Source organism: Acinetobacter pittii ANC 4050 (genome assembly GCF_000399685.1).
In the GTDB taxonomy this organism is placed as follows: Bacteria; Pseudomonadota; Gammaproteobacteria; order Pseudomonadales; family Moraxellaceae; genus Acinetobacter; species Acinetobacter pittii_E.
In genome coordinates, this window is sequence record NZ_KB976987.1 from 459874 (window position 1) to 517544 (window position 57671).

55 protein-coding genes (2 of these 55 only partly in view) are annotated in these 57671 nt (G+C 38.2%); 26 read left to right on the top strand and 29 right to left on the bottom strand.

Annotated elements, in window-relative coordinates; genetic code table 11:
* From F931_RS06100 to F931_RS06120, 5 genes are all read left to right on the top strand, one after another.
* Position 1 carries a 1-nt sliver of a TetR/AcrR family transcriptional regulator gene (locus tag F931_RS06100; protein ID WP_016140527.1) on the top strand. 560 nt of this gene lie to the left of the window's left edge, so only 1 of the gene's 561 nt is visible here; the start codon falls outside the window, past its left edge; its stop codon straddles the left edge of the window (only 1 of its three bases is visible, at position 1).
* A 209-nt stretch (positions 2 to 210) separates the two neighbouring features.
* Positions 211 to 819, top strand: a complete 609-nt coding sequence (pqiA, locus tag F931_RS06105) for a paraquat-inducible protein A (protein ID WP_016140528.1) — start codon at positions 211 to 213, stop codon at positions 817 to 819.
* Positions 816 to 1625, top strand: a complete 810-nt coding sequence (locus tag F931_RS06110; RefSeq protein ID WP_016140529.1) for a paraquat-inducible protein A — start codon at positions 816 to 818, stop codon at positions 1623 to 1625. Before pqiA ends, F931_RS06110 begins: the two co-directional genes overlap by 4 nt.
* A 7-nt stretch (positions 1626 to 1632) precedes the next feature.
* Complete coding sequence (gene pqiB / locus F931_RS06115; RefSeq protein WP_031945485.1) at positions 1633 to 3300, top strand: PqiB family protein; 1668 nt, start codon at positions 1633 to 1635, stop codon at positions 3298 to 3300.
* A complete protein-coding gene (locus tag F931_RS06120; protein ID WP_016140531.1) occupies positions 3290 to 3997 on the top strand; it encodes a PqiC family protein in 708 nt (235 codons plus the stop codon). Before pqiB ends, F931_RS06120 begins: the two co-directional genes overlap by 11 nt.
* A gap of 60 nt (positions 3998 to 4057) precedes the next feature.
* On the opposite strand, the gene uraH is transcribed toward F931_RS06120, so the two are convergent.
* Positions 4058 to 4459 (bottom strand): hydroxyisourate hydrolase, encoded by a 402-nt coding sequence (gene uraH / locus F931_RS06125; RefSeq protein WP_005046214.1) that lies wholly within the window; start codon positions 4457 to 4459, stop codon positions 4058 to 4060.
* Between the two features lie 11 nt (positions 4460 to 4470).
* A complete protein-coding gene (locus tag F931_RS06130; RefSeq protein WP_080649582.1) occupies positions 4471 to 4938 on the bottom strand; it encodes a GlcG/HbpS family heme-binding protein in 468 nt (155 codons plus the stop codon).
* 125 nt (positions 4939 to 5063) lie between these two features.
* Here F931_RS06130 and irlR point away from each other — a divergent pair, with 125 nt between their 5' ends.
* From irlR to F931_RS06175, 9 genes are all read left to right on the top strand, one after another.
* Entirely contained in the window at positions 5064 to 5735 is a 672-nt protein-coding gene (gene irlR / locus F931_RS06135; RefSeq protein WP_016140533.1) for a heavy metal response regulator transcription factor, read from the top strand.
* Positions 5732 to 7126: a heavy metal sensor histidine kinase gene (czcS, locus tag F931_RS06140; RefSeq protein ID WP_016140534.1), complete on the top strand. Its 1395-nt coding sequence runs from the start codon at positions 5732 to 5734 to the stop codon at positions 7124 to 7126. The genes irlR and czcS overlap by 4 nt, the downstream gene beginning before the upstream one ends.
* A 216-nt stretch (positions 7127 to 7342) precedes the next feature.
* Complete coding sequence (racD, locus tag F931_RS06145) at positions 7343 to 8032, top strand: aspartate/glutamate racemase family protein (protein WP_016140535.1); 690 nt, start codon at positions 7343 to 7345, stop codon at positions 8030 to 8032.
* Positions 8033 to 8099: 67 nt separating this feature from the next.
* Positions 8100 to 8510, top strand: a complete 411-nt coding sequence (locus tag F931_RS06150) for a PH domain-containing protein (RefSeq protein ID WP_016140536.1) — start codon at positions 8100 to 8102, stop codon at positions 8508 to 8510.
* A gap of 70 nt (positions 8511 to 8580) precedes the next feature.
* On the top strand, positions 8581 to 9954 hold the full coding sequence (locus F931_RS06155) for a PQQ-dependent sugar dehydrogenase (protein ID WP_016140537.1): 1374 nt from the start codon (positions 8581 to 8583) through the stop codon (positions 9952 to 9954).
* A 176-nt stretch (positions 9955 to 10130) separates the two neighbouring features.
* On the top strand, positions 10131 to 11408 hold the full coding sequence (gene salA, locus F931_RS06160) for a salicylate 1-monooxygenase (RefSeq protein ID WP_016140538.1): 1278 nt from the start codon (positions 10131 to 10133) through the stop codon (positions 11406 to 11408).
* 42 nt (positions 11409 to 11450) lie between these two features.
* Complete coding sequence (locus F931_RS06165) at positions 11451 to 12806, top strand: MFS transporter (protein WP_016140539.1); 1356 nt, start codon at positions 11451 to 11453, stop codon at positions 12804 to 12806.
* Positions 12807 to 12893: 87 nt separating this feature from the next.
* On the top strand, positions 12894 to 13784 hold the full coding sequence (locus F931_RS06170) for a LysR family transcriptional regulator (protein ID WP_016140540.1): 891 nt from the start codon (positions 12894 to 12896) through the stop codon (positions 13782 to 13784).
* Between the two features lie 131 nt (positions 13785 to 13915).
* Positions 13916 to 15067 carry a sterol desaturase family protein gene (locus F931_RS06175; protein ID WP_016140541.1) on the top strand — a complete coding sequence of 384 codons (1152 nt, stop codon included), beginning with the start codon at positions 13916 to 13918 and terminating at the stop codon, positions 15065 to 15067.
* Between the two features lie 35 nt (positions 15068 to 15102).
* On the opposite strand, the gene F931_RS06180 is transcribed toward F931_RS06175, so the two are convergent.
* A complete protein-coding gene (locus F931_RS06180; protein WP_016140542.1) occupies positions 15103 to 16305 on the bottom strand; it encodes an MFS transporter in 1203 nt (400 codons plus the stop codon).
* Between the two features lie 134 nt (positions 16306 to 16439).
* Here F931_RS06180 and F931_RS06185 point away from each other — a divergent pair, with 134 nt between their 5' ends.
* Together F931_RS06185 and F931_RS06190 are read left to right on the top strand one after the other, a co-directional pair.
* Positions 16440 to 17012, top strand: a complete 573-nt coding sequence (locus tag F931_RS06185) for a TetR/AcrR family transcriptional regulator (RefSeq protein WP_016140543.1) — start codon at positions 16440 to 16442, stop codon at positions 17010 to 17012.
* Between the two features lie 447 nt (positions 17013 to 17459).
* Complete coding sequence (locus tag F931_RS06190; RefSeq protein ID WP_016140544.1) at positions 17460 to 18758, top strand: dicarboxylate/amino acid:cation symporter; 1299 nt, start codon at positions 17460 to 17462, stop codon at positions 18756 to 18758.
* A gap of 163 nt (positions 18759 to 18921) precedes the next feature.
* Here the strand turns inward: F931_RS06190 and F931_RS06195 are convergent, their stop codons facing one another.
* From F931_RS06195 to F931_RS06245, 11 genes are all read right to left on the bottom strand, one after another.
* Positions 18922 to 19125 (bottom strand): hypothetical protein, encoded by a 204-nt coding sequence (locus F931_RS06195; protein ID WP_002119766.1) that lies wholly within the window; start codon positions 19123 to 19125, stop codon positions 18922 to 18924.
* A 357-nt stretch (positions 19126 to 19482) separates the two neighbouring features.
* Positions 19483 to 20214: a hydroxyacylglutathione hydrolase gene (gene gloB / locus F931_RS06200; RefSeq protein ID WP_016140545.1), complete on the bottom strand. Its 732-nt coding sequence runs from the start codon at positions 20212 to 20214 to the stop codon at positions 19483 to 19485.
* A 152-nt stretch (positions 20215 to 20366) separates the two neighbouring features.
* Entirely contained in the window at positions 20367 to 21062 is a 696-nt protein-coding gene (metN, locus tag F931_RS06205; protein ID WP_016140546.1) for a methionine ABC transporter permease, read from the bottom strand.
* On the bottom strand, positions 21059 to 22084 hold the full coding sequence (locus tag F931_RS06210; RefSeq protein ID WP_016140547.1) for a methionine ABC transporter ATP-binding protein: 1026 nt from the start codon (positions 22082 to 22084) through the stop codon (positions 21059 to 21061). Before F931_RS06210 ends, metN begins: the two co-directional genes overlap by 4 nt.
* A gap of 75 nt (positions 22085 to 22159) precedes the next feature.
* Complete coding sequence (gene yhcJ / locus F931_RS06215; protein WP_016140548.1) at positions 22160 to 23032, bottom strand: MetQ/NlpA family ABC transporter substrate-binding protein; 873 nt, start codon at positions 23030 to 23032, stop codon at positions 22160 to 22162.
* 483 nt (positions 23033 to 23515) lie between these two features.
* On the bottom strand, positions 23516 to 24802 hold the full coding sequence (gene purD, locus F931_RS06220) for a phosphoribosylamine--glycine ligase (RefSeq protein ID WP_016140549.1): 1287 nt from the start codon (positions 24800 to 24802) through the stop codon (positions 23516 to 23518).
* Between the two features lie 123 nt (positions 24803 to 24925).
* Complete coding sequence (purH, locus tag F931_RS06225) at positions 24926 to 26500, bottom strand: bifunctional phosphoribosylaminoimidazolecarboxamide formyltransferase/IMP cyclohydrolase (RefSeq protein WP_025465553.1); 1575 nt, start codon at positions 26498 to 26500, stop codon at positions 24926 to 24928.
* 85 nt (positions 26501 to 26585) lie between these two features.
* Positions 26586 to 26855: a DNA-binding transcriptional regulator Fis gene (fis, locus tag F931_RS06230; RefSeq protein ID WP_001086304.1), complete on the bottom strand. Its 270-nt coding sequence runs from the start codon at positions 26853 to 26855 to the stop codon at positions 26586 to 26588.
* 376 nt (positions 26856 to 27231) lie between these two features.
* Entirely contained in the window at positions 27232 to 28077 is an 846-nt protein-coding gene (locus F931_RS06235) for a zinc-ribbon and DUF3426 domain-containing protein (RefSeq protein ID WP_016140550.1), read from the bottom strand.
* Positions 28078 to 28089: 12 nt separating this feature from the next.
* Positions 28090 to 28995 (bottom strand): 50S ribosomal protein L11 methyltransferase, encoded by a 906-nt coding sequence (gene prmA / locus F931_RS06240; protein ID WP_016140551.1) that lies wholly within the window; start codon positions 28993 to 28995, stop codon positions 28090 to 28092.
* A 158-nt stretch (positions 28996 to 29153) separates the two neighbouring features.
* The gene (locus F931_RS06245; protein WP_002119672.1) at positions 29154 to 29384 is read right to left on the bottom strand and encodes a hypothetical protein; all 231 of its coding nucleotides are present in this window, start codon (positions 29382 to 29384) and stop codon (positions 29154 to 29156) included.
* A 232-nt stretch (positions 29385 to 29616) separates the two neighbouring features.
* Between F931_RS06245 and mnmG the strand changes: the two genes are divergently transcribed.
* Positions 29617 to 31497 (top strand): tRNA uridine-5-carboxymethylaminomethyl(34) synthesis enzyme MnmG, encoded by a 1881-nt coding sequence (gene mnmG, locus F931_RS06250; protein WP_016140552.1) that lies wholly within the window; start codon positions 29617 to 29619, stop codon positions 31495 to 31497.
* A gap of 377 nt (positions 31498 to 31874) precedes the next feature.
* Here the strand turns inward: mnmG and F931_RS22490 are convergent, their stop codons facing one another.
* A complete protein-coding gene (locus F931_RS22490) occupies positions 31875 to 32882 on the bottom strand; it encodes a helix-turn-helix transcriptional regulator (RefSeq protein ID WP_016140553.1) in 1008 nt (335 codons plus the stop codon).
* A gap of 225 nt (positions 32883 to 33107) precedes the next feature.
* Between F931_RS22490 and F931_RS06260 the strand changes: the two genes are divergently transcribed.
* The 4 genes from F931_RS06260 to F931_RS06275 are packed head-to-tail and all read left to right on the top strand — an operon-like array spanning position 33108 to position 36810.
* Positions 33108 to 34658, top strand: coding sequence for a circularly permuted type 2 ATP-grasp protein (locus F931_RS06260; RefSeq protein WP_016140554.1), 1551 nt, complete (start codon positions 33108 to 33110; stop codon positions 34656 to 34658).
* Positions 34659 to 34680: 22 nt separating this feature from the next.
* Positions 34681 to 35277, top strand: a complete 597-nt coding sequence (locus F931_RS06265; protein WP_016140555.1) for an alpha-E domain-containing protein — start codon at positions 34681 to 34683, stop codon at positions 35275 to 35277.
* 2 nt (positions 35278 to 35279) lie between these two features.
* Positions 35280 to 36059, top strand: a complete 780-nt coding sequence (locus F931_RS06270) for a transglutaminase family protein (RefSeq protein WP_016140556.1) — start codon at positions 35280 to 35282, stop codon at positions 36057 to 36059.
* A gap of 16 nt (positions 36060 to 36075) precedes the next feature.
* Positions 36076 to 36810, top strand: coding sequence for a proteasome-type protease (locus F931_RS06275; protein ID WP_016140557.1), 735 nt, complete (start codon positions 36076 to 36078; stop codon positions 36808 to 36810).
* Between the two features lie 60 nt (positions 36811 to 36870).
* On the opposite strand, the gene alr is transcribed toward F931_RS06275, so the two are convergent.
* From alr to ppsA, 12 genes are all read right to left on the bottom strand, one after another.
* Positions 36871 to 37941 carry an alanine racemase gene (gene alr, locus F931_RS06280; protein ID WP_025470273.1) on the bottom strand — a complete coding sequence of 357 codons (1071 nt, stop codon included), beginning with the start codon at positions 37939 to 37941 and terminating at the stop codon, positions 36871 to 36873.
* Positions 37942 to 37973: 32 nt separating this feature from the next.
* Positions 37974 to 39419: a replicative DNA helicase gene (dnaB, locus tag F931_RS06285; protein ID WP_016140559.1), complete on the bottom strand. Its 1446-nt coding sequence runs from the start codon at positions 39417 to 39419 to the stop codon at positions 37974 to 37976.
* A 198-nt stretch (positions 39420 to 39617) separates the two neighbouring features.
* Positions 39618 to 40064, bottom strand: a complete 447-nt coding sequence (rplI, locus tag F931_RS06290; RefSeq protein ID WP_000382591.1) for a 50S ribosomal protein L9 — start codon at positions 40062 to 40064, stop codon at positions 39618 to 39620.
* A gap of 8 nt (positions 40065 to 40072) precedes the next feature.
* On the bottom strand, positions 40073 to 40300 hold the full coding sequence (gene rpsR, locus F931_RS06295) for a 30S ribosomal protein S18 (protein WP_000090661.1): 228 nt from the start codon (positions 40298 to 40300) through the stop codon (positions 40073 to 40075).
* 11 nt (positions 40301 to 40311) lie between these two features.
* Positions 40312 to 40695, bottom strand: coding sequence for a 30S ribosomal protein S6 (gene rpsF / locus F931_RS06300; protein WP_002119610.1), 384 nt, complete (start codon positions 40693 to 40695; stop codon positions 40312 to 40314).
* Positions 40696 to 40876: 181 nt separating this feature from the next.
* Positions 40877 to 41755 (bottom strand): heme o synthase, encoded by an 879-nt coding sequence (gene cyoE, locus F931_RS06305; RefSeq protein WP_016140560.1) that lies wholly within the window; start codon positions 41753 to 41755, stop codon positions 40877 to 40879.
* A 10-nt stretch (positions 41756 to 41765) separates the two neighbouring features.
* Positions 41766 to 42095, bottom strand: coding sequence for a cytochrome o ubiquinol oxidase subunit IV (gene cyoD, locus F931_RS06310; protein ID WP_016140561.1), 330 nt, complete (start codon positions 42093 to 42095; stop codon positions 41766 to 41768).
* On the bottom strand, positions 42095 to 42715 hold the full coding sequence (cyoC, locus tag F931_RS06315) for a cytochrome o ubiquinol oxidase subunit III (RefSeq protein ID WP_016140562.1): 621 nt from the start codon (positions 42713 to 42715) through the stop codon (positions 42095 to 42097). The genes cyoD and cyoC overlap by 1 nt, the downstream gene beginning before the upstream one ends.
* A 4-nt stretch (positions 42716 to 42719) precedes the next feature.
* Entirely contained in the window at positions 42720 to 44711 is a 1992-nt protein-coding gene (gene cyoB, locus F931_RS06320; protein WP_016140563.1) for a cytochrome o ubiquinol oxidase subunit I, read from the bottom strand.
* Positions 44712 to 44714: 3 nt separating this feature from the next.
* Positions 44715 to 45767 carry a ubiquinol oxidase subunit II gene (gene cyoA, locus F931_RS06325; protein WP_016140564.1) on the bottom strand — a complete coding sequence of 351 codons (1053 nt, stop codon included), beginning with the start codon at positions 45765 to 45767 and terminating at the stop codon, positions 44715 to 44717.
* A gap of 316 nt (positions 45768 to 46083) precedes the next feature.
* Positions 46084 to 46839: an RDD family protein gene (locus F931_RS06330; protein ID WP_016140565.1), complete on the bottom strand. Its 756-nt coding sequence runs from the start codon at positions 46837 to 46839 to the stop codon at positions 46084 to 46086.
* A gap of 64 nt (positions 46840 to 46903) precedes the next feature.
* Positions 46904 to 49291, bottom strand: a complete 2388-nt coding sequence (ppsA, locus tag F931_RS06335) for a phosphoenolpyruvate synthase (protein ID WP_171067911.1) — start codon at positions 49289 to 49291, stop codon at positions 46904 to 46906.
* Between the two features lie 147 nt (positions 49292 to 49438).
* On the opposite strand from ppsA, the gene F931_RS06340 reads away from it, so the two are divergent.
* From F931_RS06340 to pgaD, 5 genes are all read left to right on the top strand, one after another.
* Positions 49439 to 50275: a posphoenolpyruvate synthetase regulatory kinase/phosphorylase PpsR gene (locus tag F931_RS06340; RefSeq protein WP_002119749.1), complete on the top strand. Its 837-nt coding sequence runs from the start codon at positions 49439 to 49441 to the stop codon at positions 50273 to 50275.
* A gap of 386 nt (positions 50276 to 50661) precedes the next feature.
* Positions 50662 to 53100: a poly-beta-1,6 N-acetyl-D-glucosamine export porin PgaA gene (pgaA, locus tag F931_RS06345; protein ID WP_016140567.1), complete on the top strand. Its 2439-nt coding sequence runs from the start codon at positions 50662 to 50664 to the stop codon at positions 53098 to 53100.
* Positions 53100 to 54926, top strand: coding sequence for a poly-beta-1,6-N-acetyl-D-glucosamine N-deacetylase PgaB (gene pgaB / locus F931_RS06350; protein ID WP_016140568.1), 1827 nt, complete (start codon positions 53100 to 53102; stop codon positions 54924 to 54926). Before pgaA ends, pgaB begins: the two co-directional genes overlap by 1 nt.
* Positions 54926 to 56173 carry a poly-beta-1,6-N-acetyl-D-glucosamine synthase gene (gene pgaC, locus F931_RS06355; RefSeq protein ID WP_016140569.1) on the top strand — a complete coding sequence of 416 codons (1248 nt, stop codon included), beginning with the start codon at positions 54926 to 54928 and terminating at the stop codon, positions 56171 to 56173. Before pgaB ends, pgaC begins: the two co-directional genes overlap by 1 nt.
* On the top strand, positions 56170 to 56628 hold the full coding sequence (gene pgaD, locus F931_RS06360) for a poly-beta-1,6-N-acetyl-D-glucosamine biosynthesis protein PgaD (RefSeq protein ID WP_016140570.1): 459 nt from the start codon (positions 56170 to 56172) through the stop codon (positions 56626 to 56628). Before pgaC ends, pgaD begins: the two co-directional genes overlap by 4 nt.
* A 42-nt stretch (positions 56629 to 56670) precedes the next feature.
* Here pgaD and F931_RS06365 read toward each other — a convergent pair whose 3' ends face one another.
* Positions 56671 to 57234, bottom strand: coding sequence for an NAD(P)/FAD-dependent oxidoreductase (locus F931_RS06365; RefSeq protein ID WP_016140571.1), 564 nt, complete (start codon positions 57232 to 57234; stop codon positions 56671 to 56673).
* Positions 57235 to 57382: 148 nt separating this feature from the next.
* Positions 57383 to 57671: the 3' portion of an LLM class flavin-dependent oxidoreductase gene (gene yhbW / locus F931_RS06370; protein WP_016140572.1), read on the bottom strand. It continues 716 nt past the right edge of the window; 289 of the gene's 1005 nt are visible here — the last part of the coding sequence; its start codon lies off the right edge, out of view — the gene reads right to left on this strand; it ends in the stop codon at positions 57383 to 57385.

Below are 57671 nucleotides of genomic sequence, written 5' to 3' on the forward strand. Positions count from 1 at the left end.
AATCAATTAAGGCCCCTTTTTAAGAAAGGGGTTTCTTATATACTTTTCTGTTATTTATATAATTTAATAAACTAGACCGTAGAGTCGTTATTCAATTTTCTCTTGAAGAAATGAGATTAGTTTGGCACATTGCTTAGACGTAGAATTTTATGCAAGCGTTGTAGCAAGCAGTTCTGACACAGTAAAAATTATAAATTTCAGAGTATAACTATGCGGCTTAAAGAATTAGCAGGTTGTGAGGAGTGCGATACAGTCTATCGTAGAACCCCGCTTGCTTATGGAAAAAGAGCTTATTGCGTATGTTGCGGCGCTGAACTCTATCGGCACACCAAGCCTTTTTCGACATTATTGGCTTTAATCTTAACGGCATTAATTGTATTTATTCTTGCCAATAGCTTTCCTATCGTAAAAATTGAATTACAGGGAAATATCTCTGAAACTACCTTACTTGGTGCGGTTTGGGTAATGTTTCATTATGATCGGGCTTTCGTTGGCATACTTATTTTAATTACTACTTTTATTGTGCCGCTTTCCTATCTTTTATTACTTTCCTATGTGTTAGGTACAGTGAGTATATTGAAGAGAAGACCCGTATTTTTGGTGATTGCCTTACGTACACTTTTTTTTATGAGAGTGTGGGGAATGGTTGAGGTATTTTTAATCGGGATTTTGGTCACGCTCGTAAAGTTAATAGGAATGGTGTTAGTCATTCCCGAGATTGCTTTATGGGCATTTGCGATCTTGAGTGTGTTGTTGGTTTATATTACTTCTATAAAGGTGAGTGATATATGGAATGAAATTGATAGGTCACTGCCATGAAAACGATAAAAAACGTGACCCCAACAAAAAGCTCGCAACAAGGTTCGATAATTAAGCAATATCCAAGAGCTAAAGACCTGTCATTAATTGTGTGTCACTGCTGTGGTGTCGTAAATTCTGCTCAAAATGAAAAAAGACGTCTAGGCCAAAGCCATCAGGAGTTACGTTGTATTCGCTGTAATAGCGTACTGCATTCACGTAAACCAGCGAGTTTAAATCGAACTTTTGCCTTAGTGGTGGCTGCAACTATTCTTTATATTCCAGCCAATGTACTCCCAATGACAGTAACTGACTCACTTTTAGGTAGTCAGCAAGATACCATCATGAGTGGTGTCATTTACTTCTGGAAAAGCGGAGACTATCTGGTATCTGTGGTCATTTTCATGGCCAGTATTTTTATTCCCATGTTGAAGCTACTAATTTTGTATTTTTTATTGGTAGCGGTATATCTTCAACAATCAGCAGCTTGGAAGTTTTTACCTGAGCAATGCGTTAAATTATATCGAATTGTCGAATTTATCGGTCGTTGGTCAATGATTGATGTGTTTGTGGTGGCACTATTAACAGCGCTTATTCAGATTCAATCGCTTGCTACTATTTTAGCAGGGCCAGGTTCGATTGCTTTTGGTGCGGTTGTGGTGTTAACGATGTTTGCATCTTTAAGTTTTGACCCACGACTTATTTGGGATAACTTCTACGCATCTCAAAATACAAACAAACCTTCTTCTTTTGCTTCAGAAAAACCAACGATTATTCAGGCAGAACACCCGCCGTTGAATAATGATTCCATTAATCCAAGTCAATAAAAGAACAATGAGTATGTCTGAAAATGAAATAACCCCTGGTAACTCAGATCGTCGTGATACCGATATTGAACTGGATAGCATGAATGATTTACCAGAACCTCAAGAAAAGAAAAGTCGGTGGAAGCCTCTTTTAATTTGGCTTATTCCATTGATTGCTCTTTTAATCGCGCTTTCATTAGCGATAAAAGCGCTCTTGTCTCACGGTCCTACAATTGACGTCTCTTTTAGGACGGCTGAGGGACTGGTTGCTGGTAAAACAACGGTCCGTTATAAACAGGTGGATATTGGTTTAGTACGACAGATTGATCTTTCAGAAGACCGCTCACACGTGATTGCCAGAATTGATTTGCGTAAAGACGCGAGTAACTTTGCAGCAAAAGATTCACGGTTTTGGGTCGTGCGACCACGCATTGGGACGAGTGGGGTTTCGGGCATCGATACTTTATTGTCAGGTTCATATATTGAAGTGGATGGAGGTAAGTCTGAGGAGAAAAAACTTGAATTTACTGGGTTAGAGATACCGCCAGTCATATCTTCAGATGTGCCCGGAAAAATATTTTTCTTAAATGCAGACGATTTGGGATCTTTAGATGTTGGTTCTCCAATTTATTATCGTCGAATTAATGTGGGACAAATTACGGCCTATAAATTATCTGATGATGGTAAAACTGTAGAGCTGCAAACGTTTATTCGCGCGCCGTATGACAAGTTTGTAACCACCGATGCACGTTTCTGGCAGGCAAGTGGGATTGATGTGACCTTAAATGCTTCTGGCTTTAATTTAGATACTCAGTCGCTTGCAAGTATTGTTGCGGGTGGTATTGCTTTTGGATACCCTGAAAACTCACATGCGACCACAGCAGCAAATCATAGCCGCTTTAATCTTTGGGATTCAAAATCTGATGCATTGAAAGATCCGGATGGGCAACCTCGTGGTGTGATTATGTATTTTGATCATTCATTGCGTGGATTGGCAGTCGGTGCGCCAATTGACTTCATGGGCATTGAAGTTGGTAATGTTAAAGCGATTAATGCCGAATTTACTAACGACTATAAACAGATGCGTATGCGTGTTGATGCCGTCTTTTATCCTTCACGTGTTGAAAAAGGTTTGGCACTTAATCCGAATAGTGAAATCTTCAAAGACTTTGTTGAACACGGATGGCGTGCTCAAATGAGAACAGGCAACTTACTCACGGGTCAAAACTATATTGCCCTAGATAAGTTCCCTAAAGCTAAACCAGCCAAATTACAAATTTTGAGTGATGATCGCGTAGTGATTCCAACTACACAGACCGAACTCAGTGGCTTACAAGCACAAGTTTCTCAGATTGCTGACAAGTTAACGAAGTTCCCGTTAGTTGAGATTGGGCAAGATGTACGTAAAACGCTCAACAATATGAACACAGCCATTGCCTCTACCGATAAACTGGTTAAACAGTTAGATGGAAAAGTTGCACCTGGTTTACAAGCAACGCTAGACGATGTCCGTAAAACGGTAAGATCATCTGAGTCTATTTTGTCGAGTGATGCGCCGTTACAACAAGATGTACGTAAAGCATTGCAGCAAATGACACGTGCAGCAGCTTCATTGCAGTTAATGGCAGATTATATTGAACAACACCCTGAATCAATTATTCGTGGTAAAACACCAGAGACCGATGATGAAAAATAAAAACACTCTATCTTTTCAGCATCCTAAAGCAGTCAAATGGCTGCTTGGGAGTGGCCTGTTTTTAACGGCAGTTACCATGACGGCCTGCTCGAGTTCGCCAACACCAAACTATTATACGATGTCTCCTAAAATCACTGCGGCTACAAAAACAACTGTGCAGGTGATTGAAGTATTACCCGTCGGGATTCCAGACCGATTGGACCGTGCGCCTTTAGTGCTACAAGACAGTAGTGGTAAGTCTACGGTGTTAAATAATGAACGCTGGACATCGACTATGGGTACGCAATTACGCGATACCTTGTCGGCGGGTTTACAGCAAAAATTAGGGGCAATTGATAGTTATAGCAGTGGTCTTGCTGGAAACAACCAACCTTTATATCGAGTTTCTACAGACTTTTCTCATTTTGATATTGTAGATAAAAGCTATATTAATATTGCGGTGTTTTGGGTGGTGAAGCGTCAAATACCGCCAACTCAATTAGAGTCAAATAATGCAAAAGTCATCACTAATGCAGGCTCGCAGTTGAATTGTCGAATTGCGTTTAAGCAGCCGATTGATCAAAAAGCTAAAAAAATGGATGCGATTGTGAGTGCTTCAAGTGAGGCCATGACTCAAATTATTAATACGGTTTCTTCTTCAATTGTGGCGCTGGATTCAAATAAAAAATCGGTCATTAGTGATGGTGTTTGTTCGTAAAATCAATCGCTTTTAATCAACCCCTTTATTTGTGCATAACAGATAAAGGGGTTTTCTATTTTAATTGCCTCGATAGGTTGAATAACCGTAAGGGCTAAGTAGTAACGGAATATGGTAGTGGTTTACGCTTCCATCCACTTTAAAAATTACAGGTACTTCAGCAAAAAAAGTTTGTTGTTTGTTCTTTTTAAACCAGTCTTCAGTTTTAAAGGTAACTTTATAAACTCCTTGCTCTAGTTTTTTGTTTTCTGGATAGAGCGCAGTAATACGACCATTTGAATCGGTCACTTGCTGGTTGAGTTTAACCCATTGGTTATTGGTATTTTTTTCTAAAACAACTTCAACTTGTGAAGAGGGCAAACCTGTTTCTAGATTTAACACATGCACACTTAGCGGATTAGTTTGAGCAAACGTAGCTGAAGCAATAAATAACGAAGATAAAGCAATAAATGATTTAGGCATGTTGAAGCTCCTTATGAATGAAAAATAGTTTCAATGGCTTTGCTTGCGCATTGATTGTCATTTTGTGCACCGCCAGCACCCGCAACGCCAATTGCGCCGATCACTTGATTCTCAAAACGGACAGGTACGCCGCCGCCTAACAAAAGTAAATTTGCTACGGTGGTTAAATTTTTTGCATCAGGGTTTTGGTTACTGTTTTGGCTTAAAACCAAGGTCGAGGTTTTGGTAGATAAAGCTGTATAGGCTTTTTTCTCGGCAGCCATTAAATTATGCGGGCCCACCAGTTCATGCCGTTCGGCAGTTAAAGGATTACCGCCACGATCTACAACAACGACCGCAATATTTTGATTTAGTTTTTTGCAGGCCTCTTTCGCACTGTCGGCTAGCAGATGCGCAGTTTTAAGATCTAACGAATAAACTTGATTCAAAGCAGGGGGCTGTGCAAAAGTACTATTACCGAATAGCAAGGCTGTTAACATCAGCCAGTTCAATTTTTTCATGATGATTGCCTCTATGTCGCTTTGAAAATCTTAAACAAATTGCTTAATTTCAAGCATGACAATCACATTACAAAGTTGTCATCTTTCTAATGAGTCTCTACAAAATGCGTATCCTTATTATTGAAGACGAGATCAAGATCGCCACATATTTGGTCAAAGGATTGAAAGAGTCTGGATATCAAGCGGAGTGTGTTCACTTAGGGCTGCAAGGTTTGGAAATGCTAAAGAGAGATCAATATGACTTACTTATTCTTGATGTCATGTTGCCGGACATAGATGGTTGGAGCGTATTACAGGTCTTACGCCAGTTTTCAAAAATTCCGGTGATTTTCTTAACAGCAAAAGATCAGGTAATAGATAGAGTTAAAGGTTTGGAGTTGGGTGCAGATGATTACTTGGCTAAACCATTTTCTTATATTGAACTGTTGGCACGTATTAAAAGCCTGTTAAGACGACAGCTATATCTACAAGAAAATGAGCTGTCTATTAGTGATTTAAAAATGGATGTGGTCAGCCATAAAGTATGGCGTAACGGAAATTTAATTGAGCTGAGTAAGACCGAATTTAATTTGTTGCGTTACCTGTTGCTCAACAAAGAGCAAATCGTGACGCGCAGACAAATTGGTTCCGAAGTTTGGAATATTAACTTTGACACAGATACCAACTTTATTGATGTCGCTGTACGCCGTTTACGAAGCAAAATTGATGAGGGATATGAATTAAAACTCATTCATACCATACGTGGTTTGGGCTATAAAATTTCGGTTAGCTTATGAAATTTAAATTTCTGCGTTCTCTGGAAGTCCGTATTACATTATTGGTCACGCTTTGTTCTGCCTTAATTTTATGTTCAGTCGGCTTTATGACCTATTTAGGTATTAATCAAATTTTGTTAAAGCAGCAAGATAAAGCTTTAGCAGACAGAATTAACCGTTTGGAAATTTTGCTGCAAGATAGCGAAAATGTAGAGCAAATCATTGCGCGTCCTAAGCTGTATCAAAACATGCTTGGCAATCAAGACAACTTGTTTTTACTCACTCATAAAGACAAAACTTTAATTAATATCAATCCACTGCATATTCAGTTACCTGAACTTGCACAGCGCAATAGCCTTCAATTTCAAGATTTAGTGAACAAACCATATCCAACGCGAATTGCGTGGAAAACCATAAAAATTAATGACGAACCTTATCTGCTCATTGCAGGTAAACAGTGGTCGGAACGCATCAATATTATTTTACCTTTTCAAGAAAGTCTCTTGCTGTATGTGGTCGGGGGCGTGTTTGCAATCTTTGTGCTTTGCATTTTAGCGTGTCATTTAGGTTTACGGTCGCTGCAACAGCTTCGCAAGCAAACTCATTCTATTAACGTAAATCAGCTCCAGAAAAGATTAAACCTATCAAATTCTCCTTTAGAAGTTGAGCTACTTTCAAAAGATATAAACCATATGCTTGAGCGTATCGAAAAGGGCTATACGCAGCTCAACCGTTTTTCTGAAGATATCGCTCATGAGTTCCGTACGCCTTTAAATAATCTGATTGGGCAAACCGAGATTGCTTTAACTGGCGAACGCTCGGTTGAGCAATATCAAGATTTACTGGTGTCTCATTTAGATGATTACCACAGATTAAAACGCATGATTGATAGCATGCTTTTCTTGGCAAGAGCCGATCAGAAAATGGTTCTTGTAAACAAACAAGAAATAAATATCCAAGATGTTATGGATAGGCTATGCCAGATTTTTGAATATCAAGCTGAAGAACAAGAGTGTCATTTTAGTTTTAACTTAGAGGCTAAAAATTTATTTGCAGATCCTGAGCTATTTCAAAGAGCAGTTTATAACCTGATTTTAAATGCGCTGGTTCACGGTGGTGACAAGCGGACTATTTATATCGCAACTAAACATAAGATGATTGAACATAAGGAATGGGTCAGCCTGACTGTGGTAACGGGTGGTGTTTCAATTGCTGATCATCAACTTGAGCATCTTTTTGAAAGATTCTACCAATGCCATTCAAGTCGAAGTGATGAGAATCAAACAGGTGGATTAGGTTTGTCGATTGTTGCTTCTATTATGGATCTACATCATGGTCTCTATCGAGTTTATAACACGGTCGAGGGTGTGTGTTTTGAGCTTGATTTTCCTATTTTAAACTCTACACCATAGTCCCCATTCATGAGCTAATTTTTTATCAGCAAATCCCATGTGTTCATAATTATCATTAAATATATCTATGTTCATGTGTTTTTTATCAAGTATAAATTAAATCCAAATATTTTAACTTCATTTAAAGTTTTTAGTATAAAAGCAGCAATTTTATTCTAGCTACACTTTACTCATAAAAGATATAGATAAGTTTTAAATAAATAGAAGGGTTAAATAATGAAAACAATCGGCTTATTAGGTGGAATGAGTTGGGAATCTACAGCGCTTTATTATCAGCAAATCAATAAAATGGTTCATCGTAAATTAGGAAAATTACACTCTGCTAAGGTCATTATTAATAGTGTTGATTTTGGAGAAATAGCAGCCTTGCAAGCGAAGGGTTTATGGCAAGAGGCTGGCACATATTTAGCCGAGCAAGCATTAAATTTGGAAAAAGCAGGAGCAGATTGTATTTTGGTGTGTACTAATACTATGCACAAAGTTGCAGCACAAATTGAAGAATCAATTACAGTTCCTTTCTTACACATTGCTGATGCAACGGCAAAAGAAATTTTAAATCAAAACATTACTAAGGTTGCACTGTTGGGGACAGCTTTTACAATGGAGCAAGCTTTTTATAAAGCTCGATTAAGAGATCATGGAATTGATGTGATTATTCCCAATGAAGCCGATAGAAAAGTCGTCCATCGCATCATTTATGAAGAGCTTTGTTTAGGTGTGATCAACCCAGATTCTCAGCAACAGTACATCGCTATTGTAGAGAGGCTTATAGCTGAAGGTGCCCAAGGCGTTATCTTGGGTTGTACCGAAATTTGTATGTTGATTGGTGAGCTTAAATTCTCGGTTCCTTTATTTGATACGACCACCATTCATGCAAAAGAGGCGGTGAGTTTTGCTTTAATTTAAGAATATAAATTAAATAAATTAGAATGAATAAATTGCTAAAAACTAGTTTAAAAATGGAGGATAAATTTTGAAATTTAGATCAAAAATTGATTGGTGGCTTTTGTTAATATTTATTGTTATCACTGCCAATATTGTTATAAAAATTTATGAAGCAAATCATCATTATTCTTTAGCTTCAAATTTTCCGCATCTCATCATTTATAGTTTAGTCATTTTTATTATTTGGCTTCCCATCTTTAATACTTACTATGTGGTAGAAAACGGTACTCTAGTGATTAAAAGCTTAGTATTTCGATGGAAAATTAATATTAATGATATTACCCAAATAGAACCTACTCATAATCCACTTTCATCTCCAGCGCTCTCATTAGATCGACTCAAAATTTATTATATGAAAAATGGAAAAATCGCAACGGTTATGATTTCACCGAAAAATAAAGAAGCTTTTTTGCAAGCGATAAACAAAAGACTCCATTAAAGTTGCTTGTTTAATTGCTGACATAAATTACGCTATTTCCATGACATCAAAAAAGAAATGGTGATAAATCATGACTAAACGTTTTTTACTGCCAGTTTTAGGCACTACGGTTTTAGTTACATTAGCTGGATGCGCTTCATCCTCACAATATCCGATTACTGAGAGTTATGGTCCAGATCCAAAATTACCTGAACCTAAATCAAGTTTATTTCCCACTGTTAATATTGCACCTGCAAAAGGTTGGCCGAGTGGGGTAATGCCAAAACCCGCGGAAGGTTTAAAGGTAAAAGCATTTGCAAAAGGACTTGAGCACCCGCGCTGGCTTTATGTATTGCCGAATGGTGATGTATTGGTTGCTGAAACGGATGCTCCGCCTAAACCTGAAGACAGCAAAGGCATTAAAGGTAAAATTATGTCTTTTGTGATGAAGCGAGCAGGCTCATCTCATCCAAGTGCAAACCGTATTAGCTTACTTCGTGATACTAATGGAGACGGAGTTGCCGATCAGAAAACAGCGTTTCTTCAAAATTTAAATTCTCCATTTGGTATGGCATTGGTCGGTAATAACTTATATATCGCCAATACAGATGCATTGGTGCGTTTTCCTTATCAGGAAGGTGAAACTCAAATTACAGCCAGTGGAACCAAAGTATTAGATTTACCGGGCGGTCCTTTAAATCACCATTGGACCAAGAATGTCATTGCTAACGCGGCGGGTACAAAGCTCTACATTACCGTTGGTTCTAACAGTAACGTTGCTGAAAATGGTTTAGATCAAGAAAAAGGTCGTGCACAAATTACAGAGTTTGATATTGCAAGCGGTCACTCACGTCCATTTGCAACAGGACTGCGTAATCCAAATGGTATGGCTTGGCAACCGCAAAGTGGAAAACTCTGGACTGTTGTTAATGAGCGCGATGAAATTGGTAGTGACTTAGTACCTGACTATATGACGTCAGTCCAAGACGGTGGTTTTTATGGATGGCCATATAGCTATTATGGTCAACATGTAGATGTGCGAGTAAAACCACAAAATCCGGAAATGGTTGCTCGTGCAATTAAACCCGACTATGCACTTGGTAACCATACCGCTTCTTTGGGCCTTGCATTTTACACAGCTGAACTCATGCCACAATTTAGAGGAGGCGCATTGATCGGTCAGCATGGTTCTTGGAACCGTAAGCCTCACAGTGGTTATAAAGTTGTTTTTGTACCATTTAGAAGTGGTCAACCCTCTGGTCCACCACAAGATATCTTGACCGGATTCCTGAGTGATAAAGGCAAAGCGTATGGTCGTCCTGTGGGTGTAGCAATTGATTTTTCAGGTGCCGTATTAGTTGCAGATGATGTAGGCAATACGATTTGGCGCGTTTCACCGGTTGCTGAGACGACTTATGAAGCTCCAATGAAACATGCTATCGGAACCCCGCCAGGCACACCATAAAGTCTATCAAAAATAATTGATTAGCATGGACGGCCTCTAAGCTTTATAGAGGCCGTCCAATTGGCTATTATTTAATTTTTAAATAATTGAACAAAAAAAATACTAATTGGACTTTATAAGCCAACTTCTCAAAAATGAATATGTGAAAACGATAATGATGTTTAAGGAACAAACACATGAATACACATATTCGAATTGCCGTGGTTGGTGGTGGTATTGCTGGTCTGGCTTTAGCAAGTAATTTAAGTAAACGCCCCCATTTAGACGTGCAAATGTTTGAATCTGCACCTCAGTTTTCTGAAATTGGGGCAGGAATTTCTTTTGGTGCTAACGCAGTCAAAGCCATTGAACTGTTAGGTTTAGCCAACGAATATCATGCAATTGCAGATAAAGTATCGCCCCCATTTCAAGATGTTTGGTTTCAATGGCGCAATGGTTATACCGATGAATATTTATCTGCATCTATCGCGACAGGTGTAGGGCAGTCATCTGTTCATCGTGCTGATTTTCTAGATGCCATTATTCCTCACATGCCTACGCAAAATGTTCATTTTTCAAAACGCCTAGAAGCAATTGAAGAACAAAATGATCAGGTGATTTTACACTTTAATGATGGTAGTCAGTATGAGTGCGATTATTTAATCGGGGCTGACGGTATCCGCTCTGTGGCTCGCCAATATGTTTTAGCTACTCACGATTTACCACCGGTTCATCCACGTTTCTCAGGAACTTGGGCTTATCGTGGCATTATTTCTCACGCTTCATTTAAAGAAGCTTTGCAGCAAATAAACAGCGATACAGGTTTAGCAGATATTCCCCAAATGTTATTGGGCAAAGACAAACATATTTTAACGTTCCCCATTCGTAAGGGGGAACAAATTAATATTGTTGCTTTCTGCTCAAACCGTGAAGATACGGTACTCCCGGTTGATACACCGTGGACCAAACCTGTTGATAAAGCTCAAATGCTTTCTGATTTTTCAGACTGGAGCGAAAGCTGCCAAACATTATTGGGTTTAATTGAACAACCTACCATTTGGGCTTTACATGAAATTGAAGAACTTTCAACTTATCAAAGTGCCTCTGGTCATGTGATTGTTATGGGTGACGCTGCACATGCGATGTTACCCCATCAAGGTGCAGGAGCAGGACAAGGTCTTGAAGATGCATTAATCCTTGCAGCATTATTGTCGACAAAAAACTTACACGCAGATCAGTTAACCGATGTGTCTTCAATATATGAAAAGCTCCGTTTAAAACGTGCTTGTCGTGTTCAGCAAACTTCTCGTGAATCTGGCGAAATTTATGAGTGTTATTCGACTCAGTACCCAACATTTGTCGAAATTGGTGAACATCTTGAACATCGGTTTGATTGGTTATGGCAACACGATCTAGAACAGGATGTTGCAGAAGCAAAGCGACAATTACATCAATTAAAAATAGCAACGATTTAAATAAATTTTTGTTTTACACGCAATTTGCTAAGGAAAGCAATTATGGAAAAACTAAATGCAAATCAATTGATTGATGACGCAAGATTAACACCATTACATTGGCGTGTGATCTTGCTGAGTGCGCTTATTATTATTTTTGATGGCTACGACTTAGTTATTTATGGTGTTGCATTGCCTAAGCTTATGCAACATTGGCAGTTAGATAGTATGACTGCTGGATTGCTGGGCAGTGTTGCATTATTTGGCATGATGTTTGGTGCCATGATTTTCGGTAGCTTAGCCGATAAATTAGAGTCTTATGGCTTTAGCCGTAAGCGTTTAATTATGTTGTGTGTCCTTATTTTTAGTGGTTTTACGGTGTTATGTGGTTTTGCCAACAGCCCCAAAGAGTTTGCCATTTACCGTTTTATTGCTGGTCTTGGTTTGGGCGGAGTAATGCCGAACGTTATTGCTTTAATGACCGAATTCGCCCCAAAGAAATTACGATCAACTTTGGTATCGCTCATGTTTAGCGGCTATGCGATTGGCGGGATGAGTTCAGCGCTTTTAGGCATGTGGTTGGTTCCTAAGTTTGGTTGGCAAATCATGTTTATTCTGGCGGGCATTCCACTCATTTCATTACCTATTATTTGGAAATTTTTACCCGAATCAATCGATTATCTGGTTCGCCAGAAAAAATGGAATGAGGTACGTGACTTACTTCAACAATTAGCACCACAACAAAGCATAACTGATCATACAAGCATTGTATTACACCAAGAAAACCAACGAACTGCCACTCGACCTTTGGTTGCTCTATTTACCGAGAACCGTGCTTTAGTCACTATATTTTTCTGGCTGAGTGTATTTATGGCTTTACTCATGGTGTACGCGCTCGGTAACTGGATACCCAAACTCATGGTCGAGGCCGGATATGATTTATCAACCAGTCTTGTTTTTTTACTGGCGCTAAACTTGGGTGGGATGCTGGGTGCAATCGGTGGAGGCTACTTTGCTGATCGTTTTCACCTAGGTAAGGTCATTTGTTCACTCTTCTTTGCAGGTGCAGTGTCGCTCTACTTGTTGAGCTATGCTTTACCTATGGTCATTTTATATTTCTGTGTTGCCATTGCTGGAGCGGCATCTATTGGCGGGCAAATTTTATTGTTAGCTTATATGGCTCAGTTTTATCCTTCACCAATCCGCAGTACGGGCATTGGTATGGCTTTAGGAGTAGGCCGTATCGGGGCGATTTTAGGTCCGATTTTATGCGGCTGGCTTTTAAGTTTGCATCTACCCATTGCATATAATTTTATCGCTCTAGCCATCCCTTGTGTGCTGGCAACCTTAAGTGTTATTGCCATAAGTATTTGCAATCGAACTAAACGCGTAATGCTAAATTCAAGTATATCTCCATAAGAGTTAAGCTTTTTTTCCTATAAAAGGAACTAAACTCTAAACAAAGAAGTTAAAGTCTTTGTTTAGAGTATTTAAAGGATCAGAACCATGGATTTAGGTTTGATTAAAGTTTTTGTCTGTATTTATGAGTCTCGGCATATTAGTAAAGCTGCTGATAAATTAAATTTGAGTCAGCCTTCTGTGACTTATAATTTGAATCGTTTACGCCGTCAGTTAAATGATGAGTTGTTTACCCGAAGCCGAGGCGGTGTCGAACCTACAAAAGTTGCACATGAGCTTTATCCAATTTTTCATCAAGCAATTTTTAATATTGAATCAGCAATCGCTCAAGCACAGGAATTTCGTCCTGAAAATTCAAATAAAACTTTCCGAATCGGACTCTCTGACGCAGGGGAAATTTGTCTTTTGCCTAGTCTTATGGCTTTTTTGCAGAAAACAGCACCTTATATTCAAATTGAGATTGAAGAGATTCAGTCGTCTAAGGTTGAGCAGTGGCTTATTGACGGCTTTTTAGATCTAGCCGTATTTAATAGTACGCAGACCATAATGCCTAAAATAGAAACGCGTACTTTATTTGAAGAAAGATATGTATGCATTGCTAGAGCTGACCACCCAAGGCTACAGCAGCAACTGACGTTAGAGCAATATTTGCAAGAAGATCATGTGGCTATAAAATCATCAACAGGGCATATCCAAGTTGAGCAATATTTAAAAACAATGGATTTAAAGCGACGAATTCGTTTAGAGGTCCCACATTTTAGTGTTTTACAAGGGGTTGTGCAGAGTTCAGATATGTTGGTGACTTTACCATCGCGAGCAGCTCGGCATTATTTAGCCCATGGTAATGTCCAAATGTTTGAATTACCTTTTGCTATGGATTCTTTTAAAGTGAGCTTGAACTGGTTTAATCGTAGTGATGATATTATTGCCAGAAAATGGCTGATTCAATCTGTCGGTCAAATATTTGAGGTTTTATAAAACTAGTTAACGCTATTTTAAATCTCATTTTCAGTGGAATGGAGAATATTTGAGAGTTTAAAGTTCTTTCCAATTTATTATTAAATTTTGATAGCATTCGCGTTATATACAATAAGAACTTTATATGAATTATGACCGATCAATTAAGAGCAAAATTTGAAAATTTAGAACTTAACGCAGGATTAGGGAAAATTAGCGCCTTTATTTCAATGTCGCTCAGCTTACTTTGTCTATTTGGTGCATTATGTTTTTTATTTCCCAGTGTATTAACTACCCCAGAACTCCGTCCTATTTATGCCAAACACTATAATCTTTTTTATTATGGGCTGATCACAGGCATTATTATTAGCGCTGGCTTTGGTGCATTTAGTGCAATTATTCGTCAAAACCGATATGGTTTTTATGGGTTATGTTTTTCACTTGTGGCAGCGGTTTTGGGCTGTGGTGTAATTGAAGCACCCGTTTTACCAAGTGTGCCGTTTTATGCAGGTATCGATTATTTTGTACTGACTTTATTTATTTTAGCGTTCATTTTTATTCCACTTGAAGGTTTTTTTGCTAAAAATCCCGAACAAAAAATATTAAGGGTGGGCTGGGTGACCGATATGAAATATTTCATGGTCAGCCATATTGGTATTCAATTATTTAGCTTTTTAACCGTCATGCCAATTCAATATTGGATTACGCATTTGTCTCATAATCCAATTGTGCCTTATGTACAAGCTCAACCAATTTGGCTGCAATTTATTGAGTTGCTCATTGTGGTCGATTTTACGGTGTACTGGTTACATCGAGCTATGCATGAGGTTAATTTCTTATGGCGCTTTCACGCAATTCATCATTCGACTGAATATATGGATTGGTTAGCATCTTCTCGTTTGCATGTCATTGAAGTGCTCATGACTCGCTTCATTGCTACTTTACCGATTTTCCTGCTGGGTTTTCATACTTCGGCTGTTTTTGCCTATTTAGTCTTTATTTCATTTCACGCTATCTTCATTCATTCCAATGTACGTTTTCGTTTTCCATATTTGCGCTGGATTATCGCAACGCCAGAATTCCATCATTGGCATCATTCTTCAGAAAAACCTGCTATTGATAAAAATTACGCCGCTTTTATTCCCCTATACGATGTTATTTTTAAAAGCGTATATATGCCTAGTCATTTGGCGAGTGTGTATGGCACAGTGGGTTATAAAATCCCAAATAGTTTTATAAAACAGTTTACTTGGCCTTTTAAAAAGTATGTAAAGTGTTTTTTGAAACCTTGGCGTGATCAGTAAAGTAAAAAAGCCTCGATGGAGGCTTTTTTTAATCATTATTTGCTTTTAATATTTTTAAAAATCATCACAAGTGCAATCAGAGCAAGACCAATAATTAAACTCATATAAATGTTGGCACTGTTCATAAGTCCGATTTTACCCACAAAGTAACCTGCTAAAATTGCTGGAATACTAAAAGCCAAATAACTCTCTACAAAAAAAGCAGCCATGAGTCCTGCGCGTTCTTCGGGTAAAGCTAGAGGCATGACTGTACGAATTGCACCCATAAAAGCTGTACCAAAACCTACCCCCGTAATAATAGAACCCAAGAGTAAAATTACGGCACTGGTAAAATTAATCGCTAGAAATAAAACGGTTGCACCAATAATGATGGATAAGGTACCCGTGAGCAAAATACGAAAGTTGGTAGATTTTCTAAGAGTCAGAATCCCTGCTGCACCTGAAAGGGCGAGTGCCATAAACATAACGCCATTTAGCCAAGCTGAAGATGTGTGAAAAATTTTTGCTAATAAAGAGGGCATAAGTGATAAGAAAAAACCACTGACCATCCAAAGCGCAATATTAATAGGACTAATACTGAATAGAGCACTCCTTGCTTGATGTGGAATAGCCATGTTGGGTTTTAAAGAAGCAAGAGCACCAGATCTTTTGCGTACTGTTTCAGGATTAAAAAAACTTAAAATGAGTTCAACTGCAAACAATATACATAAGAGTTCAAAAACTAGATGTAAAGGTTGAACCGAAAATTGCAGAATAAGGCATGTAATAAAAATTCCTACTGCCATGCCGACCATGGGAGCAATACTATTAATTAGGGAACCATGATGCTTACTGAAATCTAAAATTGCGGCTCCAATTGCAGAAACAGCAAGACCTGTTGCAATACCTTGTAAGCCACGCGCAATAAATAGCATCGAAACATCTGAGGCAAAAAGGAAAAAACTCATTGAAGCAATTTGCAAAAAAATTGCTGAAATAATGACAGGCCGACGTCCGGTATAATCAGATAAAGAACCAATAATGAGTAAAGACGCAAGTAAGGTAAACGCGTAGGTCGCAAAAATTAAAGTTAAGGTAACAGGCGAAAATTGCCATGTCTGCTGATACAGACGATATAGTGGCGTAGGGGCACTAGACGCCGCCATAAAGGTCATGAGCGTGATTGTGTTTAAGGTCAAAGCAACTTTTGAATCTAACTGAAAAACTGATCCAGACCGTTTTGAACTTGAATTGTTCATATAAGATGAATAACATTAAAGCGAATATTTAGCTTTTATACATTATTTTCACACTAAAGCAAATCATTAGCTTTAGTGTATTTTGTATATACAAATAATATTTTAATTGTTTTTTCTTGAAGTAGAGCTGATTAATGGCAAAAGTTGTTACTGGGTTACGTCCAGGTGGTCGTAGTGAAAGAATTCAAACTGCGGTACATCAAGCAGTAAAAGAGCTTCAAAAAAATTTGGAACAAAGCCAAATTACTATACCTATGATTGCTAATGAAGCAGGTGTAACCCCTTCAACAATTTACCGCCGTTGGGGCGATATCAATCAGCTATTTTCAGATGTGGCTCTAAATGAACTGAAGCCGGATATGGAGCCGAAAGATTTAGGTTCATTTCAGCTTGATATTACTGCATGGATTGAACAATATTTTGAAGAATACTCTTCTGAAGTAGGGCAAACATTGCTACGAGATTTGCTATATGCAACTGAATCTTCAAATGCTCGAAAATGTGAAACTTTAATCGTTCAACAACTTGATATTATTCAAGCCAGAGCAAAGGGGCGTAATGAACTCACTATAGACAATCAAGAGATTATCGAAGCTGTGATTGCACCTATGCTGTTCAGAATTTTATTCACTGATCGAGCATTAGGCTTAGACTATGTCCAAACTTTATTAGCACGTTTATTCAAAGCACATTCTGATGTAATTTAGTTGAAACGGCTGCAAATCTGGATATTTTATAAAAATAGGCAAAAATTTATCTTATTTATAAAATTTTATATCAATTTTTCTTATTATTTTTAAATTAAATTTTCATAATTTTTAATTTACATGTTTTTTATAAAATCATTTATTTAATAAATGTTTGGGTAGTATGGCTTAATTAAACTTATATAGGCAATATGAATATAGTTTTTATCAAAAATAATAAAAATAAATAAATACTTATGATTAATTTTAGTTGCATTTTTAATTTTTAAAACCTAGAAATAAAAATGATTTTATATAATTTATTGCATGACTATTAAATTTGACATTTTTTAAATTTATAACACAGGCCGTTTTTTATTCTTTACAATGGCTTTTCCTTGATAAAGCAGCTTGTGGTGTACGCTTTATATTTATTTTTTTTATCCCCATCGAAAAGGTATTTAGATAATGGATTTCAATACCCTTGACCAAGAAACAGTACAGAAAAAACAGAAGTTTCACCAAATTTTGTATGTACAGGTCATCTTTGCAATTATTTTGGGCATTTTAATAGGTCATTTTTACCCAGAACTTGGCGAAAGTTTAAAACCGCTTGGTGATGCATTCATCAAGATTGTTAAAATGATTATTGCTCCCGTCATCTTTTTAACTGTTGTGACAGGCATTGCCAGTATGACAAACATGAGCCGAGTTGGACGTGTAACTGGTAAAGCGATGCTTTATTTTCTTACCTTCTCAAGCTTGGCTCTTGTGGTGGGTATGATTGTGGCAAATATTATTCAACCGGGGAAAGGTCTTAATATTGATCCTGCTACCTTAGTCAACGATAAAGTAAATACTTACGTTGAAAAGGCGCACGCAACAAATATTACCGACTTTTTCATGAATATTATCCCGCAAACACTAGTCAGCCCTCTGGCAGGTGGCGAAATTTTGCAGGTTCTATTTGTAGCGGTGTTATTTGGTATTTCTTTGGCTGCATTGGGTGACCGCGCACGTCCAATTACCGATTTCTTAAATAACTTAACAGCTCCAGTTTTCTATCTGGTTGGTATGTTAATGAAGCTAGCTCCAATCGGTGCTTTTGGTGCAATGGCTTTTACCATCGGTGCTTATGGAATCGAATCAATTGGTAATTTATTACTATTAATTATGACGTTCTATATTACAGCGGTGTTGTTTGTCATCGTGATTTTAGGAGCTGTAGCTCGTTATAACGGCTTCTCAATTATCCATTTAATTCGCTATATCAAAGATGAACTTTGGCTGGTTTTAGGGACGAGTTCTTCTGAAGCAGCTTTACCATCTTTAATGGATAAAATGCAAAAAGCAGGTTGTGAAAAATCGGTAGTCGGTTTGGTGATTCCAACAGGTTACTCATTTAACCTTGATGGTACAAATATCTACATGACCATGGCTGCTCTGTTTATTGCACAAGCGTGTAACGTGGACTTATCCATTAGTGAACAAATTGCATTGCTTCTAGTTGCGATGGTAAGTTCTAAAGGTGCAGCAGGGGTGACTGGTGCAGGCTTTATTACTCTGGCTGCAACTCTATCGGTTGTACCAGCTGTTCCTGTTGCAGGTATGGCGTTAATTCTTGGTATTGACCGTTTTATGTCTGAGTGCCGTGCATTAACAAACTTAGTAGGGAATGCCTGCGCAACAATCGTTGTAGCACGTTGGGATAAAGCTTTAGATAAAGATCTTTTAGATAAAGCCTTAAAGAACCATAAAGCAGAATAACCTTATAAAAAAAATCTGTAGCTAAGGGCAATTTGGGAGAGTAGCCCGGCTACAGATTTTTTCAACATCTAAAAATATATTTTAATTAAACCATTCTAAAGTTCTGCAACATTGCTTATCTTTTAAAAAAGACAATCTTAAATAAAAAATGAGTTGTAAAAAATTATGCTTTTAAGTGATCTTCAAACTCTTCACCTAATTGCATCGCTAATGAATTTCCTGCCAAATCACAGGTCACTAAACCATATTCTTTTTTAAAACTAAAAGTAAAACCTTTTCCATCAGCAAGATTTTTAACTGAATACCCTAACTTTTCTAACCAAATACGAAACGCAATCAAATTTTTAGCTTTAACAACCTTTTTCACGTGAGAACTCCTTCTATCCGTGGCATTACATCTTATTTATTAATAGGGTTTTAAGTAGATTTTTTAAAGGGGGAAATCTTTGTTTTATTTTGCAACTTGTAAAAAAAGTAAGATAGAGAAAGAAAAGTTTTCTTTTTTATAAAATTATAGAGTGGTTATGTAACTAAAAAATAAAAACTTTTTATTTAAAAGATTGTCCCTTGGCAGATTTTTAAAAAATTATAAATTTGGCGAAATTTTAAAAAAAGCTGAATAAATAAGAATAAAGTAAATGTAAAAAATAATTACCATGAATCTGTACTATGCAAAAAGATACAGTTTTTAAAATGAAACTGTATCTTTTATTGAAAATTAATTTTAGAAATTATCTTTAAGGGCTCGTAAGTGAGCAAAGTCTTCGGCACTTTCTGCACGGAGAAAAGGATTTGTTGCTAATTCAAGTTCTATGGTACTGGGTAGGGTGATTGATCCTTGTTTACGTAGCTCACGGACTTCTTCAGCTCGTTCAGATAAAGCATGGTTGTGTGGTTCTACCGTTAATGCAAATTCGGCATTTGAAAGTGTGTACTCATGCGTGCAATATACTTTGGTTTGTGTGGGTAATGCTGCTAAACGACTAAGTGAGTGATACATTTGTTCTGCCGTACCTTCAAATAATCGACCACATCCCATCGCAAATAAAGTGTCGCCGCAGAAGACAGCTTCTAACTCTTCAATAAAATAGACAATATGACCTAAAGTATGGCCAGGGGTCGCAATAATCTCTACTTTTAAATCATTAAACTTTAGGTGGTCATTATGCTGTAAGGGATGGGTAATTCCCGGAATTTTTGAAAGCTCATCACGTGGACCATACACTGTAATATTTTGAGCAGCAGTTAAATCAGCAACTCCACCGATATGGTCTTTATGCCAATGTGTAAGCCAGATTTGTTTTAAATTTAACTGATGATTCTGACAAAAGTGGGTAACGAGTTCTGCCTCTGTTGGATCAACTGCAACAGCTTCTTGGGTTTCACTATCTTCTAAAATCCAGATATAGTTTTGGAGGGCATTCTGTACATCAATAAAATGAATTCTATAACGCATTGTTTTATCCTAAAACCAAATCCAAAAAGTAAATAATCACTAATTTTGATCATAACAGAAAATAGTATTAACCCATGCACTCAACTAGTTGATGAAAAGGATTTATATAAAACAAAAAAGCCCCCATGTAGGGAGCTTTTTATATGGATGATTTAACGTACCTTGGCGAGCCAGTTGCCTAGTGTCTGTACAATCTGTACTAAGAGCAATAAAACAATCACTGTTAAAATTACCACACTTGTATCAAAACGCTGATAGCCATAAGAAATAGCTAAATCGCCAATACCGCCTGCGCCAACGGCACCAGCCATTGCTGTTGCACCGATGAGACTGATGGTCGCTGTGGTTAAGTTTAAAATGAGTGAACTGCGTGCTTCTGGCAAAACAAAGCGGGAGATAATTTGCCAAGGTGTAGCACCCATTGCCTGAGCAGATTCAATAATTCCTTCATTTACTTCGAGCAGGGAAGTCTCAATCAGGCGTCCCATATATGGCCCAACATAAATTGTTAAAGGAACGATCGCGGCCCATGTACCAATTGAAGTACCTACCAATAACTTGGTAAGAGGAATCACTGCAATAAGTAAGATAATAAATGGCAGAGAGCGTAACGCATTTACAATCGGGTTAAGTAAATGATAAATGAATCTATTTGGCAAAATACCTTCTGGACGGGTTACAAGCAGGATAATTCCTTGAATGAAACCCCAAATACCACCAAATAAAAGCGCAAAAAACACCATGTGAAATGTTTCTTGCAACGCTGTTACAAACTGGTCAATTGAAAGAGAACTGTGCCAGAAAGGCTGAGTAAGTTCAGTCAACCATTGTACGATAAAATCTCTCATACTTGATCTCCTGATTGAACTACACCTACTTCATTTTGTTCCAAAAACTCGATAGCCTGTTTAATCAACTGAGGATCGCCTAGAAGCTGCACAAACATTTGACCAATCACAGTACCATTAATTTCAGTCATGTTAGCGAACAAAATATTTAAGCTAATATCAAATTGTTTAATCAGTGACTGAATTACTGGCTCTTGAGCCGAGCGCCCTAAGAACTGTAAACAGTAGATGCTATGATGATGCTGATTCTCGAGTTGATTTAAAATATTCACAGGCAACTGTTGATGTAAAACAGTTTGAATAAAGTTTTTAGTCGTCGGGTGTTGAGGTTTACTAAAGATATCAATCGTTGAACCTTGTTCAATGACTTTACCTGCTTCCATCACAGCCACATGATCACAAACAGTTTCAATGACATCCATTTCATGGGTCACCATAACAATTGTGATTTTTTGCTCTTGATTGATTTTCTTGAGTAGCTCTAACACAGACTTGGTTGTTTGTGGGTCGAGGGCAGAGGTTGCTTCATCACACAAAAGAATTTTTGGATGATTTGCCAAAGCACGAGCAATACCGACACGTTGCTTTTGGCCGCCAGAAAGCTCATCTGGATAAGCATCTTTTTTATGCTTAAGATCAATGAACTCCAATAACTCATTCAAGCGCTTTTCACGTTCTGCCTTATTGTAATTCAGCAGACGCATTGGCATTTCGATATTTTCAGCAACCGTCTTGGTTTGTAGCAAATTGAAGTGCTGAAAAATCATACCAATATTTGCACGTTCCTGACGTAATGAACGCGCATCCAAAGCAGTGAAGTCCTTTTGATTAATGATAACCTGACCTTCATTTGGTCGTTCAAGTAAGTTAATCAGGCGGATTAAAGTACTTTTACCTGCACCACTATAGCCAATAATCCCAAAAATACTTCCTTCTGGAATTTCCAAATTAATTTGGTCCAGAGCTCGTATGGTTTGGCCTTTAAGCTGATAGTGCTTTGAAATGTTTTTAAATTGAATCATGTCGTCAAAAACTATGCTAAAAAGAAAAAACAGGCAAAGAGACTTTGCCTGTTTCGCGTTGCCGGTATTATATTACTATTTAGCTTCCGTGAGGTAGCTGATTGGCTGATTCACGTCAACTTTTGTACCACCAAAGTGTTGTTCAACGTATTTTTTAACAGCTTCAGTGTGGTATAGCTGACCAACCTTCTGAAGAATTGGGTCATCTTTACGAGATTCTGCTGCCGCAAGAATATTTACATTGAGTTTAGTGCTTTGATCAACTGGCTCATAGTAGATAGAATCTTTAAGTACATTTAGACCACCTTCCAGCGCCAAAGTATTACCTAAAACGATTGCATCAACTTCATCTTTTACGCGTACAGCAGTTGCCATTTGGATTGGTTTAATATCAATTTTTTTGCTGTTATCGATAATATCGCTTGGCGTACCTTTCGCAGGATCGAAGTCAGCTTTAAGCTTGATTAAACCAGCACTTTGTAATAACAATAACGCGCGTGCTTCATTCGCCGCATCATTAGGAATTGCAATGCTTGCACCTTGAGGGAATTCTTCTACTTTTTTGTGTTTACTTGAGTAGATACCCATTGGTTCAAGATAAGTTGTAGCAACTGGTGCAATTTTATCTTTGTTTGATGCATTGAAAGCAACTAAATATGCATAAGATTGGAATGCGTTTAAGTCAACTTCTTTATTAGCTACAGCTGTATTCATTGCAACATAATCAGTGAAGTTTTTCACTTCAAGCTTAATACCAGCAGCTTTAGTTTCCGGTAAAGTTGAAATATAACGCCAGATGTCAGCGTCAGAACCCGTTGAGGCAATAACCACAGTTTGAAGTTGTGATGAATCACCGCTTTTTCCAGCTTGTGGTTCACTTTGTTGTTTACCGCAGGCTGCAAGTAATAGCACAGACACGCTTAAAAAAAGACTGATCAGCTTTTTCATGTAAAAAAAGTCCTGATTAAGTGAGAGATCAACTATTTAAGTTGCCTCTCGACTAGTAAAGAAATGAGTTTAGTTGCAACGTCACAAAGTTTTCAAGGCTAAAGGTTATAACTTATAGCTCTTTTCTAATTCTTCAGACACTTGATTTACCGCATTCATCTGAGCTAAATAAAACTATTTTCACAACAGTTTTATCTTATATTCTCAGCTTTTAAACGGTCTCTAAAAGTATGAGTGTTAAAAATAACGATTATCTTTAACAGAATTAGATGATGTGCCTTAATATTTAAAGGCCCATTAACTTTATGGAAAGTTCCAACGCTTTAACTAATCATATCAATAAAAACATATTCAATATAGTGGACATCTTTCGATCTTAATCATCACAATTGAATAAAAATTAAGATTAATATGAATATTTGTGATAAGTGAAGACGAAAAATAAAAAAGCCCTCAAAAGAGAGCTTTTTTATATTTAAACTTTTACTCAGCTTTTTCACGTGCAATTGCACGATAACCGATATCGCTACGATATTGCATACCTGTGAATGTAACTTGGCCACATACTTCAAGTGCATTGATTTGCGCTTCAAGAACGCTGTCACCCAAAGCAGTTACACAAAGAACTCGACCACCAGAAGTCACAATATGACCGTCTTCACGAGTTGCAGTGCCTGCATGGAAAATTTTAGTATCTTCAGGTGATTGTCCAATACCTGAAATTACATCACCTTTGCGCACACTATCAGGATAACCTTCTGCTGCAAGTACAATACCGATTGATTTACGCTCATCCCATTCAGCTTCATTTGGTAAGTTACCAGCAATACCTGCTTCTACCAATTCAACAAGAGATGATTTTAAGCGCATCATGATGGGTTGAGTTTCAGGGTCACCAAAACGACAGTTGAACTCGATTACACGTGGTTGACCTTGTTCATCGATCATTAAGCCAGCATATAAGAAACCAGTGTAGACATGTCCGTCAGCAGCCATACCTTCAACAGTCGGGCGCATGATTTCAGTCATAACGCGTTCGAAAATGTCTGAAGTAACAACTGGAGCAGGAGAGTAGGCACCCATACCACCAGTATTAGGACCTTGGTCGCCTTCAAAAATACGCTTGTGATCTTGTGAAGTTGCCATTGGTAAAATGTTTTTACCATCAATCATACAAATGAAAGAAGCTTCTTCGCCTGCAAGGAACTGTTCAATTACCACACGTGAACCAGCATCACCGAATTTGTTGCCAGCAAGCATGTCATCAATTGCTGCAAAAGCTTCTTCATTAGTCATTGCAACGATTACACCTTTACCAGCAGCAAGACCATCTGCCTTAATTACAATTGGTGCACCATTTTTTTCAACATAAGCTTTAGCTGCATCAACTTCCGTAAATACTTCGTAAAAAGCAGTTGGAATGTTATGACGCTTTAAAAAATGTTTAGCAAATGCTTTTGAGCCTTCAAGCTGAGCAGCGTATTGAGTCGGTCCCCAAATTTTTAGACCTGCTTCACGTGCAGCATCTACTACACCATTCACTAAAGGTGCTTCTGGGCCAACAATAACTAGTTCAACATTATTTTCTTTAGCAAAAGCAATAATTGCAGGGTTGTCTAAAATATCAAGTTGAACATTTATACATTTGTCTTCTGTTGCTGTACCAGCATTACCAGGTGCAACGAAAACTTGAGTAACTTTGGTATCTTGCGCGATTTTCCATGCTAAAGCATGTTCACGACCACCACTACCTAAAACTAAAATATTCATTTTTAATTTGTTCCTTAACTTTAATCCTTTTCATCCCCCTCTATCCCTCAAGGTGGAGTTTAGCTCCATTATTGTGGAAAACCCTCCTGAATAAAAGGAGGGTTAGGGAGGACTAAATTTAAATTAGTGGCGGAAATGGCGCATACCAGTGAAGACCATTGCAATACCAGCTTCATCTGCTGCTGCGATTACTTCTTCATCACGCATAGAACCACCTGGTTGAATGATGCATTTAATGCCAGCTTTAGCTGCATTATCAATACCATCACGGAACGGGAAGAATGCATCGGAAGCCATTACAGCACCTTCAACAACTAAACCAGCATGTTCAGCTTTAATGGCAGCAATACGAGCTGAGTTAACACGGCTCATTTGACCTGCACCTACACCAATAGTTTGGCGGTTTTTAGCATAAACAATTGCGTTTGATTTCACATATTTCGCAACTTTCCAAGCAAAGATGAGATCATCAATTTCTTGCTCAGTCGGTGCACGCTTAGTAACTACTTTAAGATCATCTTTAGTGATCATGCCCAAGTCTTGATCTTGAACAAGTAAGCCGCCATTAACACGTTTGTAGTCAAGTTGCGGTGCACGTGCATCAATTGCAGGTAATTCACCACATACTAAAACACGTACGTTTTTCTTTGCGCCAGTTACTTCAAGTACACCATCGGCAATGCTTGGAGCAATAATGACTTCAACGAATTGACGCTCTACAATTGCTTGAGCAGTTGCTACATCTAACTCACGGTTAAATGCAATGATACCGCCAAAAGCAGATTCTGGATCTGTTGCGTAAGCTAAATCATAAGCAGCTTTAATACCGTCTAAAGAAACAGCAACACCACAAGGGTTAGCATGTTTTACGATTACACAAGCAGGTTTTGCGAATGATTTAACACATTCAAGTGCTGCATCTGTATCTGCAATATTGTTATAAGACAATTCTTTGCCTTGTAACTGTTTTGCAGTAGAAACTGAAGCTTCCTTTGCATTTGCTTCAACATAAAATGCTGCAGATTGATGTGGGTTTTCACCGTAACGTAAATCTTGTGCTTTGTTCAATTGGGTATTGAATGTGCGAGGGAATAAATCAGCTTCGCCTTCGGTCTTACCAACGCGAGCGCCTAAGTAAGAAGCGATCATGCCGTCGTATTGAGCTGTATGTTCAAATGCTTTAACTGCTAAATCAAAACGCGTTTCATAAGAAAGTGAACCAGCGGTTTTTAATTCATTGATTACAGTGTCGTAATCTGAAGCATTTACAACGATACCCACTGAAGCATGGTTTTTAGCTGCTGCACGCACCATTGTAGGACCACCGATGTCGATATTTTCGATTGCATCAGGAAGAGTACAGTCTGGTTTTGCAACAGTTGCAGCAAATGGATAAAGGTTTACAACAACAAGATCAATCGGATCAATGTTGTGTTCTTCCATAACTGCTTCGTCTAAACCGCGACGAGCAAGAATACCACCATGAATTTTTGGATGTAATGTCTTAACACGACCATCCATCATTTCAGGGAAGCCCGTATGTTCAGATACTTCTACAACCGCGATATTATTATCTTTAAGCAACTTATATGTGCCGCCTGTAGATAATAGTTCTACCCCTAGAGCTGCAAGGTTTTGAGCAAATTCGACAATTCCTGTCTTATCAGATACAGAAATCAAAGCACGTTTAATAGTCATGATGTTTAATTCAACAATTTCAAGTCTACGGATTAAAACCAATAAGCATAAAAAAATGCCCACGACGTCGTGAGCATTTTATCATTTATTCACTCATTAAACCGTGAGCTTTTAACTTTTTACGTAAAGTGCCACGGTTGAGTCCAAGAATCTCTGCAGCACGTGTTTGATTACCACGTGTATATTCAAGAACTACAGATAAAAGAGGTTTCTCCATTTCTGCTAGCACCATGTCATATACCTGAGATGGTTGCTCACCTTGCAATTGTGCAAAATAATGGCGAACTGCGCGATCCACGTGGATGCGAAGAGCAACATCAGATTGTGCAGTAAAAATAGGAGATTTGCTATTCATGCGAGTTAATCCGAAAATCAAATACTAACTTGGGTAAAGTAGTATATAAATGTGGTCTAAAAATACGGAGTCCTGTTTTAGATCCTAAAACAGTGACTCTAAAACATAAGAACAATTAGCTTGCCATATTTCTTCGTATTGAATAAAAAATAAGCGTAACAATAATTAAATATTTGTTACAGCCCCCTCAAAAACAAAAAAAGTTAGGCTATGCGCTTAAAGTAGAAAAGCACACATGCTTAACAGTATTTTTTTTGGATTGAGAGCGAGGAGTATATGAGTCAAAGCTTTCGTGGCGCGTATCATAACATTGTCTAGGAAAAAGTGAGCAAATTAACTGCATTTTTTTTTATTTTTTTTTCACTTTTTTTACATTTTAGGGGTGGACAATTTCTAATCGATAATTTACTAGGCTTTTTTTGCTTTTGTTTAGCTCAAATTGGAATCGGTAAGGGGTGTTGGATGGAATGCGCTGAATACCCTGTAAGTTCTCTACTAAATATTGCTGAGGAGTTAGTATGATTTCTTCAGTTTTGCTTGGTTCTGTCGTAAAAATCAACTTTAAGTTAGGAAGCTCAATACTTTTATCATTCTGATTAAGTAATATGCCTGAAAATTGGGTATGGTTTGCATCAATTCTACGAACTTTTATCTTTTCTATATGGATAAGTTCATACAGTTCTGCTGTTTTATTGCAATGTAGTATTTGGCAAACATAATTAAATGCATGACTAACGGTAGGGCTTGTATGCATGAGTTTAGGGTTAAACCAGAGAATCTGGAAAGTAAAAACTAAAATCAGAATAAGGTTGGCAGAGCTCCAGAGCGTATAGTACAACCAACTATGTTTTTTATTATTGTCTTGTTCTTGTGGGGACACTTGCTCAGCCAAATTAAGGTTTGGTAAAGCATTAATAGGTTCATTATGAAAGTAATTTAAGTTGTTGAGATAGGTTAATAGATCAATATTAGAGTTCTCAACTTTTTGGTCAAAGATATCTAACACGTGTGAATGTGTCATATATCGTGTTTGCATTGAACCATTAACTAAAGTAGATGAATTAACCATGGCTGGCTGTTCAATATTAATCAGATTGGTTAATGCATTAAAATTCGAATTACATTTGGGGCAACAAACCATACCCTGAGCAACAGTCAATTGAGTAAGAGATACTTTATAAACTGTTAAACACTTAGGGCAGCGGGTTTGTTTTTCATTCATGAGTTAGAAGTCTCAATTTATTGTTTTACGTTTTCCTGAAATGCGACACCAATTTTCTTCGCGTTTTTCGACATCTAATATATCAAAAAATTCAGAATAAACACGTGAAACATCAGTAACTTGCTCTTCGATTACACCTGCAAGTGCGAACTCACCCTCAGATTTAATTAAATTTGCAAACTCAGATGCAAGTGCCATTAATGGACCCGCTAAAATGTTTGCAACTAAAACGTCTGCCTGCTGAGGTTTGAACTCTTGATCGAATTCTTCCGGAAGACCTACATAAAGGCGATCTAATACACCATTAAGTTCTGCATTTTGTTTTGTTGCTAAAACAGCTTGAGGGTCAATATCGGTAGCATATACTTTTTTAGCACCTAATAATAAAGCCGCTACGCCTAAAATGCCTGAACCACAGCCATAATCAATCACGATTTTATCTTTAACATCAGTTTTACCTAGCCATTGTAAGCACAGGAAAGTACTTGCGTGATTACCTGTACCAAACGCAAGACCTGGGTCTAACTTAATATTAGTAGCGTCCGCTTCTGGTGGCTCTAGCCATTCAGGTACGATCCAGAACTTTTCCCCAATCTGAATTGGTTCATAATAATCCATCCATGCGCGTTCCCACACTTGATCTTCAAGTTCTTCATGACGCATAGGAACATCTGGAAGTTGAGCTTTTAAGAAAGCTTCTAAAGTGTCGACATCAATCGGGTCTTGTTCGTCTTGTTGATAGATGCCTGTCACAATGACTTTATTCCATAAAGGTGTTTCACCTGGTAATGGTTCAAGTAAAGCCTGATCTTCAGCATCATCCAGAGTTACGCTTACCGCACCTAGAGACATTAAAAGTGTTTCTGTGAACTCAACTTGTTCTTGATCAACGGTAATGTGTATTTGTAACCACTTCACGAAAAGGACCTAAAAATTTTATTTAAAGGCGTATTGTAGCGGACTAGACCATTTTAAAAAAGAAAGCGGCCCATCTTTAATGGACCGTCTTTGAAAATACTGATGAGATATAGCAGTAAATGAATGACTTCTACTATATATACCTTATGTAAAACAGATTAAGGAGCAGGGGCCTTAAATTGTAACTTGCCATTTTCGTTTGGTTGGCAAGTACCGTTAAACGTTACACCGTTGTGATTGTAAGAGACCCATTCACCTTGCTGTTTTTTTGCACAGACTCGAATTTGTTTTTGCATTTCGGCTTTGCTCGTGTCAGCAGCATGGGTAAAAGTTACGCCTGAAAAACAAATTAGAGATGCAGTTAAGATTTTTAACATGGTCGTTTTCATTTTGTATTCCTTCTCGTTGCGTTAATTTTAAAGTCATAGAAGTGCTGTACATTTTTTATTCTAAGATGAATTAATTTTAAAAACATTCACTTTGTATTGAATTCATGAAACAAAATGTCAAATCATGTGGCGTACCGTAAATTATGTGAAGACAATTTTGTAATTATGTACATCAATAAGCAGATAATTTTGCTATAATGTTCCGTCTTTTTTTTCTGGTGTTTTTGTACTCATGCACTATCCTAAAGTTTACGATGTTATCGTTATCGGTGGCGGTCACGCAGGTACGGAAGCGGCCCTTGCTGCTGCGCGTATGGGACGACAGACTTTGCTTTTGACCCATAACATTGAGACTTTGGGCCAAATGAGTTGTAACCCAGCAATTGGCGGTATTGGTAAGTCTCACTTAGTACGCGAAATTGATGCACTTGGTGGGGCAATGGCTTTAGCTGCCGATAAAGGTGGTATTCAGTTCCGTATTTTAAATTCGCGTAAAGGTGCAGCTGTGCGTGCAACACGTGCTCAAGCTGACCGCGTGCGCTATAAAGCTGCTATCCGCGATACTTTGGAAAATCAAGCAAATCTTGATATTTTCCAGCAAGCAGCTGATGACCTGATTGTTGAAGGCGATACTGTTAAAGGTGTTGTTACCCAAATGGGTATTCGCTTTGATGCAAAAACTGTTGTGTTGACTACAGGTACATTTTTGGGTGGTGTAATCCACGTTGGTTTGGAAAAATCAAGTGGTGGTCGTGCGGGTGATCCTCCTTCTATTGCACTTGCTCAGCGTTTACGTGAATTAAAACTACCTGTTGGTCGTTTAAAAACTGGTACTCCACCACGTATTGATGCACGTTCAGTTGACTTTTCTGTGATGATTCCGCAGCCGGGTGATTTCCCGTCTCCAGTCATGTCTTTCATGGGTGATGCTTCTATGCACCCTGAACAAGTAAACTGTTATATCACGCATACAAACGAAAAAACCCACGATATTATTCGCGGTGGTTTAGATCGTTCACCAATGTATACGGGTGTTATTGAGGGGGTAGGTCCACGTTACTGTCCATCAATTGAAGATAAGATTCACCGTTTCGCTGATAAAGATTCACATCAAGTATTCTTGGAGCCAGAAGGTCTAGATACACATGAGCTTTATCCAAATGGTATTTCGACTTCTTTACCGTTCGATGTTCAGTTTGAGCTTGTACGCTCAATTCGTGGTATGGAAAACGCTCATATCTTACGTCCAGGCTATGCAATTGAATATGATTATTTCAACCCGCAAGCTTTGAAATTTACCCTCGAAACTAAAGCGATTAATGGCTTGTATTTCGCTGGTCAAATTAATGGTACAACAGGTTATGAAGAAGCGGGTGCTCAAGGTTTACTTGCAGGTTTAAATGCTGCACGCCGTGCGTGGGAGCAAGAAGAATGGACGCCTAAACGTGACCAAGCTTACATGGGTGTATTGGTTGATGACCTCATCACGTTAGGTACTAAAGAACCGTACCGTATGTTTACCTCACGTGCTGAATATCGTTTGATGTTGCGTGAAGATAACGCGGATCAACGGTTGACAACTATTGGTCGTGAACTTGGTTTAGTCGATGATGTACGTTGGGCTGCTTATTGTGAAAAAATGGAAGCAGTTGAGCGTGAAACCTCTCGTTTACAACATATATGGGCAGCACCAAATAACCCTATGGGTAAAAAATTCGTTGAAATGACGGGTGCAGATTTGAGTAAGGAATGCAGCGCAATTGATTTGCTTAAGCGTCCTAACATCAACTTTGGTCAAATTGCAGAACTTACGGGTTCTGAAGTTTCAGAGCAAGTGGGTGAGCAAATTGAAATTGCCGTGAAATATGAAGGTTACATCAACCGTCAACATGAAGATGTTGCTCAATTAAAGCGTCTTGAAGAAACTAAAATACCAGCCGATTTTGATTATGATAACGTGTCTGGTTTATCACGTGAAATTACACAGAAGTTAAAAACAGTGCTTCCAGAAACTTTAGCTCAAGCAAGCCGTATACCTGGTGTTACGCCAGCAGCTGTTCAGCTTGTCATGATCACAATTCGTAAGAACAATATGATTAAGAAAACAGCTTAATCATTTGAGTATATAAAAAGCCCAGTTAAGACTGGGCTTTTTTATTTTCTGTTCAAAAAATATATGGAAACTTCTTAAGGAAGAAAAGAGATTTCGCTTCCTTTTTTTCTTATTTCACATATTTTAAGCCGCCAGTTATATTGAATTCACGTTCAAACAAGAGGGCTTTAACCATGACAATGAAATCAATTCGCTACAATGGATATGAAATGGCATGCCAATGCTTATGTTCAAAATAGCGCAAAAGAAAGAGCGGATCAGTTTTGGTGGGGGAGAACATCTTGATCTGGAAACAAGTAAAAATATAAGAAGAATATAATATTAAGAAAATTATAATTCAAAATCTAAAGAGAACCGTATGGTTCTCTTTTTTATAACTACTTACTATCAGTTTCAATTTCACGTACAGCGTTGTGTACTTGAATTGGCTCAATATGCAGTAATTTTTTACCATAACTACGTAGCCACCACACCAGTTGAGATGTAAAAGGTACGGTAGCTGTAACTTCTACGATATTTTCTTCAAGTGGAGTAATTGTTTGGTCTTTACTTAACTGACTTTCATAAAAAGTTTTCGCAGTTTGCTCTGTCATGGTTAAGGTGAGCTGAATTGATTCAGTTGGCTGGTTGTAGTCCACTCTAAAGCCTAAAGCGCCTGAATCAATATAATGATCAATATCAAAATTGACCGGATGTAGGGCGCGACTATCTAATACTTTTGCTGATTTAAAACGGTGCAGAGCAAATGTTTGCACTTCAGTTTTGTCATGCCGTGTGCAAATCAAATAAATGACTGCACCTTTTTGTACCAAAGCTAAAGGGTTTAAAATATAAGTTTTATCTTCGCCTTGATTTACACGGGCCCGATAAACACACTCAATCTGTTTGTCTTGTAGTAGACCTTCATAAATTGCCTGCTGAGCGCCACGATCCACTACAGGTGGAATAAGCGGTTGACTTGCAGGAACAATGCGTACACGGTTAATCCATTGTCTCACATTATTTTGAGTAGAGAGGCTGCGTTTGGCTAAATCAAACCATGGACCCATCTCATCAAGCAGGCTTGGAGGAAGTAAGTGCTTTAAGTGTTCCTCAACCATCATAAAGGTCACTGCTTGAGAGCTCGTCATGTGAGGTAAACTCTGGATAGGAGCGTCTGACTGCCACCGCCAGCCTTGAGGTACGGCTTTATTACTCTCTATCGGAAAACGCTGAGCAATTTGATTTAAGTCACGCTGAATAGTCCTTAAACTGATTTCAATACCTTCGCGCTCAAGCATTTCTTGTAATTCTCGAGTTCCGATCCATTTACCGGTGGGTAGGCGAGACAAGATCTGCCATTGGCGATATAAACTATTCGAAGTTTCTTTTTCTATTACAGACATAAGCGTAATACATCTATATCCAATTGCTTTGGTGTCAACACAATAAAAAATCTTTACAGATTTAGCAAGTTTGTCAGATTCAGTTTATAGCCCGTTGGACAAAGGATGATAAGATTTAGAAGAAAGTTATAACAATGATGCCGTAAAAGTATTACAGATATATAAGTGGCACTGAAATTGCTTATTTAAAAATGAAATATAGATAAATGATAAGACGAGGTGGTTATGTCAGAACAAGAGCATGAATTACATCTAGATAACGATTTTTTTATACAAGAGCAGACAACAACGGCACTTATTAACCCAACCTCTTTTTTAGAACATATTTCTGTGCAAACCAATCTCTTTGAACAACTAAAATCACAGTTCTTTAACGAGATGCTTGATGATGTAACATCGAATGGTGCAGCTTCTAAAAAAATTGAACAATGGTTGAGTATCCGCACTTTAGATGAGTTAAAAGAGCTAAATGCTCAGGCGAAGCAGCATTTTCTTTATCAAGGGATTACCTTTAATGTTTATGGCGATAAAGAAGGAACAGAGCGCACCATACCTTTCGATTTAATTCCAAGAGTAATCGAGAAAAAGCAATGGGAAAAAATTGCCTCGGGCTGTGCGCAGCGTGTTAAAGCATTAAATTATTTCCTAGATGATATTTATCATGGACAACATATTTTAAAAGAACAAATCATTCCCGAAGAACAAATTATGGGAAATGATGCTTTCCAGCCTCATATGCTTAAGCATTCTTTAAAGGGAAAAATTTATTCACAAATTAGTGGTATTGATATTATCCGCGATGGTGAGGGAGAGTTTTTTGTATTGGAGGATAATTTAAGAACACCTTCTGGCGTATCTTACATGATTGAAAGCCGAAACATTAGCCAGAAATTAATGCCTGAGCTATGTACAGCCAATAATTTACAGGGGATTGAGCATTATCCAAAACTTTTAAAAGAGATATTGCAAGAAAATTCTTCCGCGGACCAACCTTTTGTCGTGGTACTAACACCAGGGCGTTTTAACAGTGCTTATTATGAGCACGCTTTTCTAGCGCGTGAAATGGATGTGCCATTGGTTACAAATCGAGATTTATTTGTAGAAAATGATCAAGTATTTGTCAAAACTATTCGTGGACGTCAAAAAGTAGACGTAATTTATCGCCGTTTAGATGACGATTTTCTAGATCCTTTAGCATTTCGACCCGACAGTGCTTTAGGAGTAGCTGGTCTTATGTCTGCTTATTTGCAGAAAAATGTGGTGATTGCAAATGCACCTGGAACAGGTGTGGCAGATGATAAATCTATTTACCCTTATGTAGACCAAATGATTCAATATTATTTGGATGAAACACCAATTCTAAAAAATGTACCTACTTATCAGTGCCGTAAAGAAGAACACTTAGACTATGTACTCTCTAATCTGGATCAATTAGTCGTTAAGGAAGCACAAGGTTCAGGTGGATATGGCATGTTGATCGGGCCTAAAGCAAGCTCATGCGAAATTGATGAATTTAGAAAAAAATTAATAGCTATGCCTCATATGTACATTGCACAACCTACTTTGGCTTTATCTGTTGCTCCAACTTTAACGACGGGAGGAGTAGCTGAGCGTCATATTGATTTGCGTCCGTTCGTGTTGAGTTCACCTTATCGTACAGAGATTGTACCTGGTGGTTTAACACGCGTGGCCATGCAAGCTGGCTCTTTGGTCGTAAATTCATCTCAAGGTGGCGGTATAAAAGATACATGGGTTGTCGAAACATTACATTCCTGATTGTGGGTTAAAGAGGAACTTTATGGTTTTACTCAATTCGAGTGCGCATCAAATATATTGGTTGGGTCGATATTTGATGCGAGTTAAATTTGCAGCCTCTCATTTACCCTTTATAGAAGATGAGAAAGCAACAAAATTTGCAGCAGCGTTTGGTTTAGCTATAGAAAATGCTGAATTACTAAATCACTATATGTTAGACAAGAAGCAAACATTTTCATTACTGAACCAGCTCATTATTGCTAAAGATAATATTCAGGAACTAAGAGGGATTTTGTCGGCACATGCTTATGCAGAATTAAATAATGTGATTAATACGCTTCAACCTCAACCTGATGCATTGAAAAAAGCTGTTGAACACTGCACTCAAATACTAGAAGCGGAACATGAAGATATTTATTTATTTTTGTATTTAGGCCAAAAAATAGAGCAATTTGATATAAAACTGCGTTTTGGACAAGATTTATTAGCTCTCGTATCAGAGCTAGATGTTGTGGTGCGACAGCTTGCTCATTTGAATTGGGAAAATATAGATGAAAATTGGCAAGTATTAAAGCAACAACTCACTTGGGACGCTTATTATACTTTTACACAGCAGTTGGAAAATATGTTTGAGGGCTGATTATGAAATTGATGGTTAATCATCAAACGCATTATAGCTATACTGAAACTGCTCGAAATAGCATTCAGTATATTAAAATGATGCCTCAAACATCGGCTCATCAGCATGTTATGAATTGGGCAATTAGTGTGCCGGGCGATAAAACCATCAAAAGAGATACATTTAATAATGTATGGATGACGGCTAGTCAGCGTTATTCATACCAACATCTAACCTTCATGGCTCAAGGAATTGTTGAGCTTCAAAACGTGGAAATGGGCTGTGCAAATCTCTCTACACCTGCTAATTTGTTTTTGCAAATGACAGGTACAACCCGATGTGATGCGGAAATGTTGGACTTTGCAAAAAATATTGTGGTGACTAAAGACCGACAACATATTGCATTATTAAGTGAATATATCTTACAGAAAATACTTTATCAGCCTGAAAGTACTTCGGTTCAGACAACTGCGATCGAAGCATTTCATGCTGGACAAGGTGTATGCCAAGATCATGCGCACATTTTAATTGCAATGTGCCGTGCGTTACAATTACCTGCACGTTACGTCTCGGGTTATCTATTTGATCAAAACTATCCGCACCTTGCCAGTCACGCTTGGGCGGAAGTATTTTTAGAAAATCAGTGGTATTGTTTTGATGTAAGCAATCAGTTGTTTACACCCAAACATCATATTTACCTTGCTGTAGGACGTGACTATCTCGATGTAGCACCTATTCGTGGTGTAAGAGAGCAAGGTGGAGTTGAGAACATGATGTCTGTGGTTCAAGTGTTGGCATGTTGAATGTAAAGAGAATGAAATGACCTATTGTTGTGCGCTAAGATTGGAACAGGGTTTAGTGTTTATCAGTGACACAAGAACTAATGCAGGGGTTGATCATATTTCTGTGTTCCGAAAATTGCATACTTTCGGCGTTACCGGAGAGCGCTTTATGGCGTTGCAAACAGCAGGCAACTTAGCAACAACGCAAGCTGTTATAGGTCATTTGCAAAATGCGCTTACTTTGCAACAAGAGCCTAATTTGTATAGTGTTAATACAATGTTTGAGGCAGCCGAACTGATAGGGAAAACTTTAAAAGCTGTTTTAGAGGATATTAGTTCAGACACTCAAGAACAAATGAATTACGCCTGTAGTATTTTGGTCGGTGGTCAGATTAAAGGTGGTGACATGCAGCTTTATAATGTCTATCCACAAGGCAATTTTATTTGTGCGACGACAGATACGCCTTATTTTCAAATTGGTGAAAGTAAATACGGCAAACCGATTCTAGACCGAGCTTTATATTATGCAATGCCATTAGATGATGCATTACGTTGTAGCCTGATTTCTTTTGACTCAACTTTACGCTCAAATGTTTCTGTTGGCTTACCACTTGATGCATTGATTTATAAGAAAGATAGTTTTGTTATTCCGATGGGAAAACGAATTACAGAAGATGATCCTTATTTTTCACAAATTAGTCGGCAATGGTCAGATACTCTACGTCGCGGCTTACAAGAAATGCCAAAACCAACAGATGATTACTGGCGATAAAATATTGAATATTTAAATAAAAAAATCCAAGCAAGCTTGGATTTTTTTATATTTTATTATTTAACTGCTTTTACGAGTAGGGCGATTACTTAGGCGGCAGAGTAATTCATATCCTATCGTTCCGTTTGCATCCGCAACATCATCAACGAGGCGGTGGGGACCCCAAAGTTCAACTGGAGTACCTAATTTCACTTGCAGACCTGTTACGTCAATTGCAAGCATATCCATACTCACTCGTCCTACAACTGCGCAGAGCTGTTTATCAATAGCGACATAGTTTTGTTTAACATAAGCGCGTGGATAACCATCACCATATCCTATAGAAACAATGGCGATATCCATGGCTTGCGTTGCGCAGAAAGTAGAACCATAACCGACATGTTCATCAGGTTGAATATGGTTTAGGGCAATGACTTCTGCTGAAAAAGTCATTACTGGTTTTAAGTCAAGATCATGGACTGTTTGATCTGCAAAAGGTGAGGCGCCGTAAAGCATGATACCCGGACGAACATAATCAAAATGTAATTCTGGCCATTTATAAATAGCAGCTGAGTTACAGCAAGATGCTAAAACAGGATCACAAGCTTGTTTAAGTTGTAAAAATTGTTGTTTTTGTTGCTCGTTCAGTGGATGGTCTACATCTGCATTTGCGAAATGCATTGCAAGCACACAAGTAAATCCTTCAGATTTTAAAGTTTTAATAACTTCAATGATTTCTGGATTTTTAAAACCTAGACGGTTCATGCCGCTGTTAAGCTTAACCCAAACTTTTAAACCTTGGGTAATGTAGGCTTGTTTGTGTTTAATTAACCATTCAAATTGTTGTTGATGGTGAATCACACATTCAAATTTTTGTTTAATTGCAATTGGCATTTCATCTTCAGAAAATACCCCTTCAATTAAAGTAACGGGTTGTTGGAATCCGTGTTGACGAATTTCCAAACCTTCTTGTAGGCAGGCTACACCAAAGGCATCTGAGGCATTTAAGGCTGCTAAACAGTCTTTGATTCCATGTCCATAAGCATTAGCTTTCACCATACTTACAATTTTTGAATGTGTTGCGAGTTGTTTGACACGGTTTAAATTATATTGAAGTGCATTGCGATCAATATAAACTGTTGCTTGGCGCACCCTCATTTACTCCTTTGGGCTAGAGATAGAGTTTATTCTTCATCATCATATTGGCTGTAATACTCAGGAGAGAGATTACTAAATCGAGTATATTGACCTTCAAAAGCAAGACGAACTGAACCAATTGGACCGTTACGCTGCTTACCAATAATAATTTCTGCAGTGCCGGCTTCTTTCGACTCTTTGTTATAAACCTCATCACGGTAAATAAACATAATTAAGTCGGCATCCTGCTCGATCGCACCGGATTCACGTAAGTCGGACATTACAGGGCGTTTATTTGGACGGTTTTCCAGACTTCGGTTAAGCTGGGAAAGTGCGATAACAGGACATTGCATTTCTTTCGCTAGTGCTTTTAAGCTGCGAGAAATTTCTGAAATCTCGCCTACACGGTTATCACCCATACCTGGAACTTTCATAAGCTGCAAGTAATCGACCATGATGCAACCAATTTTACCATCATGCATTTTTGCAACGCGGCGGGCACGGGCACGGAGTTCAGTTGGAGGCAGAGCAGATGAGTCATCAATATATAAATGCATTTGTTGAAGCTGCAAAATTGTACCAGTTACCTTGGTCCATTCATCTGCATCTAAATTCCCCGAACGTAAATGTCCTTGATGAACTTTACCCATTGCAGAAATAAGACGCATCGCAATCGAGTCTGCTGGCATCTCCATAGAGAATACCAGAGCGGGTAGCTTGTTATATTGCAAAACACTTTCAACCAAATTCATGGCAAAGGTAGTCTTACCCATCGATGGACGTGCAGCCACAATAATTAAATCACCAGGTTGCATACCCGATGTTTTATTATCAAGTTCTAAGAAACCTGTAGTTAAACCTGTAATGTTGCCGTCTAATTTTGAAAGCTCGTCTAGCTTACTAATAACGTCTGCCGTAACAGAACTAATAGATTTAGGGCCTGCATCTTTTTTATTATTATTGTGTTGTTCTGCTAAAGAGAAAATACTCGTTTCAGCTAAGTCTAAAATTTCACTAACACCACGACCTTTTGTGTCATAAGCATTTTGTAAGATTTCAGTACTAACTTTAATCATACTGCGTAGGGTAGAAAATTCTTTAATTTTAGTGGCATAGGTTTCTAAGTTGTAGAAACTTGATGGTGAATCAGCCATGAGCTGCATTAAATATTCTTCGCCACCAATAGCATCAAGTAAATTTTGTTTTAGAAGCCAGTCACTTACTAAGACAGCATCATAAGGTGAGTTTTCCTGTGCTAATTTCTCGATTGCACGAAAAATATATTTATGACGAGTCGCGTAAAAATCATTTTCTTTTAGTACATCGTTGACTTGCTCAAAAGATTCAGCAACTGTCATCAAAGCAGCCAGAACAGCTTGCTCAATGGCTAAATTGTGTGGGGGAGTGCGAAACTCTTTAAGTTGGCCTGATTCACTCGTTTTATTTTCTATTGGAGATGAAAGCGCTAAAGAAGTGGCATTCGCCTGAGACATAATTAGACCTGATGATAAAGAAGGGTGTACACAACGGGGCTGTAAAGCCGAGAACTATCTTAAAACAAAATTAAATAAACTACCTAATTAAAAAACCAATTAAACTGAAGAACTGATCAGGAATTAATATATCTTATTTTAAAATTTGAAACATAAAAAAAGAGCATGCAAAAGCATGCTCTTTTTTTTGATGAGAAATTACTCAGATACGATAGTAACGAGAACTTCTGCAACAACATCATGGTGCAATTGAATTGCGATGTTGAATTCACCAGTGTGACGAAGCGCGCCATTTGGTAAACGAACTTCTGCACGGTCAACTGTAAGACCAGCATTCGTTAATGCGTCAGCGATGTCACGAGTACCGATAGAACCGAACAGTTTACCTTCGTCACCAGCTTTAGCAGTGATAACGATGTTAACTTCGTTCAATTGTTCAGCACGTGCTTGAGCAGCAGCTAAAACTTCAGCTTCTTGCTTCTCAAGTTCAGCACGACGAGCTTCAAAAGCAGCAGTGTTAGCTTCAGTAGCTGCAACTGCTTTACCTTGAGGGATAAGGAAGTTACGGCCGTAACCAGCTTTAACTGATACTTTATCGCCTAATTTACCAAGGTTCTTAATGCGTTGTAATAAGATAACGTCCACAGATCACCTCACTTATGGTTGTCAGTGTACGGAATCAAAGACAAATAGCGAGCTTGTTTGATAGCAAGTGCTAATTGACGTTGATAACGAGCTTTAGTACCAGTGATACGGCTAGGAACAATCTTGCCGTTTTCAGTGATGTACTGTTTTAAAGTGTCGATATCTTTGTAGTCGATGTACGCAACATTCTCAGCTGTAAAGCGGCAGAACTTGCGACGACGGTAAAAACGTGCCATTGATGTTCTCCTTATTCAGCTTCTTGAGCAACTTGCTGTGCTTCTTCGCGTTGAGCTTTACGCGCACGCTTTTCTTCAGCACTCTTAGCAAGCAATGACTCTTCAGTGATTGCGTGTTCACGACGGATGATAAGGTTACGAATGATCGCGTCGTTATAACGGAATAATTCTTCTAACTCATCAAGCGTAGTTTGACCACATTCAACATTCATAAGAATGTAGTGCGCTTTATGAATTTTGTTAATTGGGTAAGCCAATTGACGACGGCCCCAATCTTCTAAACGGTGAATTTGACCTTCAGCTTCTTTGATCTGAGAGATATAGCGTTCAACCATACCTACAACTTGATCGCTTTGGTCTGGGTGTACCAAAAGTACGATTTCGTAATGACGCATTGTCAGCTCCTTACGGTTTAAACAGCCCCTAATAAAAAAATTAGAAGCAAGGAGTCATAACTTAATAAGTTATGTCGCAAAAATTGCGAAGGCTGAATTATAGGTAAAAGTTCGACTAAAAACAAATCTTTTGATCAGAAAAGTAAAACTTCTTTACTATAAAGAGGAAATCCTCTCTTGTTTAAAAGAGAGGAAGATTTGGAGCAGGGGATTGATAGGTAAAGCTAAAACTCAAACTTAACAGGGTAATTAATATGACCGAGTAGAGGAAAAAGCGTTTAGCCCAAAGTTGATCATTTTCGGCTTTAAATCCAATAACTGATAAATATAACCAATATGCTGTTAAAGCATTAAAGGTAATTAAAAAGAATACATTGGTATAGCCAAAACAATATAACCCATTCAAAACAGCTGCAAACAATAGGATATAAATGACACATTCAATTTTCGTACGATAAATAGAACGTGCTACAGGCAAAATTGGAATTCCCGCATTTTTGTAATCATCAAAACGATAAATTGCAATTGCCCAAGAGTGAGGCATTTGCCATAAAGCGTATGCTAAAAACAAAAGCAAGGCTGCCACATCAAATTGATGAGTTACTGCGGTATAACCAATAACAGGAGGGCTCGCTCCGGAGATGCTACCAATGACGGTTTGATGGATTGAGGTGCGTTTGGTCCACAAACTATAAAAACCGACATAGACAATGAAACCAATCATTGCAAACAAAAATGCATAACCATTTACGCCGAACCATAAAATGCTAAAACCAATTACTCCAAGCACTAACGCATATATCAGTGCAACAGTAGGAGAGATTGTTTTTTTAACAAGTGCGCGGTTTTGGGTACGCTGCATCTTTGTGTCAATATCTTGATCTATAACATTATTAACCACACAACCAGAGGCCACAACTAAAGTTGTTCCAATTAGGGTAAGAAGTAATAATGAGATGTCTATAGAGCCTTGGGCGGCTAAGAAAAAGCCGCCCAAGGTGGTAATGAAATTACCGAAGAGAATTCCTGGTTTAGTCAGGAATAGATATTTTTTCAACATGACAATCAGTTTAGATCATCATATTGTAGTGAAGGTAATTCATAATCCACACAGAACCGATTAAAAGTACAGCGATACATAGGATTGTGTAGATAAATGCAATCATATTCCAACGTTGTTCAGATGATGTATTCATGTGTAAGAAGTACACAAGTTGTACAAGAACCTGAGCAACCGCAGTGATCGCAATCACAGTAACTAAAAGACCACGACTGAAACCACCCATCATCACCATCCCGAACGGGATGATGGTGAGGATAACAGAAAGGATAAATCCAACAGTGTATTGCTTAAAGTTACCGTGTGACGCACCAGCAGCATTATGCTCATGACTACTCATTAGAGAACTCCCAGTAAGTAAACGACGCTGAATACACAGATCCAAACGATGTCAAGGAAGTGCCAGAACAAGCTTAAGCAAGCAAGACGACGTGTATTCGGTAAAGTCAAACCTTTAGTTTTGATTTGATACATTAATACAAGCATCCATACTAAACCAGAAGTTACGTGGATACCGTGTGTACCAACCAAAGTAAAGAACGATGATAAGAATGCACTGTGAGTTGGACCATGACCTTCTTCTACAAGGTGATGGAATTCATAGAGTTCCATACCGATGAAGGTCGCACCAAAAAGGAATGTAATAAATAACCAAGTGATCACTTGATTTACATTCTTTTTATAAGATGCAAGTACAGCAAAACCGAAAGTTACCGATGAAATCAATAAGGCAAATGTTTCAGTTAACACGTAGCCTAATGACTCATGGAATAGGTCATATGCACTTGGAGTCCCTGCTGGAACATGACTGCTTAATACAGCGAACGCAATGAAGAGTGATCCGAAAAGAATCAAGTCACTCATCAAGTATGTCCAGAAACCAAAAACCGTTAAATCAGTATCATCATGTTCATGATGACCGTCATGGCCGTGGTTGTCGTGATGAAGTACTTCAGCCATTTCCTTAGTCCTTCTTCAAGTGTTTTTCAAGTAAAGCATAGCGTTCGTTTTCAATACGCTCAACTTCAGCAGCTGGAACATAGTAATCAACATTCTTAGTGAATGAGCTTACGATCAAGCTAACAACAGCCGAAACGAATGAAACAACAACGAGCCACCAAATATGCCAGATGAGTGCAAAGCCAAGAAGCGTAATGAACATTGCAATGACAAAACCAGCAGCACGATCAGTCGGCATGTGGATGTCTTCATATTTAGTGTTACGTGCGTATGCTACACCGTTTTCTTTGTCAGTCCAGAAACGGTCGATACCGCTTGCATCTGGTTCATGCGCAAAGTTATAGAACGGAGCAGGAGAAGAGGTTGCCCACTCAAGCGTACGAGCATCCCATGGATCGCCTGTAAGGTCCATGTTCTCTTTACGTTGTAAGAAACCAACGATGATTTGCATTAGGAAACATGCAATACCAATTGCAACAAGAACAGCACCAAATAATGCAATTGCGAGGTACGGATCCCACTCAGGGTTGTCATATGTATTCAAACGACGAGTCATACCCATGAAACCAAGGATATAAAGTGGCATGAATGCAAAATAGAAACCGAAGAACCAGAACCAGAACGCAGCTTTACCCCATGCTTCATTGAGCTTCCAACCAAACATTTTTGGCCAGTAGTAAATGATGCCGGCAAACATACCAAACACCACACCACCGATAATTACGTTATGGAAGTGAGCAATCAAGAATAATGAGTTGTGTACCAAGAAGTCCGCAGGTGGAACAGCCATAAGTACACCAGTTAAACCACCGATACCGAATGTTACAAGGAAGCCAAGCGTCCATAACATTGGAGTAGTAAAGGTGATGCGACCTTTATACATGGTGAATAACCAAGAGAAGATTTTCACACCAGTAGGAATCGCAATAACCATGGTCATGATACCAAAGAACGCGTTAACGTTCGCACCAGCACCCATGGTGAAGAAGTGGTGAAGCCATACAACGAACGCAAGAACAGTAATCGCGATAGTTGCATACACCATAGACTTGTAACCGAACAACGCTTTACGAGAGAAGGTTGCAACGATTTCTGAGTATAGACCAAATGCTGGTAATACCAAGATATATACTTCAGGGTGACCCCATGTCCAGATCAAGTTCACATAAAGCATTGGGCTACCGCCAAGCTCATTTGTGAAGAAATGGAAGCCGAAGTAACGGTCAAGAGTAAGCATTGCAAGAGTACCTGTTAATACAGGGAACGATGCAATGATTAATACAGCCGTACAAAGTGAAGTCCACGTGAAAATAGGCATGTCCATTAATTTCATGCCAGGTGCACGCATTTTAATGATGGTAACGAAGAAGTTAACACCAGATAAAAGCGTACCTAGACCAGAAACCTGAAGTGCCCAGATATAGTAGTCAACACCTACACCAGGAGAATATTGAATGCCAGATAGAGGAGGGTAAGCCATCCAACCAGTCGCAGCAAATTCACCTAATACAAGTGAAAGCATCATTAAACCAGCAGCACCAGCGAATAACCAGAAGCTTAAAGAGTTTAATAATGGGAAAGCAACGTCGCGAGCACCAATCTGTAAAGGTACAGAGATGTTCATCATACCTACAACGAGACCCATTGCTACGAAGAAGATCATGATTACACCGTGTGCGGTGAAGATCTGGTCGTAATGGTCAGGATGTAGATAACCTTCGCCGCCACCTTTAGCGAGGAAAAGTTGTAAACGCATCATGATCGCATCAGCGAAACCACGCAGAAGCATGACAACAGATACGATGATATACATGATACCAATCTTTTTGTGGTCTACCGTAATAAACCACTCATTCCACAAATATCCCCATTTTTTAAAATAGGTGATACCGCCAAGCACTGCAATTGCACCAATTGCCATAAGGACCATGGTGACAAGTACGATTGGCTCTGTCGGGATAGAGTCCCAACCCAGTTTACCAAAAATCATATCCATGTCTTATTCCCCTTGAGCAGCGTGTTCAGCTGCAGCATGAGTGTCAGCTGTTGCGTGTTCAGCAGAGTGGTCAACACCATGATAGTTACTCATATAGTGGTTGATAATTGTTTCAAACAATTTTGGTTCAACTGAAGAGTAATAAGTCACAGGGTGTGGCTTAGTCGGGAACGGTTTCATAGCTTCAGCTTTAGCAAGCGCTTCTTGATCACCAGCAGCTTTAGCACGATTTACTAAATGCTCAATCTGATGCTTAGAACGGTCACCATCACGTAAGGTTGCCAATTCAGCTTGGTCAAGCGTAGTTTTTTGAACTGCTTCTGGGTTAATGGTTGAACCATTACCTGCTTTAACCGCTGCTACCCATTCATTGAATTGTTGCTCTGTAACGCTATGCGCCTTGAAACGCATTTGAGAGAAACCGTAACCTGAGTAGTTAGAAGAGAAACCACGATATACACCAGTTTCATTTGCTAACAAATGAAGGTGAGTTTGCATACCTGCCATTGCATAAATCTGGCCGCCTAACTGTGGAATGAAGAATGAGTTCATTGTAAAGTTAGAAGTGATTTTAAAGCTTAACGGAGTTTTTTCAGGGAAACGTACTTCGTTAACTGTTGCAATGTTTTGTTCAGGATAAATAAAGATCCACTTAAACTGTTCAGCAACAACTTGAATAGTCAAAGGTGCTTTATCTGATTCTAAAGGACGGTATGGGTCATACTTGTGGGAACCCCACCAAGTTAACCAAGCTAAAATACCAATAATAATGACAGGGATACCCCATACTACAACTTCAATTGCAGTTGAGTGTGCCCATGTAGGTTTATAGTCTGCATCTTTATTTGACGCGCGATATTTCCAACCAAACCATAATGCCATGATGATTGAAGGAATCACCACAAGTAACATTAAATAGATCGCAGTCATCATAAGGTCACTTTGACCTTGACCAACTGGACCTTTAGAGTTTAGAAGTACCATATCACCACCACACCCAGTCAAAAGTGCGGCAAGCGTTGATAAAGACAATACAGCTAAAATCGTTTGTCTCATTTTACAACCTCGGTGAAGAGTCCCATTCCCTAATTAAATATGGGATAGCGATTAAAGTGTCGCATGATTGAGAACGCTAATTCTAAAATTTAGACTTCTCAATTATATGACACCGCTACGTTGTAGGGCATTATGCCTCATATCGACAAACTAAGCTATACATAAAGTAGGCTGAAATAATTGTTTTAAAACCCGATTTTTTTTGTAGGGTATCTAATTTCAAAAGAGCTTTTATTTAAATATCAACTCTCTATAGAAAAAAGGAGGCGGGGTGCCTCCTCTTTTTTTAGACTTTAAATGAATGAGTCATTCACTATCATTTGATCACTTTTGTTCTTGCAATTTTGTCATGTAAAGCTTGTCGCTTTTGTCCTAATGCAAAAGCGTAGTCAATAATTGTACTGATCGGCATAAACAGTAAGTTTAATATAATAAAAACAATACTTCTTAATAAGAAGATACGAGTTAGATTAACCTTGCTATTGTCCTCAGCATCTACAATTTTAATTCCAACGATTTTCTTACCTATACTTTGCCCAAACTTTGTTAAAAGGATGGCTTGAATTGCAAGCATAATTACGACATAAACAAGCATTGAATGCCAAGCTTCTATCGGAATTAAAGTAAAAAGTTGCTGTTGCAATTCTGCAGCCTTAGTTGATGCAACTTCTGCAGATTGCATTTGTTTTTGCAATTCGAATAATTGCTTATATTGAGCTTCATTAAAGAAAAAAGAAGGAATTGCAGCGATTGGTAACCATAGCAATAAATCAATAATTTTCGCTAAAGCCCGAGCTGGGATAGACGCAAGTTCATGAACTTTAGGTTCTACACGAATTTGACGAATAGTTTCATTAGGTGAAGTATTCGTGTTTATTGGAGGTACAGAATAACCAATAGGTTGATATACAAGTTTACCTTGGGTTAATTCTCCTAAAGCTTTCCATTCTGTCATGCCTTCATGCCAAGCTAAATCAGTTAACAAAATTTGTTGGCTTGCCAACATTTGATTTACTTGTTCTAAAGTATAAGGCCCAGCTTGTTGATTATTACGTGCCAAGTAAATTTGCATAAATAAAAATTCTCTATTCTAAAGATGAAAAAAGACCCACGGATGGGCCTTTTTTTATAACTTATTAGATTTGCTTGATTTTTTCTTCAGCAAGGAAGAACCATGTATCTAAAACTGAGTCTGGGTTAAGAGACACAGATTCAATACCTTGTTCCATTAACCATTTTGCAAGATCTGGATGGTCTGAAGGACCCTGACCACAGATACCTACGTATTTACCTGCTTTACGGCAGGCATGGATTGCCATTGAAAGAAGTGCTTTAACCGCTGCGTCACGTTCATCAAATAAATGTGAAACAATACCTGAGTCACGGTCAAGACCTAATGTTAACTGAGTTAAGTCATTAGAACCGATAGAGAAGCCATCGAAGTGTTCAAGGAATTGTTCGGCCAACAAGGCATTAGTTGGTAATTCACACATCATGATTACTTTTAAGCCATTCTCGCCACGTTTCAAGCCATTTTGTGCAAGTAATTCAATAACGCGTTTTGCTTCAGATACTGTACGTACAAAAGGAATCATGATTTGAATGTTGGTAAGACCCATTTCATCACGAACTTTCTTAAGTGCACGGCATTCTAATTCGAAACAATCACGGAAGTTATCAGATACATAACGGCTAGCACCACGGAAACCGAGCATCGGGTTTTCTTCTTCAGGCTCGTATAACTTACCGCCAATTAAGTTTGCATATTCATTTGACTTGAAGTCAGACATACGAACGATCACTGGCTTGTCACCAAATGCAGCAGCAAGAGTTGCAATACCTTCAACCAATTTTTCAACATAGAAGTCTACAGGTGACGCATAACCTGCAGTACGCGTTAGAACCGCAGCGCGAGTTTCACGAGGTAGGCTGTCAATGTTGAGTAAGGCTTTAGGATGCACACCGATCATACGGTTAATAATGAACTCAAGACGAGCAAGACCAATACCTTCGTTTGGAATTTGAGCAAAGTCAAATGCACGGTCAGGGTTACCTACGTTCATCATAATTTTGAACGAAAGTTTAGGCATAGATTCAATTGAGTTGCGTTGAACTTCGAAATCTAATGCACCTTCGTAAATGAAACCTGTATCACCTTCAGCACAAGAAACAGTTACTTCTTGACCGTCAGTTAATACTTCTGTTGCGTTACCGCAACCAACAATAGCAGGTACACCAAGTTCACGTGCAATAATTGCTGCGTGACATGTACGACCACCACGGTTAGTGATAATTGCAGCAGCACGTTTCATTACCGGTTCCCAGTCAGGATCGGTCATGTCAGATACAAGAACGTCACCTTCTTGAACTTTGTCCATTTCTTTAATTGAGTTAACAATACGGACTTTACCAGAACCAATACGTTGACCAATTGAACGGCCTTCACAAAGAACAGTACCTCTTTGTTTGAGAAGGTAGCGTTCCATAGTGCCTACATTTTGGCGGCTTTTTACAGTTTCAGGACGAGCTTGAACAATATAAATTTGACCATCATCACCGTCTTTTGCCCATTCGATGTCCATTGGCGCACCGTAATGTTTTTCGATGATAAGTGCTTGTTTTGCAAGCTCTTGTAGTTCATGGTCATTTAAAGCGAATTGTTGGCGCTCTTGTTTTTCAACGTCAACAACAACAACAGATTTACCCGCAGAACCTTCTTCACCATAAATCATTTTTTGGTGTTTAGAGCCAAGATTACGGCGTAAAACAGAATGTTTACCAGCATTTAATAATGGCTTAGATAAGTAAAACTCATCAGGGTTAACCGCACCTTGTACAACCATTTCACCTAAACCGTAAGATGCTGTGATAAATACAACATCACGGAAACCAGATTCTGTATCAAGTGTAAACATTACACCCGCAGCGCCAGTTTCAGAACGAACCATGCGTTGTACACCAGCAGACAATGCCACAACGTCATGATCGAAGCCTTGGTGTACACGGTAAGAAATTGCACGGTCATTATATAAAGAAGCGAATACTTCTTTGATCGCAATAAGTACGTTATCAATACCGCGAATATTCAAGAAAGTTTCTTGTTGACCCGCGAAAGATGCATCTGGTAAATCTTCAGCAGTTGCAGATGAACGAACGGCAACCGCTATATCAGGATTGCCGTTAGAAAGTGCTGTAAAAGCGGCGCGAATTTCTTGTTCTAAGGTTGCAGTGAGTGGAGTCTCTACAATCCATTGACGAATTTTAGCGCCTGTTTCTGCAAGAGCATTTACGTCATCAACGTTGAGTTGAGCAAGTTCTGCTTGAATTCGAGCGTTAAGACCACTTTGGTCTAAGAACTCACGATAGGCAGCAGCAGTAGTTGCAAAGCCACCAGGTACCGATACACCAGCATTTGATAAATGGCTGATCATTTCACCCAAAGATGAGTTTTTCCCACCTACGAGTTCGACATCGTGTTTCCCTAATTTTTCTAGACCGATTACGCGCGCTTCCAAAGTTTTCACTCCACTTTTGCAGTATTAATGTCTATCTTGGCATGAAATTATAAAAATAAAGTGCTTAGTTGAGAATTATACTAAGCGACAGTCATGTAAGATCAGTTTACTATAAAGATTATATAGCACTAAGACAAATGTTTAAGGAGAATTTTAATGTCAGAAAGTAAACAGTTTAAGCGGAGTGTTTTTTTTATTTCTGATGGAACTGCAATTACTGCCGAGACCCTTGGACATTCGTTATTAGCTCAATTTCCCAATGTAGATTTTGATATCCATATCATGCCGTATATTACCACTGAAGAGGCGGCAATGGATGTGGTGGTTGAGATTAATCGATGTCAAACCAAAGACGGTTGTCTCCCTTTAGTATTTGATACTTTAGTCGATCCGCATGTACGAGAGATTATTAATACGGCTAAAGCGGTTAATCTGGATGTATTTGAAGGCTTAATTAGTAAACTTGAGCAAGAGCTTGGGACACCACCAACAACATTGGTCGGGCAGACCCATGCGGTAACCGATTCTGAATACTATAAAGCCCGTATTGATGCTGTTCATTTTGCGCTTGATAATGATGATGGGGCACGTACTCGTCATTATGATAAAGCGGATTTAATCTTAATTGGAGTTTCCCGCTCGGGTAAAACGCCGACTTCTATTTACTTATCTCTTCAATTCGGGATTCGTGTTGCAAACTACCCATTAACTGAAGAAGATTTGGACGACAACCGTTTACCAGCAGTATTAAGAGCTCATCGTAGTAAGCTATTTGGTTTAATGATCGATGCTGAACGTTTAGTTGCGATTCGTAGTGAGCGTAAAGCGAATAGCCGTTATGCGAGTTTTAGCCAATGCCAAATGGAGCTTAGAGCAATTGAAGGGATTTATATTTCAGAAGGTATTAAATATTTAAACGTGACCGAAATGTCAATTGAAGAGATTTCAACACGTATTTTACAAATGACGGGATTAAAACGTCGTATTGGTTAATTTAATCAAGTGCTTAGTTTAACCATTCAATTTTTTATATTAATTTATAGATAAGTTGAATGGTTTTTTAATATCTATCATAGTAAAAAATAAAAGTTTTATATATAAAACCAAATATTATTAAATGGTTTTTATTGGTTATAAGCCCGTAGTCGTTTTGAAACTCATTCGTAAATTTAAACAATATTATTGAAAAGAAATGTATGTTTTTTATAGCGCTACAAAATAGTAATTATTTATTTTTTCTAAATATTTTTAGAAAGCATCCATAAAAAATCCATAATTCAAAAAATGTTAAATAGATCACACTTTTTTAGTGTTATGTGATTGTGTTTTGATTTTAATTATACTTTCCCACCTCGATATGGGACTATCCGATTATCAAAATGCTAAGAAAATGTGTTTTTTCATTGGTATATATCTTGCCACTTAATTTATATGCCGCTCAAGTGGATGAATTGCGAGAGCAAGCTATTCATATTTACAAAACTGGACAAACTCAACAAGCAATATTGCAACTAGAACAATTGCTAAATAAGTACCCGCATGACCAAAAGTTGCTAGCCGATTATTTAGTTGTAATGGCAAGTGAGAAAAAAGATCTAATGACTTTTTCTCAACATTTAGCAAATATTAATTATGTGAATTTTCCAGAATATGGGCAATTCCCATTAATACGTAATTTCCGTGATTTTAAACACTTTAAAAATGCGATTGAATGGTCAAACAAATTTAATATTCAAAAAACGCCTGATGGGCAAATTTTGTTAGCAGTTTTATATGCCGAGGCTCAAGATACTGTAAATGCAAAACTACACTTAAAAAATATTAAAAGTAAAAAACTTACAGCAGATCAACTTGTTCAAGTTGCCTATGCGTATCGACTCATCAATTCACCTGTAGATGCTTTATCTGCAATTGAGCAAGCTTATCAGCAACAACCAAAGTCTTTTGCAGTTTTGCAAGAATATACTTACGACTTAGCCGCTGTAGGCGCTTATAAAAAAGCTCAGCAGTTATTGCTTGCCAGTGATAAAAATGTACAAACTGAATCGCTTCAGCATTGGTTAAAGGTCAGTGAGTTTTCTCAACGCGTAAATAATGCAATTACTCGCTATAAATATCTCAATCGAGAAGGTTTATCGGATAGTGAAGGTTTTGCAGAGTTAGATGAGGTATTGAAGCAAGGTGAACAAATACAGCCTTTGATTCAATCTTCAGACCCTAATTATTTAAGATTTCATTATGACTATTTGTATGCTTTGGACTTTCGTGGACGTAGCCGTACAGTATTAGATGAGTTCGCTAAATTAAATGTGCCTTTAGAAAAACTACCGGCTTATGTGCGTCATGCGATTGCTGATAGTTATTTAGCTGAAAGACAACCGCAGCAAGCTGAATTTGCTTTTAAAACCCTGCTTACCGAAAAAAACTACTCAGATATGACGGTATATACGGGGCTTTATTATTCTTATATTGAACAAGAAAAATATAAACAAGCTGAACAACTTTTGAGTGACGTTGATCGGTTGATTCCTACGTATAAATATAGTCAAGCGAAAGGCGTAGATAAATCAAGCCATCCTGATCGTGATGATTATATTGCTTTACAAGGTATGCATTTAGCTTATGCAAATCATTTGGATCAATCAGAAAAACACTTTCAGAAACAAGTAAATCTTGCACCTGCTAATGAAGGTTTAATTAATAACCTTGCTCGTATTGAGCGCTGGAGAGATAAGCCATTACAGGCGAAGCAAATAATTGATCGTTTAAATGGCTTAACACCAGTTGCTAAAGATACGCGTATTAACCAAATGCAAAATGCTCAGGCATTAGGGAATATTCCTGAGTGGCGCAAAAGCACAGAAAGTCTTTTGCAATATTATCCTGAAGATAGTGGGGTAGTTAAAAGTCGAAAAGAGTTGGATGATCGTGATAGAGCAACGATCTCGCACTCAACAACTTGGGGCCAAAGTAAAGCAGAGAACAGTGATTCTGTGAGTGGGCAAAATGGTTTGAAAGACCGCGAAATGGAAACTCGCATTAATAGCCCGTGGATTAAAGATAATTATCGTCTATTTGCTTGGCATCAAGATCGTTACGGAGAATACCGTTTTGGGGATGTGCATGACCAACGTTATGGGGTCGGCGCTGAGTGGCAAGCAAACCGTAAGGCATTGTCAGCAATCTTGTCGCAAAGTACAGATGGTGGACAAGCCGGTGTTCGTCTTGATTGGTCGCAATGGTTAAACGACCATTGGCAATATCAATTGCAATATGACAGCCAAGCTAATATTCCATTACAGGCAATTGATGCTGGTGAGGATGGACAAGCTTACCGTGCTGCTCTGACATGGCAAAAAGATGAGTCACGTCAAATTGGGGCAAGTTATGGCTTAACCGATATAAGTGACGGTAATAAACAACAAGAGTTTTCTACTTTTTGGCGCGAGCGATTATTTGATGCACCTCATCATATTACCTATGGAACGGTGCGTGGGTTTTATGGCAGCAATAGCCAAGATCAGACCGCTTACTTTAGCCCAAGCAATCATTACAGCGCTGAGTTGAATTTAAGCCATGACTGGGTTACTTGGCGAGAATATGAACGCTCATTTAAACAGCATTTTGAAGCTGGAGTCGGGCTTTATAAACAAGCAGATTACTCAGCTCGACCAACATACTCTTTGCAATATCAACATCAATGGCAGCTCTCACGGACTTGGCAACTTAATTATGGAATTGGTTGGCAATATCATCCATACGATGGTCATGATGAACAACATACCTACGGTATTTTCGGATTTGAAGGGCGTTTTTAATGAATAATATGATGTCAAAAATGTTGAGTTGCGTGTTTGCTTCAACATTATTACCCGTACAATTTTCCTATGCCCATGTTGAAACTGAACTACCAAAAAATCATACGGTTTCTTTAACTTTTCATGATGTCCGAGATGACGTACTTAAGGAAGGTGACCGTGATGTTTATGCAATTCAGACCAATAATCTGGCGCAGTTTCTTGATTGGCTCAGTCAGTCTGACTGGAAACCAATTCGCTTAAAAGACATTGAAGAGGCGCGTAAACAAGGTAAAGAATTACCTCATAACTCTATTCTACTCACCTTCGATGATGGTGCTTTGAGTAGTTACAGCCGAGTATTTCCTTTACTTAAGCAATATCAGATTCCAGCAGTTTTTGCTCTTCCAACCAGTTGGTTAAATGGCAATACTCAAGCAGGTTATGAAGCTTATGGCCAAGGTAATTTGGTGAACTGGGCTCAAGTTCGTGAAATGCAAGCCTCTGGTTTAGCAGAGTTTGCAAGCCATAGCGATGATTTACATCATGGTGTATTAGCCAATCCTCAAGGCAATGAGCAACCTGCTGCGACTTCTTATGCCTATTTAAAATCGCAATCACGTTATGAAACCGATGCAGAATATCAACAACGTATTTTGCAGGATTTAAAAAAATCTTATGCAGTTTTAAAAAAAGAAATAGGTGTTAATCCTAAAGCAATTATTTGGCCATATGGCGCGGTAAATGAGCAATTAGAAAAACTAGCACAACAGGCAGGTTTTCAATTTTCGTTCAGTCTGGGACGTGATGGCATGAATCGCGTAAGTGACTCAACTTTTAACCGCAGCTTGGTCATTAATAATCCTACGGACGAACAACTGACAGAAGGCATGATAAATATTCTGAATTTTGAAGAGTCAGATTTATTTAAGCAACCTCGTCACTTTGTAAGTATGGATTTAAAGGAGTTAGCAGCTCAACAAAATGCTCAGACCGATGAAAAATTAGGGCAGTTATTATCAAAATTATATAGCTTAAGAAACAATGCTTTAATCTTAAAGCCTTTAGATGATAAAGATGGGGATGGGCAATATGATGTTGCTTATTTCCCTACAAATAAAATGTCTGTCCAACAAGATATTTTAAACCGTAGTTTATGGCAGGCTCAAACTCGTGCGGGTCAATCGGTAATATTAGAATTACCAGCTTATCCGCAAAAAGATAAACCATTTTTAACTGTAGATTTGGCTAAGGATATAGCACGCTTTAACAGTAATTTAAGTGGTGTTCAACTTAATGCGGGAACATCTTTAAATTGCGCAATGCAAAAAATCACAGTTCAGGAAAATAGTTGCATTGAACAATCTAAACAGCTCGCACAACTTGCCCAGCTGACTAAAAAAGCAGTTAAACCTTATTTAAATATGAGTAATCAGGCACAGTTTAGTTTATTGCTTACACCTGATTTAGATCATATCGAAAATCTACCTGAGCTTATAAAAACGCTTTTATTGCAACATGATTTAGTCAATTTAAAGTTCGATGTGATTGGCAAGAAAAAGCAATTTAATCAGTTATTAATGCTTTTAAATACACTTGATGAAAATGATAAGCAAAGATTAATGCTGACTTTAGCGTTACCAGAAAAATCGCAAAAAACTGCTTGGACTGAAGTGCAGCAAGCCCTCTTTGCTATTCAGCGGATAGGCATTCAGAAATTTGGTATTGATGGCTATGATTTTGAAAAATCAAAAGATGTTCATCAATATTTATATAATCCGATTAGTTTGAATGCTAGCCCTGTGATGTATCAGCCTTTTGCTGGATTGGTAGAGGGGAAAAAGTAATGAGAGTATTGCTCGATATTCTGTTTGCTTTTGCCTTTTTATATCCCTTACTGATGGCATGGACATGGATGGTAGGCGGACTCTGGTTCTTCTTTAAAAGAGAATACCGTGAACAAGCGCTTCCTGAACCTACAGGCGAAGGATGCAGTATCATCATTCCGTGTTTTAACGAAGAAGCGCAAGTACGCCAAACAATTCGTTATGTGCTACAAACCCAATATCCTAATTTTGAAGTGATCGCCGTCAATGATGGAAGTAGTGACAGAACAGCTGAAATTCTCGATGAATTGTCAGCGCAAGATTCACGACTTCGGGTTGTGCATTTGGCAGAAAATCAGGGTAAGGCCGTAGCTTTAAGATCGGGAGTATTGGTGAGTAAATACGAATATCTGGTTTGTATTGATGGCGATGCATTACTACATCCGCATGCCGTACTTTGGTTAATGCAACCCTTTATTAATTTCCCGCGAATTGGTGCCGTAACGGGGAATCCAAGAATTTTAAACCGATCTAGTATTTTAGGTAAATTACAGGTAGGTGAATTTTCTTCGATTATTGGTTTGATCAAACGTGCACAGCGTACATATGGTCGTATTTTTACAGTATCAGGTGTGATTGCAGCATTTCGTAAAACAGCACTTGTTCGAGTGGGATTTTGGTCAGACGATAAAATTACCGAAGATATTGATATTTCATGGAAGCTACAGCTCGACCATTGGGATATTCAGTATATTCCGCAAGCGCTTTGCTATATCTATATGCCTGAGACATTTAAAGGGTTATGGAAACAACGTCTTCGCTGGGCACAAGGTGGGGTAGAGGTTCTTATAGAATATATTCCACAAATGTTCAAACTGCGTGTTCGCAGAATGTGGCCTGTCATGATTGAGGCGCTAGTCAGTATTATCTGGTCTTATGTCATGATTATGATCTTCACGCTATTTTTTGTGGGATTATTTATTGAACTGCCTCAACAATGGCAAATCAAAACGCTTATGCCACAGTGGTACGGTGTAATACTCGGCGGAACATGTTTAATTCAGTTTTTAGTGAGTTTGTGGATTGACCAGCGCTATGACCGAGGGCGTTTCTTTAGAAATTACTTTTGGGTCATTTGGTATCCGTTATTTTTCTGGTTACTGACTTTGTTTACAAGTGTTGTGGCGGTACCAAAAACTTTATTTAACACTAAAAAACGTGCTCGCTGGGTAAGTCCAGACCGAGGCTTCCGTGGAGATAACCCATGAAACCTGAGGAAAATAAGAATATCGAAGCGCTAGATATTCCTGAATATATTGACCAGCCAGAATATGTCAAAAATAAAACGGCAAACTATACATTACAAACAGTTGGTTGGTTCTGTTTAATGTGGTTGCTATTTCCGTTGGTTTCATTGTTTTTATGGGTGTTTGAAGGGCATTTAATTTATGACTACGTCTGGGTTGACCATATATCAGAAGTTAAGACCTTACTACATTTAGCATTGCTCATCGGAATTAGTGCGCTCATTTTAATTTTGTGGGCGAGCTATAACTGGATTAGATTTAGTGGCGAGGATCGACGAGTTAAGGCACCTAATAGTTCAGTTGAATTACTAGCCGCCCAATTTTTGGTTACGCCTGAGATGTTAACTGACTTGCAAAAAAAACAACGCATCATTTTGCATTACGATGATCATGGTAATTTGCAAAAATATGAGTAAATAAAAAAAAAGCATGGTTTTTAAACCATGCTTTTTTTATTTTTATACGGTGGTTCTAATAATGATATCAATGGGGTGTTCTATACCGTCCATACTATGAATAGAAGTAGGGGTAATCTTAACAATGGGCCAAGTTTGTAATTTACAGTTAGGTTTTTGAAGTGCCGCATAATAGCTATCAGATTTAAAAAACACTTTTTTGCTGGTTGCAATATTGGGGGTTAAAAGGTGTTTAAGCCACGTTTCACTCACTTGCGTGTCAAGAAAACGTAAGGCCAAAAGACTTTTTACTCGATTGTTAAATAATCTCCGGTTTTTGATAATGAGTGGATGGGTAATTAACTTATTTGTACCCATTTGACTGTGGGGCAAAATAAAGTGTGGTGTGATTTGAAATACAGTCACAAATTTTGCTTGCTGACAGATTTTTTCAAGATGCGTCACGCTATCTTGATTAGTACCAATAATTGCGACAGTTGAATGTGAAAAGTCAAATTCTTTAATTGAACTTGATGAAATCACTTGTCCAGTAAAACCTTCAAAATCTTGAGAAGTATTCTGAAAAGTTACTGATTTTGAAGTGTTATTTTTAATATTAATACTCATTTTCCAAAAGTCCTTTTGGTTTTTAAATCATGATGTTTTTATCGTTTTAATATAAATAACCAAGCAGGAAGTTGGGGTAAAGTCTTTTCAGATAGATGGTCGTCCCATACTCAAAATCAATTCAAGTATGGGAATGTGAAACGGAGTTTTAATGTTCTGTTTTTACATTCATGAGCTGGGTAAAGCTTTCTAAACGTTTAGCTGTATCGTATACATCACATGTAAAAATAAACTCATCAACATCGTATGTTGCTAAAAGCTTTTGTAAACCAGTGCGAACTGTATCTACAGAACCAATTTGCGCCATTGCATAGAAGTTTTCGACAGACAGTTGTTCTGCTGTATTCCATAATCCCTGCATTGATTCAACCGGTGGTTTAAGCTTTAAACTTTCTCCGCGGATTAAACCTAGTACGCGTTGGTATGCGCTGGTTGCT

Bases quoted from the DNA above. Each gene is read 5' to 3' on its own strand.
- pqiA (WP_016140528.1), top strand. From the start codon at position 211: ATGCGGCTTAAAGAATTAGCAGGTTGTGAGGAGTGCGATACAGTCTAT.
- F931_RS06110 (WP_016140529.1), top strand. From the start codon at position 816: ATGAAAACGATAAAAAACGTGACCCCAACAAAAAGCTCGCAACAAGGT.
- pqiB (WP_031945485.1), top strand. From the start codon at position 1,633: ATGAGTATGTCTGAAAATGAAATAACCCCTGGTAACTCAGATCGTCGT.
- F931_RS06120 (WP_016140531.1), top strand. From the start codon at position 3,290: ATGAAAAATAAAAACACTCTATCTTTTCAGCATCCTAAAGCAGTCAAA.
- uraH (WP_005046214.1), bottom strand. From the start codon at position 4,459: ATGCCTAAATCATTTATTGCTTTATCTTCGTTATTTATTGCTTCAGCT.
- F931_RS06130 (WP_080649582.1), bottom strand. From the start codon at position 4,938: ATGTTAACAGCCTTGCTATTCGGTAATAGTACTTTTGCACAGCCCCCT.
- irlR (WP_016140533.1), top strand. From the start codon at position 5,064: ATGCGTATCCTTATTATTGAAGACGAGATCAAGATCGCCACATATTTG.
- czcS (WP_016140534.1), top strand. From the start codon at position 5,732: ATGAAATTTAAATTTCTGCGTTCTCTGGAAGTCCGTATTACATTATTG.
- racD (WP_016140535.1), top strand. From the start codon at position 7,343: ATGAAAACAATCGGCTTATTAGGTGGAATGAGTTGGGAATCTACAGCG.
- F931_RS06155 (WP_016140537.1), top strand. From the start codon at position 8,581: ATGACTAAACGTTTTTTACTGCCAGTTTTAGGCACTACGGTTTTAGTT.
- salA (WP_016140538.1), top strand. From the start codon at position 10,131: ATGAATACACATATTCGAATTGCCGTGGTTGGTGGTGGTATTGCTGGT.
- F931_RS06165 (WP_016140539.1), top strand. From the start codon at position 11,451: ATGGAAAAACTAAATGCAAATCAATTGATTGATGACGCAAGATTAACA.
- F931_RS06170 (WP_016140540.1), top strand. From the start codon at position 12,894: ATGGATTTAGGTTTGATTAAAGTTTTTGTCTGTATTTATGAGTCTCGG.
- F931_RS06175 (WP_016140541.1), top strand. From the start codon at position 13,916: ATGACCGATCAATTAAGAGCAAAATTTGAAAATTTAGAACTTAACGCA.
- F931_RS06180 (WP_016140542.1), bottom strand. From the start codon at position 16,305: ATGAACAATTCAAGTTCAAAACGGTCTGGATCAGTTTTTCAGTTAGAT.
- F931_RS06185 (WP_016140543.1), top strand. From the start codon at position 16,440: ATGGCAAAAGTTGTTACTGGGTTACGTCCAGGTGGTCGTAGTGAAAGA.
- F931_RS06190 (WP_016140544.1), top strand. From the start codon at position 17,460: ATGGATTTCAATACCCTTGACCAAGAAACAGTACAGAAAAAACAGAAG.
- gloB (WP_016140545.1), bottom strand. From the start codon at position 20,214: ATGCGTTATAGAATTCATTTTATTGATGTACAGAATGCCCTCCAAAAC.
- metN (WP_016140546.1), bottom strand. From the start codon at position 21,062: ATGAGAGATTTTATCGTACAATGGTTGACTGAACTTACTCAGCCTTTC.
- F931_RS06210 (WP_016140547.1), bottom strand. From the start codon at position 22,084: ATGATTCAATTTAAAAACATTTCAAAGCACTATCAGCTTAAAGGCCAA.
- yhcJ (WP_016140548.1), bottom strand. From the start codon at position 23,032: ATGAAAAAGCTGATCAGTCTTTTTTTAAGCGTGTCTGTGCTATTACTT.
- purD (WP_016140549.1), bottom strand. From the start codon at position 24,802: ATGAATATTTTAGTTTTAGGTAGTGGTGGTCGTGAACATGCTTTAGCA.
- purH (WP_025465553.1), bottom strand. From the start codon at position 26,500: ATGACTATTAAACGTGCTTTGATTTCTGTATCTGATAAGACAGGAATT.
- fis (WP_001086304.1), bottom strand. From the start codon at position 26,855: ATGAATAGCAAATCTCCTATTTTTACTGCACAATCTGATGTTGCTCTT.
- F931_RS06235 (WP_016140550.1), bottom strand. From the start codon at position 28,077: ATGAATGAAAAACAAACCCGCTGCCCTAAGTGTTTAACAGTTTATAAA.
- F931_RS06245 (WP_002119672.1), bottom strand. From the start codon at position 29,384: ATGAAAACGACCATGTTAAAAATCTTAACTGCATCTCTAATTTGTTTT.
- mnmG (WP_016140552.1), top strand. From the start codon at position 29,617: ATGCACTATCCTAAAGTTTACGATGTTATCGTTATCGGTGGCGGTCAC.
- F931_RS22490 (WP_016140553.1), bottom strand. From the start codon at position 32,882: ATGTCTGTAATAGAAAAAGAAACTTCGAATAGTTTATATCGCCAATGG.
- F931_RS06260 (WP_016140554.1), top strand. From the start codon at position 33,108: ATGTCAGAACAAGAGCATGAATTACATCTAGATAACGATTTTTTTATA.
- F931_RS06265 (WP_016140555.1), top strand. From the start codon at position 34,681: ATGGTTTTACTCAATTCGAGTGCGCATCAAATATATTGGTTGGGTCGA.
- F931_RS06270 (WP_016140556.1), top strand. From the start codon at position 35,280: ATGAAATTGATGGTTAATCATCAAACGCATTATAGCTATACTGAAACT.
- F931_RS06275 (WP_016140557.1), top strand. From the start codon at position 36,076: ATGACCTATTGTTGTGCGCTAAGATTGGAACAGGGTTTAGTGTTTATC.
- dnaB (WP_016140559.1), bottom strand. From the start codon at position 39,419: ATGTCTCAGGCGAATGCCACTTCTTTAGCGCTTTCATCTCCAATAGAA.
- rpsR (WP_000090661.1), bottom strand. From the start codon at position 40,300: ATGGCACGTTTTTACCGTCGTCGCAAGTTCTGCCGCTTTACAGCTGAG.
- rpsF (WP_002119610.1), bottom strand. From the start codon at position 40,695: ATGCGTCATTACGAAATCGTACTTTTGGTACACCCAGACCAAAGCGAT.
- cyoE (WP_016140560.1), bottom strand. From the start codon at position 41,755: ATGTTGAAAAAATATCTATTCCTGACTAAACCAGGAATTCTCTTCGGT.
- cyoD (WP_016140561.1), bottom strand. From the start codon at position 42,095: ATGAGTAGTCATGAGCATAATGCTGCTGGTGCGTCACACGGTAACTTT.
- cyoC (WP_016140562.1), bottom strand. From the start codon at position 42,715: ATGGCTGAAGTACTTCATCACGACAACCACGGCCATGACGGTCATCAT.
- cyoB (WP_016140563.1), bottom strand. From the start codon at position 44,711: ATGGATATGATTTTTGGTAAACTGGGTTGGGACTCTATCCCGACAGAG.
- cyoA (WP_016140564.1), bottom strand. From the start codon at position 45,767: ATGAGACAAACGATTTTAGCTGTATTGTCTTTATCAACGCTTGCCGCA.
- F931_RS06330 (WP_016140565.1), bottom strand. From the start codon at position 46,839: ATGCAAATTTACTTGGCACGTAATAATCAACAAGCTGGGCCTTATACT.
- F931_RS06340 (WP_002119749.1), top strand. From the start codon at position 49,439: ATGTCAGAAAGTAAACAGTTTAAGCGGAGTGTTTTTTTTATTTCTGAT.
- pgaA (WP_016140567.1), top strand. From the start codon at position 50,662: ATGCTAAGAAAATGTGTTTTTTCATTGGTATATATCTTGCCACTTAAT.
- pgaB (WP_016140568.1), top strand. From the start codon at position 53,100: ATGAATAATATGATGTCAAAAATGTTGAGTTGCGTGTTTGCTTCAACA.
- pgaC (WP_016140569.1), top strand. From the start codon at position 54,926: ATGAGAGTATTGCTCGATATTCTGTTTGCTTTTGCCTTTTTATATCCC.
- pgaD (WP_016140570.1), top strand. From the start codon at position 56,170: ATGAAACCTGAGGAAAATAAGAATATCGAAGCGCTAGATATTCCTGAA.
- F931_RS06365 (WP_016140571.1), bottom strand. From the start codon at position 57,234: ATGAGTATTAATATTAAAAATAACACTTCAAAATCAGTAACTTTTCAG.